Below are 57,671 nucleotides of genomic sequence, written 5' to 3' on the forward strand. Positions count from 1 at the left end.
TTGTTTTACGGAATTTTGCCCATTTATGATTGGTTAAGTTCAATGGGAGCGTACTAGAATCAATGATTTTCAGTGGCATATTTATTCCACTTTTATCATGATAGCGTTGAATTTTCCACACAAGATCCAAGAACAGATTCGCTAGAATTAACGGATTCATTTTATTGTTCTTTCGTGATAGCTGAGAGCTACTTATCGATTCAAATCCGAGTGTTTTTTGAAGATCTTCGTCTACAAGTGCATCACTCATTTCTTCTAGGCTCTCAAATTCGTGCAACTGGGCAACCAATAAAAGTTTAATATAGGCTTCTGTTGTAAGTTTCTTAGTGTAGAAGTCCTGTTTAGATTCTTTGACTTGTTCAGTAAGTTTTTGAATATTGATGGGTGAAACCCATTTATCAAATGATGAAATTAGTGTATTCTTGTCCATGTGTATAGTCCTTTATTTTGGATTTGGACAGGAAACCACCTGTACTTCCATTGTAAAGGATTTTTTTGTTGACTGAACACATGTTTTTTGAAGTTTTTTAGTATTTTGAATCATCTGACTTAATTAATGCAATGCTTGTGACTAATTATATTAATTACCTTGATCGGGATGAAGCGAAAAATAAAAATGATTTTAGTCTTTATAACAATTATATGGCTGACAAAGAGATAGCAACTTCTCTATTCTCTGAACATGACGATCAATTAGATGATGGGAAAAAAGATCGAATGAAAGAAGCCTTTAAGTTAGCGCAAGAGAGAGGGAGTATTTTATATCAAGATGTCGTTTCTTTCGATAATAAATCCATTTCTCCACGACTATTCAATGCTTGATATTCAACATAAGACCCTTTTGCAGCCCCGAGTTCTTGAAATGACTTGTCTAAGATTTCCACATCCATTTTACGTCCTAATTCCTTTAATGATCGAAACATTTCATCGTAATTTTCTACTTTTCCATCAATCCATCTTTTAGGAAATATACTGGGCAAATCTTCAGCTTTTGCGTTTGTTTGTGATATGTCAAAAACATATCCAGCAGCATAGCCAATATGATCTTTTGTTTTCATATCACCTTTTTTAATTGCTTCTTTTTCTTCTTTCGAAGCATACTTTACACCGACTTGATATATTTTTCCTTCACGTTCTTGCTCAAATGTTTGATACTTTGTAGGTACTAATATTTTTATTCCCTTTTCGCCTTTTTGAACGGAGTACCCTTTGTTTTTCCAAAAGGTAAAACTTCCGACTGCTTCAGCACTGCTAAATTGCTTTTGAATTAACACAGAGTTTCTTGGAGAGTAGGTATAAAACTTACTCATAAAATCAAGATACTCTTTCATCTAGGATGAATCATCTTTACATTATCCATTTGAACATTCCACAGTCGTTCAAGTTATTAAAAGCTTCAATGGCTTTCTGTTGATCAAAACCTTGAAATTCTTCGTAATTTAAGACGTTACGATCATGCTTATCATAGAATGTAGATTGAAATTCATTAAAAGATATCTATTCAAAGGAAGTTATTTCTACTACGGTGGAAAGTATCTATAAAGAGAACCTTTATCTTAAACATGCAAATGTAAAAGATGAGGTAGCGATTGATGTATCAGATAGTGATGTTCAAGTTATTGAACATTATGCTGTTCATCATAACTATTTATCGAAAAGTGAACTTGATTCATTAAAATCAAATGTTCATGAAAACTTCACTAACGATAAAGAACAAATGGACACGACTAACATCATGGTTCATTTAAAAGGGCATTATGAGAAGTACCAGTCACACTTGCAAGCCGAAAACAAAGGTGAATTAACGGAAGAAAAAGTAGTCAATCGAATGAAAGCCGAAAATCAATATGCTGACGTAAAATATCTTGCCTTGAAGTCGAAAATCGTAGATGAAAGAATGATAGATCGAATGGAAAGCAGCATGAAAGATCGTATGACAAATAGCAGCACAAAAAAGGAAGCAAAAGAAAAAGATTCTCCATTTCAAAAATCACCTATCCAACAAAAAAATATCGGTCTAAGCATGTAGGAGGTGAGCAAGTTGACAAGAGTTACAACCGATGAGATCAATCAAGCGAAGCAAGTACGCTTGATTGACTTCATTGACGCAAATGGTATTGATGTTAAACAAGAAGGGAAGAGGGCAGAACCTTATTATCGCCTTGGAGATCATGATAGTTTAGTCATCAAAGGAGAGAAGTTTTTTGGAATAGTCGTCAAGAAGGTCGATTTGGTGCGATTCGTTTTGCTATGAGCTATTATGATTTAACGTTTCCTGACGCTGTTAAGAGAGTGAACGAACATGAATATGCACCGACTAAAGCTCGTGCGGCAGCAGTCGAAAAAGAGCCATTTAAATATCCAAAATATTTTGAAGTTACTAATACAGAAAACATCAAAGATTATCTTGTCAATGAACGTAAAATTGATAGTCGAGTTGTCGATTGGTGCATGAAAAAAGACTTGCTCGTGCAAGAAAAGAAAGACAATGCGGTATTCAAATGGAAAAATGCACAAGGGGAAGTCATTGGTGCGGATCGGTAAGGTACAAAAACAATAGATACAAAACGTGGAACATTCAAACAGGTCATGTCTAACTCGAAAGAGGATGGTGGTTTTACGATCGATGTTGGAAAAAGGCCAGATAAGGTCGCTTGTTTGAATCACCGATTGATCTACTATCCTACTGGTCGGTAAAAAAAGAGCAAGTACAAAATACGAGATTAGTTAGTATGAGTGGGTTGAAAATGAATACAGTTTATCGTACCGTAAAAGACTTAGAAGAAATAGGACATAGCGTAAAGCAAATTATTTCTTGCGTTGATAATGATGAAGCTGGAAGAGAATTTCATGAGAAATTACGTAAGTCGTTAAAGCGAGAAGATACACTTGTCGATCACAGACCAAAGAACACTAAAGATTGGAACGATGAGCGTAAAGATTCTCTTTCAAACAGCAGACTATCGAATCAAAAACAAACACAACTAGGAATGTAGAAGAAACTAGGCTGTCAGATGTTGTAGATGTTCATCTTCATCTTAGGGTTTAGTGGATCAGGTAAATGTGGGAGTAGGAGGGAACTTTAGGCTTCCCTCCTGTGGTCATTCATAAAATGAAGTTGAGTTTGTGGTTGATTCGTAATGAGTTTCAAGTAAGTGATTCGGACAGTAAAGATGTAAGATAAGCCAGCAGACGTGTTGGCTTTTTTCTTTTCCTTTCCTTGATTAGATAGAGGGAATAGAAAAAAAGAGTGATCCTGGTTGTTTAACAACAATAGTTGCATTATAATTATTACAACAATTGTTGTTTAAGAGGTGAGACCATGAAGATGTACAGTGTAGACGAAGCATTTGAACGGTTAAAACACTATAAAATGACTACACACAAAGAGAGTGTTCGCCGCTGGTTGCGGCAAGGTGTCATTGAAGCGAAGGCTCCAACTTCTCGAAAAGAAGGCTGGATGATTCCGGAAGAAGCGCTTAATACCTTTATTCAAGAGCGGTTGCCCAATTTTATTGCAATAAATGTTGTGAAAGAGATAGAAGACCATCATGAAACAAGTGTTGCGAAAGAAGAGGAGGAGCGTATCCGTGCAGAAATGTGGATCGAATTAGCCAACAAAAACATTTGGGAAGGCTTCTTGGAGCTTAAGAAAACGCGTATTCGGGAATGCATTGAACATTGTGGCTATTCAAGCCCGTTAGAGAGGGACGTATGGAAGGCTTGTCAGGAGAACAGCAGCGCCTACAGCAAGCCCCGAGTCTTCTATTTGCTTGATGCATTTGGTTTTGATGGTCAGCGATTATTGTACGATCAGAATTTTGATGATCGCGAGGAGAAAATCATTTTTGCGATAATTGAGTATGTTCGAAAGAAAAAGACCAAGGGCTTATCATGATCTAATAAGAGTCAAGATAAGCATACCTACTAGTACGGATACAGCAATAGCCAACAAATAGAAGGTCTCCGAGGAGCGTTTGTTCAGAAGTTTCAAAAATAACCATTCCTTTACTGGAGTATCGCGGTCGTTTTTGGTGAAAAACTCTGTTTAAATCAATCGCTATCTTCACACATGATTTCTGCTTTCGAACGTATTGGATTTTAGATGCGACTGTGTTTCAGTTACCTGATTCTTTCTCAACTGATTATCAAGGTTCTGGAGGGAGTAGTAATACTGCGGGGGTTAAAATCCAATTGGAATACGATTTACTGAGTGGTCAATTTTTAAACGTACAGATAGGTCCAGGCAAGAACAATGATAAAAAATACGGTACCAACTGCCTTGAAACAATAGAGGCGGGTGATTTATGTTTACGTGATCTTGGTTACTTTGATTTAGGAGACTTACAAGCCATTCATGAAAAAGAGGCTTATTATATCTCGCGGTTGAAGCTAAATACACGTATTTATATCAAAAATCCTGAGCCAGAATTCTTCAACAATGGCACGATAAAAAAGCAAACAGAATACATCAAGCTTGATATGGCATAAATGATGTCCGGTTTAACTCCTGGTAAAACGATGGAAATCACCGAGGCATACATTGGCCAAAATCAGAAGCTTTCCAGCACGTGTTATTTTCCATCGTTTAACAGACAATCAAACGCAAACACGCCTTAAAAACTTAGCAATACGAGAAAAGAAGAAAGGCATTGTCATGAAGGAGAAAAGTAAGCACTTGATGGGGATGAATGTCTATATCACGAATACATCGCCAGAAGAAGTTCCCACTGATTATGTCTTTCCCCTCTATTTCCTGCGTTGGCAGATTGAGATTTTATTTAAAATATGGAAGTCATTCTTTAAAATTGATGAATGTAAAACAATCAAAAAATAACGCCTTGAGTGCCATTTATATGGCCAACTTATCGGCATTCTCATCTGTTCTTCTACCATGTTTCAAATGCGACAGCTACTGCTTGAAAAGAAAAAGCAGGAGTTGAGTGAATACAAGGCGATTTATATGATTAAAGATTACTTTCCATTATTATTTCAAGCAATGGCAGTTGGCACAGACGAACTTTTGAAAATTCTGCATCGCCTTTATCAGCTGCTCAAAAAGAATGGTCGTAAATGTCATCGGTATAAGAAGATGACTGTCTTTGATATTCTTGGGGTTGTGTATGAAACGACAGTGATGGATAGACAAGCCACCGTCTTTAGACCGGTATACGCTTTTAGCCTTGTACTTCGATGTCCATACTTAAGGTGTGAGGTGAAAGTATGGACGGATATAAGAAGAATGTCATGCAGTCTTTGACATCAAGTTTCATGTGATCTGGGTAATAAAATATAGATATAAGGTGTTACGTGGTCCGTTTGCCGTAAGACGCGAGAATTAATCAGGCAAGGATGTGAAGCAAGAGGAATCACAATCTTGCAAGGAAGTGTTGGAAAAGATCACATCCACTTATTGTTATCATGTCCACCAAGTCTTGCTCCAAGTAAAATCATGAAGTACCTAAAAGGGAGATCATCAAGGCTTCTACAGTATCAATTTCCCGAATTGAAAAAGAAATATTGGGGTCAGCACTTATGGGCAAGGAGCTATTTTTGTACCACAGTAGATGAAGAAACAATAAGAAATTATATTGCGAATCAATTCAATTAAGAAAAGAACGACATATTCACGATTGAAGAATGAGTTTAGTCAAAATTCAGTGTGCTTAAGCATATACGCTTTGATCTATAATATCAATAAACTATCTTGAAAATGATTTTTTCTTGTTGAAAAAAGTGAAAAAATTTCTCCAATCTGGTACAAAAAAGGTCTTGAGTTTTTCTGATATCCAAGCAAAAAAGTCTAAGTGTCTAACTTTTTCAATTCAATATTGTCTAATTGATTGAACATGGCTAGTGATTTAGCATTAGGACTTGAAAGGAGAAAGTTGAAACTAAAGATAAGATGTACATTAATTTAAAAGGTTAGTGTGCAAAATATTAATAAAAAGTTCAATTGTACCCATCTCCTTTACAAAAAATGAAAACACTTACATAAAAGTATTGACATAAAATTTGATTTAAAATATAATGAAGATAATATAAAGGATAAGTTAATCGATTAACTCGATTGTATTACAAATAAGACTTGATGAAAAGTACGAAATAAAAAACGTATTAAAGCTGTTGCTGAGAGAGGGAAAGATTTTACTGTAGCAGTTTCACACGTAATTAAGGCAATAAATATTTAATGACGAAAAATTAAAAGTAAAGTGTTCAAGGGCTTAAATACAAAACTATGTAAATGATATGAAATAAAGACAAATATTAAGTTCTAGTTAATCGATTAACTGAATGATACAACAAGTGAAATTTGGTGAAGATATGAAAAGTATTAAAAATGTACGTATTAAAGATGTTGCTGAAAAAGCTGGAGTTTCTACTGCAACAGTGTCGCATGTGATTAATGGAAATAAATATGTATCAGAAAAAATAAAAAGTAAAGTAAATAAAGTGCTAAAGGAACTGAATTACCATCCCAATTCTGCAGCAAGAAGTTTAAGAAGTACTAAGACAAATACAATAGGATTTATAATTCCTATAAATCGCGAGGATACCGCTAAATCTTTTTTTATGTCTATTGCAGAAGGGATAGAGGAAAAATTAAAAAGCAGGGGGTATAATTTAATATTAAGTAATTCAAAAGAGGATCCGGAACAAGAATTAAACCTTATAAAAATGTTTAATACTCAAGTTGATGGATTAATATTGGCACCGACAAATGAAAACTTTAAAAGCATAAATGAAACAATTGATCATAACTTTCAAATTGTTGTGATTGATAGATTGCCTGTTGGTTATAAAGGAGATTATGTTTTAGTAGATAATTTCCAAGGAACTTATGAAGGTATCAATGAATTGATTAAATCTGGTTTTAAAAAAATTGGCTTTTTAAGTTCTGGATTAGGAATACCTACTTCTAATGATGAATTTGAAGCAAATAAAGAACTATCAAATAATGAAATATATGTTAACCCCAATAATGAAAGATTTGAAGCATACAAAGTTGCTCTATCAGATAATAAAATAAGTTTTAATCCCGATTATGTATTATTTGGCGAATCCTCTTTTCAATCAGGTTACGACCTGGCTAAACAACTAATTTCAAAAGAGATCGATGCTATATTTATAGCAAACAATATAATGGCTATGGGTTCCATTAAGTTTATTCAAGAACAAAAGTTAAAAATTCCAGATGATATCGGAATTATTGGATACGACAACTATGATTGGACAGAAATTATTTCCCCACCTCTGTCAGCTATTAAACAGCCTGCATTCGAAATAGGTGTGCAAGCTGCAGAATTAATTCTAAATAAAATACAAAAACCTACCTCAGACTGTCAGCATATTAAATTAAAGACTGAAAATCTAAAAAGATCATCCTATTAATTTTTTTTAGACCTCAGTTAATCGATTAACTAGTAATTTTGTACAAATGTCATACTAAGCGAAGGAGGGGAATTTAGTAATCGCAAGCATTAGATAATTTAAATTTATGGAGGGTTTATAATGAATGTATGGAGTCCAAATAGCCCATTAGGTGGGTTACCTTTTATGAAAGATGCAATAATAATGGAGGTATTAATATGAAAAAAATACTATTAATAATTGGTAGTTCATTGCTTGTTGCGTTGGTATCTGCTTGTGGTTCAAATAATGAAGTCGGTAATGCAGGTAATAACACAAATCAAAGTAGTAGCGATCAGACATTAACCGTTCTTGTTGAAGGTGGTAGTCCAGCCCAAACAGTTGCAGACCTGACAAAAGAAGAGTTCGAAGAAAATACTGGCTATAAGGTTATCATCGAGTCTGTACCATATTCAGGTGTATATGACAGAATGAGAACAGAATTAACGTCTGGTGCGGGGGCCTTCGACGTTGCAACAATTGATACCATTTGGTTACCGGCTCTTTACCGAGGCTTAGAGCCAATTCAAGAAGAAATAACTGATGAAATGGAGAACGATTTATTCCCTGGTTTAATAGACGGGGCTTCAATGGATGGAAATGTTTATGGGCTCCCTACTTGGACAAACTCTAAAATTCTACTCTACAGGGAAGATTTATTTAATGACTCCAATAATCAAGATGAATTTTCTGAGGAATTCGGGTATGAGCTTTCACCTCCGGAAACTTGGGATCAATATAAGGATGTAGCCAGTTTCTTTGGAAAAAATGAGAAGTATCCTGAATTATATGGTACTAGTGTTTTTGGAGCCACGTCAGGTGACTCAGTGGCGAGTTGGTTAGACCATGTTGCTCAGGCTGGGGCGGAATCCTTAGTGATTGATGAATCTGGTGAAGTCATTGTAAATGACGACGACCATGTAGCAGCTTTAGAATTTCTTAATGATTTAGTGAATGAGGAAGGTGTAGTTCCAGAAGGGGTTCTGGAAACAGCTTCGGCAGAAACATCAGAATTATTTTATAATGGTAATTTAGCAATGATGTTAGCATGGGGGCATTTCTTTGTTCCCTCAAATGATCCAGATACATCAGGTGTGGCCGGGGATGTAGGTGCGGCTCCGATGATTGCAGGAGATGGTGGAATAGGTGTTGTCCCTGGACCTTGGTATCAGGTAATTCCATCTTCATCAAAGAAAAAGGATATTGCTAAAGAATATTTGTTATTTTTGTACGAAAATAATGAATTGTATGCAGATGCTCTAGGGGTTGCTGCTAGACAGTCAGTCTTCGAAGAGTATGGTCAACAAGAGGAGTTTGCACATTTAAACGAGTTAGCTACCACATTAAACGGAAAACAAACTAAAAATAGACCATCAACCGACAAATGGGAGCAGATTGAAAGTGAAGCTCTACTTCCAGCAATTCAGAATGTATTTAGTGGTTCGCAAACACCGCAAGAAGCCTTAGACAAGGCGAAGAAAATAATTGATGGAATAGTGAACTAGAGTTAACTAAATTTAAATGGGTAGGGGCACCATCCCTATCCGTTTAAATAAATATTAACGAAGTGAGTGATAGTATGACAAAAGAATCGAGAGTTTCCATTTGCTTTTTCGCTCCTGCAGGAATTTTTATGTTAGTTTTTTTGTTCTTTCCTGTGGCCTTGCTAGTTAGAGATAGTTTCTTTGAAATCGACATGATTGCTCAAGGCAGAGGAACATTTGTCGGTTTGAGCAATTATATTGAGGCAATAAGATCGGAAAGATTTATTGGAGCAACAACGAACACACTCATTTATGTCGTTGTTGCAGTATGTTTCGAATTAATACTCGGATTATTTTTTGCTTTGTTATTGAATACTGCTTTTAAAGGACACGGAATTGTAAGAACAATAATGCTAGCTCCGTTAATGATAGCCCCTTTAGTAACAGGTTTAATTTGGAGATTCATGTTAAATAACCAATTTGGGATAGTAAATAAACTACTCTACGATTATAACATAACTTCTAGTAGGCATGCAATTCAATGGTTATCAGATGAGAGGTTTGCTTTACTGTCAACAATAATTGCGGATATATGGTTAACCACTCCATTTATGATGTTAGTTTTATTAGCCGGACTTCAAGGGATTTCTAAAACATTATATGAATCAGCCGATATTGATGGGGCGAATAAAATACAAACATTTCTCTATGTAACGCTACCTTCGCTGTTTCCAGTAATGATTGTAGCAGTGCTAATTCGGACCGTTGATGCTGCTAGAACTTTTGATATTGTATGGGTGTTAACACAAGGGGGACCATCAAATTCATCAGAAGTATTAAGCACTTACATGTACAAAACACTTACTAGATATGGGCTAGTTGGAGAATCAAGTGCAATGGCAGTAATATTCATTATTCTCTTGTTAGTAATAAGCTCATACTTCTTAATAGCAATGTTCAAGGCTAACAAGAAATAGAAAGGAAGATTTAAATTGAGTAAACCTAATGCAGGAGTTTCTAATGAGAATACGCTAGGAAGACTATTTAAGAAGAATAAAACAATTATCGGTTTAATTACCACTGTCCTAGCACTACTATTTATTAGTCCATATATCTATATAGTCTTGACGTCTATTAAACCTTCATCAGATGCGATCAGTCCATCACCAACATTTTTTCCGCGAGAATTATCATTAGAAAACTATGTTGCCATGTTTAATCAGATGCCCATTGCAAAATATTTTTTCAATAGTTTTATTACAGCTTCAATTAGTACAATATTAGCTGTTTTCTTAGGAGCGCTTGCGGCATATGGACTGTCTAGGTTTTCTTCGAAAACAGGTAATATATTTCTCCTACTTACATTGTGTGTGCGAATGGTTCCAATGATCAGTATCGCGATACCAATGTACATTATCATTAATGGAATGGGGCTCATAGATACTAGAGTAGCTTTAATTATTACTTATACGGCCATCAATGTTCCTTTTGCAATATGGCTCATGATTGGATTTTTCAACAATATCCCAAAAGAATTTGATGAAGCAGCTAGAATAGATGGGTGCAATATTTTTACGGCATTTATTAAAGTGATACTTCCTGTATCTCTCCCTGGATTAGCTACAGCGGCAATATTTTGTTTCATGTTAGCCTGGAATGATTTCTTATTTGCATTACTATTGACTAGTACCAATGCAAAAACTGCGACTGTAGGAATTTCAGAATTTTTGACAGCATATAACTTGGATTTGGGACCAATGACAGCTGCCGCTGTAAGTTTCAGCTTACCGGTAATGGTATTTTCAATCTTAGTTCAGAGGTACATTGTGAGTGGTATGACGCTAGGTGCTGTAAAAGAATAATAAGTGTATTGTAGAACCTCAATTCTAATGCACTTTAGGAGATGAAAAAAATGTTTAGAATGAAAACGCAAGATTTATTAAAAATATATGAGAAGGCAATTGAAATGAATCTAGAAAGAGATTTATTGAAATTCTAGAATTCGAATTTCTAAGAAGGGGTATAACAAATCTATCTAAAACCCTTGTGACGAAGTAAATGCAATTTGACTGTTGAATTGGAGTAAAGCTTCTTCTTGATGTTTTGAAGCAAAAGAATTTTAAAAAATATCAAGTACTTTAAAATCAACTATTATAATGTCTTGGGATTTCACCCTATTAGTGCTTACCTATCTAATTTGGTCTGCGAAAGTTGAGTTAGAACTTATACGAAATCTAATAATTATTCTATATTAAAATAGGAGAGTTTTATGATGATATATCATGAGAAAGAAAAACAAAAAGCCAATGATTTTATTACCGAACTAAGTAAAGAGACGCAAAAGAGCCAGTACAGGCTGAATTATCATTAATGGCACCTACTGGTTGGATTAATGATCCTAATGGTCTGGTTTTCTACAAAGGTGAGTATCATATTTTTTATCAACATAATCCTTATAGTCCAGAATGGGGGCCAATGCATTGGGGACATGCAAAAAGTCGTGATTTAATTAATTGGGAGCACTTGCCAATTGCTTTAGCACCTTCAGAGATTTACGACTATGGAACAGTCCATGATCATGGGTGCTTTTCGGGTAGTGCTATTGTGAAAAATGATCATTTATACCTGTTCTATACTGGTCACTCAATTGAAAAAGATCCAATGCAAGTTCAATGTGTTGCGACGAGTCAAGATGGAATAAACTTCAAAAAGTATGAGGGGAATCCCATAATTAATGACTTTCCGAAAGATGGAACAAAGGATTTTCGTGATCCTAAAGTACGGAAATATGAAGAATTCTTTTATATGATTGTTGGCTCAAAAAAAGAAGGAATAGGAAAAGCTCTTTTATATCAATCTAAAGATCTTTATGAATGGAAGTATATCGGAGTAGTAGCTGAGAGTGATGGAACTCAAGGAGATATGTGGGAATGTCCAGATTTGTTTTCATTGGATAATAAGGATGTCCTTATCGTCTCACCTATGTACGGCACAAAAAATGAGAAACCATTTTATACCATTGGTAATATGAGCTACAAGACTAAACAATTTACCCAAGGACTAGTAAATACCTTAGATTATGGTTCTGATTTTTATGCACCACAAACTTTCGTAGATGATAAAAATAGACGCATTATGATTGCATGGATGGACATGTGGTTTTCACATAGACCATCTCAGAAAGAAGGATGGGCTGGTGCGATGACTTTCCCTCGTGAATTGAAGGTCATTGATATTAAATTATACCAAGTACCAGTAGATGAGATAGAAACTTTAAGAGAGAACTTGAAGGATTTTCAATCATTTCAATATGAAAATGAATATATGATAGATCCTCAACTATCTGTATCGTCTGAGATTCATATTGTCTACGATATCGCACAAAGTTCATCAAATGAGTTTGGTTTATTTGTTCGGTCAAGTGAAGATGGTCACGAAAGAACGAAAATTATAATAGATATAATGAAACAAGAAGTACTTGTGGACCGTAATTTATCTGGAACTGGTGAAAAAAGTGTTTCGCGAGCTCCTGTTTCATTTATAAATGGAAAATTAGAATTAAGAATATTATTAGATACAACTTCAATTGAATTGTTTATAAACGGGGGGAGCAAGTTATTACAAAGCGAATCTTCCCAAATCTAAACAGCAATTTATGTAAGCTATTTGCATCAGCAGGGAAAATGAAAATTGAAGACCTTAAAGTATGGTCAATCAAAAAAGTAATAGATTGAGGAGGAAGAAAATTGTTAGGAGCTATAGAGGCAGGAGGCACAAAGTTTGTATGTGCAGTTGCAGATGAAGACTTTAACATTATCGATCGTGTTTCGTTTCCTACAACGATTCCTTCGGAGACATGTTCCAATGTATTTCAGTTCTTTGACCAATATGACCTGAAGTCAATAGGGATAGGTTCCTTTGGACCAATTGAAGTTGATATAAACTCTTTAAAATACGGATTTGTGACAGACACGCCTAAAAAATATTGGAGTAATTTTAATTTCGTGGGAACGATGAAAAAAAGGTATGACATCCCTATTTTTTGGACGACGGATGTGAATGCGGCTGCATATGGGGAAAAAATTCGGGGGGCCGCTATAGATAGTAAAAGCTGTCTGTACTTAACAGTAGGAACTGGAATCGGGGGAGGAATGATCATAAATGATCAAATTCTCGAAGGATTTAGCCATCTGGAAATGGGGCATATTTTAGTTCGTAAGCATGAAAATGACCCATTTGTAGGTGCTTGTCCCTTTCATAAGGATTGCTTGGAAGGAATGGCGTCTGGTAAAGCTATTGAAGAACGATTTAACAAAAAAGGTAACGAACTTTCCGAGAGCGACTCATTTTGGGAGATTGAAGCCAATTATATGGCTCAAGCGCTTATGTCATATACATTAACACTTAGACCAGAGAAAATTATCCTCGGTGGCGGTGTGATGGCGCAGGACCATTTACTTCACTCAATCAGAAGTCAATTTGAAAAGCTTTTAAGCGGATACGTTTCAACACCAGATCTTACAAGTTATATTGTTTCACCAGGTTTAAAAGGTGATGCTGGTATTGTCGGTGCGTTATTATTGGCGGAAAAAGTAAACCAAGGGAAATAAATTGTATAAGGTAAGTTGAAAAATAAAAGGGGGGCATTGTATGAATAAAAATTATTCAACCCTTTTTGCTCTTCCAATACTCAATAGAGTCCTAAAGCATAAGTTCATTAACTACTTCTTTAATTTGAAAGTACCTTCGAAATGTGGTAATAAAAGAGAGTGTCGGTGTTCATTGTGTTTAATAGGTAAAGTGACAGTAAATCGGTCAACATATGGATTATAGATAACCAAAGAAGAAATTTAAGAAACTTAAAAGTATTTTCTAGCTTTAGTATTGAAAGTGGATAGAAGATTTTAGGTAGTGGCTTTACTTCCAGCTATATCAAGGAAAAAGTAGTTTATGAACAAACACACTAAATTGATAGGAGAATTTATTTATGGCTAGTAAAAATTATTACGACGTAACAGAGTGGCCTGTCGGTAATCCGTATGAGGATATTGGTGAGGTAATCAATAGCATTATAGCAGATATTAAAAGTAGGCAAACGGACACTGATGTGAATAAAGGCGGAAAGCCGGGTGCGGTTATCTATATTCCACCGGGAGATTATCATCTTGGCAGTCAAGTAGTTATAGACATCAGTTATCTTAAAATTATGGGTTCTGGACACGGGTTTACATCTTCGAGTATTCGTTTTAATACTTCTGAGAATGAATGGGCGGAGTTGCATGAATTGTGGCCGGGAGGAAGTCGCATACTCGTAGATATTCCCCTAGAAGTGAATGACGAGGAATATAAAGGAGCTGCATTTTATGTTGAACGAAGTGGAAATCCCCGAATAAGTTCGGTAGAGTTTTCTGACTTTTGTATTGATGGTTTGCATTTTATTGAAGATGGTTCAGGAGAAACAAATCCGGAAAACACATACACTAACGGGAAAACGGGTATTTATGTTGCAAGTGCTTGTGACTCATTTCGGATTACAGGCATGGGGTTTGTGTATTTAGAGCATGGAATTACTATTTATCATGCAGATGCTCTGACTATACATGATAATTTCATAGCTGAATGTGGTAACTGTATAGAACTACGAGGTTGGGGACAGGCTTCAAAAATAACCGATAACTTGATAGGAGCCGGTTTTAAAGGATATTCAATTTACGCTCAAAATTTTGGTGGACTTTTGATTACAGCGAATAATGTTTTTCCACGAGGTGCGAGCAGTATCTATTTTGATGGTGTGACACGTTCCAGTATCACAAATAATAGACTTCATTCATTTTATCCAGGAATGGTGGTATTCAGGGAAAATTGTTCGGAAAACATGGTTTCTTCAAATCACTTTTTACGTGACCATGAACCTTGGACTCCTTTTCTGGGAATAGACAATGGTTTAGATGATTTGTATGGTCTCCTCTATATCAGTGGCAATAATAATTCTGTAATTGCTAATCACTTTTCTGAAGTAATTAATACTCAGAACATCAAGCCGGTAGGTGCAACACCTGTAATCATACGTATTGTTTCGGGTAATGGAAATTATATTTCTAATAATCATGTTGTTGCCACGGAGGTTCATGCCAAGATAAGTGATTCTTGTTTCTCTGCGCAAGTCGACGCTTTGTTGACTACCGAAGCATCAGAGCCGCTTACCGTAACAACAGTATTGGTAGAAAAAGAATCGCTTCAAAATACGATTCTTGATTCGGGAAGTGATGCACAGGTTGTTATGGACAAGACTGTAAATGCATTCAGAGCCACTCCAACGCCAGGAGCATAAATAATATATTCAACTATGTTTTTGTGGTAGTTTTTGTTCCGCGTCGTTAGTGCATGAACGAAAAGCACCCCTATTGAAGTAACGCACTCAAAACGACCAATCAATCCTCTTACATTAAAATAAATTCAAACATAAATTTGAGTGGACAAAAATAGTGAAATCAATATTCCCACAATGCTACAAATCCTGCCACCAATTGCTAACCTAAAACCATTTTCGTTCGATGCTTTTATTTCCTTTAGGCTTTTATTAGCTAAAATGAAACCGATAATACCTAGTAGTAAGAGATTTTGACTTAATGGATGATGGAGATCCAACAACTCCCCCAATGTTTTCATACATGTGAAAACATTGGGGGAGAAATGTACCCAGAGTATTATAAAGGTGTATATGGCATAGAGTACAAGTTATCGGATATTCGCTAGACCAAAAAAGGACCGGGCGGTTTTTCTTATTTATTTACTTTTTTGAACGGTTACCTTCGTGGATTTACTTTCATTCCCAGCCTTGTCTTTTGCGGTTATATAAAGGACTGTACCAGCTTTTTGCTTATTAATTTTTATTGTGTAAGCACCTTTTTTGTCCGCCTTTTTGGTGGCAATTATTTTTCCATTTCGCTTAATAGTTACGGTTGCATTTGCTTCCGTTTTCCCTTTAATACTTGTATCGCGATCGGTTACTTTATTTACTTTTGGTGCATTTGGGGCTGTTTTGTCTATTACGGTTTTGGTGGTTGTTTTACTAATATTTCCTGCCGCATCCTTAGCGGTAATGGACAACTTGGTTCCAGCTTTCTGCTTGGAAATTTTGATGCTGAATTTCCCTTTTTTGTCTGCTTTTTTAGAAGCGATGGTTTTTCCGCCTCTTTTCACGGTGATCGTTGCATTCGCTTCTGTTTCTCCCTTAATGGTTGTATCACGATCACTAATGGTATTAACTTTTGGTGCTGCTGGAGGAATCTTGTCGAGTACTTTTATTTTTACTGCACTGCTTTCTTTGTTTCCAATATCGGTAACTGTTACATATATGATAGTGTCTTCTTTTTGTTTACTAATCTTTATCTTAAAAGTACCATTACGGTCTGTTATGCCGGAAGCAATAACTTTCTTGGCTGCATCCTTTACCTTTACCGTCATATTCGGCAAAGAAGTCCCCGTTACATACGTATCTTTGTTGCTTAAACTGTTTACTTTTGGAGCTTGCGGTTTTTCGCCTTCTCCTACGATGATTCTAATCGCAGTTGTGGCATTTCCTCCGGAAGCTTCCGCGTACAGTACTTGATTAGCGGATTGAACCGGAATACTAATTTTGAATTTGCCGTTTGAATTGGCAGTTCCGGTGCCAAGCGTTTTGCTTCCGTTAGTGATTTTCACAAGAGTGTTCTTCTTTGCAGAACCTGTTACTGCATTTTGATTGTCGAATAGCGGATCCAATTTTATATTCAAATCGACAGCACTGATGGAACTGTAAGCATTCAATCTTCCCCAGCCTGATACTGTGTCATAGCCTGGTAATAGTTCAATCGGCTCACCAACATAATCATAGTTTTCTGGGTTATCTACTTCCTCAAATGCGATGTTTTCGGCTGTTTCAGTTAAGGTTTTCCGGACATCTACTGGTTCGAACTTCGGATTTTGCGATAAGAGTAATCCAGCTATAGCTGCCACATGCGGTGCTGCCATAGATGTTCCATCCATATACGTAACATTTCCATTTGGAAGAAGACTAGGTATGTCCGTCCCTGGTGCCACTAGATCAAGCCCATCCCCATAATTCGAATAATCTGAAACGATGTCAGATCTATTAGTTGCTCCAACAGCGATAACGTATCTGGAAGAAGCAGGATAGGATAGCATAGATGATTGTTCATTTCCGCTTGCAGCTACAATTGTAACCCCTTTGGAAGCTGCATATTTTAATGTAGCTTCGATCACACGGCTGTAAGATCCGCCAAGGCTAAGATTGATGACGTTTGCCCCATTATCAACAGCATATTTAATACCTGACGCAATCGTTTCTGTATCGCCGCCTCCAGAAGAATCAAGCACTTTGATTGGAATAATCTTTGTTGCATGGTTAATACCTGTAATCGAAAAATGATTGTTTGATTCGGCTGCAATAATTCCAGATACATGGGTTCCGTGCCCATTGTCATCTAATGCATTGCTATTGCGGCTTACAAAGTTATAACCTAAATCTGTACGAACTTTATTCTCTAAATCTGCCAATCTGCTATCTACACCTGTATCGATTACGGCAATTAATGTTTCTGGTATATTTTTCTTCTTTAATACCTCTTGTAAAAGATCGAATTTAATATCGGCACCTGCTTGTCCGAAATCCTTTCCTGAATTATTCAGGGACCATTGATCTGAGTAGTAAATGTCAGAGGATAACGTATGGTATTGCTGAACAGCTTCCACATACTCTACTTCTGGTAAGCTTGAAAGCTGTTCGAGAGTCATCTTCATTTGTTTGGAAGTAATACTAGCTTGGTTATCATTTCCTACTTCCATAAAGAACATATTCTCGAATAAAGAATCTTTTGCTTTAAAGGATGTAATAGTCGATTTACTGCTGAATTTCTCTGTCTTGGCTTTAAAAGAACTTAAATTTTTTCCTTCTTTAAGCTTCACAATGACCTTATTTTGAGTTACTTTGGACGTTGCTGGCGCTATTCCTGCATTATCCAATATAGTGGATAATCGAAGCCCTTCCAACTTTTCCAGGTTTACTTGTTCATTAATTTTTTTCATTTCTGTACTTAATGAATGAGGAACAGCATCGAGTGCAAGCTGATACAACCGATTAATTGATTCTTGCTCTTGTTTTTTAAGCTTATATGAGCTATCTGAACCATTTTCGATTACTTCATTGAAAATCGGTTTTAATGTTACTAAATCTTGATAAACCGTTTCTCTTATATCTTTGTGAAACGTCATTTTTGCTACGATAAACGGAGCAGCTTTGTAATATAAAGAGGTTAATTCTTTACCCTTTTCTGTTTGAGAGAGAAACTGGTCTCTAATATTACGGAGCCTTGATAATATTTCTTTACCTGATTTTTTTTGATCAGTACTTAGCTCAACGGGGCAATCTTCGCCGATGCTTACAGAAGTAGGAGACTGCTTTACCCCTTTAAATAATAAGGTATAATCCGCACTTACGGCATTTTCATATTCGGATTCTTCCGCGAATTCCGGATCGTCTTCCTCCGCTCCATAGTACTCAATTTTTATATAGTAGGGACCTGTCCAAGCAAGAGGGAAATCAATCTCGGTCGTCTCGTTTAACATGGAGTAACCTCTATAGGATTCATATGTATCATCACTATTTGCTCTCTCTAGACTTGGATAAACAGAAATATTCATTTCTCTCTCACTGGAGAATTGGATTCGATAATGAGAATTTTCTTTCATGTCCTCATAAATGGAATCAATCTTAAACCAATGAACCTGTTCTGCCTCTTTAAAGGATGATAGATATTCTTGATTCTTTACTAACTGTTTTGCAGCATTTATGGATCCAGGATCTTCAGCATAAGCATAAACCGACTGAAAAATGCTGCAGAACAACATCAAGATTAGCATTAAAGCTGTGATTTTACTTCCCTTTTTCTTTTTCATTTTGTACCTCCATCACTCTATCAAAATAGTTTTTATCGAAGATGGATTATCTTCTATTATATTAAATCATAATTTTTACATTTATAGAAACAACTTCTTTTTTTGTGTGTAAATTTTGTTAAATATAAAATTTAGGGGAGTCGTTTTTGAAAATGAGAAAGCAAACAAAAATGGCTGCACATATACACGTAGCCGCCATCTCCACGTAAAGCCTTTTTACTTTATTAAGAGCAATTCCCATTTACACAAAATAATTTATACTCCCCTTTCAAGTTCTGAAATATTGCTCGTATTGTTCAACATTAAAGCCAATAGACATTATCGAAATCTATGAAGAGTACATTAAGAAGTTTAGTCTTCAAGGGGATGCGATTGACAATATTCTTGAATTTTTAGATATTGACTCTCGAGATATATTAAACAATGTCTTAAACAAAACTCAAAGAATCATTATTGTTGGAAATGAATTTGATAAAAGAATCCTTTCTGTGTCTGCGTGGCTACATCAGAATGGTATCGATATTAAGTGTATCTCTATTAAGCCATATCTTGATAGTAGTAAGTCGGATGTGTTAATTGACCTAAATCAACTTATCCCACCTCAAAATATTGAAAACTATTATATTAAAAAGAAAATTCAAAGTGCTAAAGCCCAAGGTGATGTGTTTCAATCAAATGATGTAATTCTGTTTTTTGATAATATTGTTGAAGCTGTGAAGCAACAAAAGGCCACCATCCTTATTATCATCCTAGGAAATCATATTGTACTGTAAAATCAGGATTGAAGAATATTTCACATCCTAGACCTCACAAAAGTTTCAACTTTTAGAAATAATGGGCAGTGAAAGTAAACTTGTCAAAGCAGACCTTAAAGTGATCAAGGGGTTACAGAGTAACTTCAAACTCCTCGATCCAGTAATCAATGTTTTAATTGATTTTGTATTATTTACACAAGATTTTCGATTACCGAAATCTCTGATTGATGAAGTTGCAGGTCATTGGTCTAGAAAGAAAGTCAGCACAGTTAAGCAAGCTGTGGAATTAGCTAGAAGTGAATTGAAATACTATCAAACCATAATAAGGGAAGAATATATGGAGAAAGAGCAAGAAGAGAGTATTTGAGACTTTACATTGCGGTTCCTGTCCCCTGTACTTTTTATAGTACGGGGGACAGGAACTTTTTTCAATGGAAAAAGAACTAAAGTTCCAGAGAAAACATCAGCTTAGTTGTTCACTTAAGGATAAAAAAGCCAAACAAACGAATACTACTTTTTAGATTTTACATATCGGGGGTGTTAGTGGACAATGGAGACGTTATGTGTGGAAAGAAAGACTATTCCTAGATCCGTCAGCTGAGACGTTCTCGATGCCCTAGACAACGCAGACCAAAATAGAAATGTATTCATCACCTCTTACTCGTATTTTTAGCGATAAGGCAGAAATAACGCAAAGAAGAAAATAATGAGACTGTTTTCTTTTTCTTTGAATAAACTTTCCTTTTTTATCAAAAATAACTATGTAATACTATTTGATAGGAGATGAATAGATGAAAAAGAGCATGTTAAAGTTGATGTTAGTTGTTGTGTTTTTGTTTTGTTTTCAAATTCCGGATATCATGACTGTTCATGCTAATGAGCCAGCCACAGGCGATAGCTGGCAACAGTTTTGGTGGAAAAAAGACAAATCAGATAAACTTAAGGAAGACTTTCCTGATCTTAGAGGGGGACCTGAAAATCGAGAGCGAGTTCGGCAGCAGCCTGTTGATATGACGATCTTGCAGCAAAGGTATCCAGATACTTTTTTCTTACATGGTCCAACTGATCAAAATAGAATCGCTATAACCTTTGATGATGGACCTGACCCACGTTTTACTGAGGATGTATTAAATGTATTGAATCAGTACAATGTACCTGCTACGTTTTTCTTGATGGGGTCGCGAGCTGTCGCTTATCCTGAAATTGCTGAACGGATTAATAATGAAGGTCATGTCATCGGAAACCATACTTACTTTCATCCTAACCTTGCTAAAGAGGCCGATATACCAACACTAGAGAGGGAAGTAACAAGAACGGAAGACGTTCTTAATGATATTATTGGTTATCGAACAAGCCTATTCCGACCGCCATATGGTTTTTTATATAATGAATTAGTCGAAAAGCTTGCTGAAATGCAATATTCAGTTATCAGCTGGTCAGTGGATTCGTTGGATTGGCAGGAAGATCCACCGGAAGTCATTGCTTCAAATGTGTTAGACATCGTTCATCCAGGAGCGATTATTCTCATGCATGATGGTGCAGATTGGGATGGTGATAGAACAAATACAATCGAATCTCTTCACCAAATTATCCCGACATTGCAAGATCAAGGGTACGAGTTTGTCACAGTACCAGAATTGTTGAATGTTCCATTTGCGAAATGAAAACGAGCGGACAGTGCAGGAGCTGTCCGTTGTTCTTCGTACAGGCACCGCCCGAATGTATAGTGAGCGGACTGTCGTTCCGTTATTAGATTATATAGAGGCTATATTGTTATAATTTTTATTAAATAGCGGATCAAGCCCGTGTAGCGGGATTAATTAAGGAATGATAACAGAGGGTTCATTTACCGACGAATATGTAAATACAATAATAAGTTAATCCAGAGGATCATATGGTACTAATACTATTAAACATGAGAACAAAGAGTAACCAATTGGAGGAATATGTATGAAAGCAATTGTATACATAAAATACGGACCACCTGAAGTCCTTCAACTCAAAGAGGTAGACAAACCTACTCCCAAGGACAATGAAATATTGGTAAGAGTATATGCGACACAAGTCGGTTACGGGGATATTATGGCTCGAAATTTCAAGGGAATCTCTCCTAGCAAGTTCAATATGCTTTTTCTCTTCTGGCTCCTCGGGCGAGTAGATTTTGGTTTCAGAAAACCTAGAAAAAAAATACTAGGGAGTGAGTTTGCCGGCGAAATTGAATCCGTTGGCAAAAATGTAAAACTATTTAGGAAAGGGGACCAAGTTTTTGGATATCGCGGCCAAAACTTTGGTGCTAATGCAGAGTATCTATGTATGCCTGAAGACGGGGTGGTGGCAATAGCTTTTTCAGGTGATCAAACAACGTGTTATATAGAATATTTCAAGCATTCTAGACAAAAACGATAGCTAGGAAAGACATTTTGATAATTAGATCATAAAATGTCTTTTCTAGCTATTTTAGGTTCAAATAAAGACTATATACGGTATAAGTATAGTCGAGAACATTTAGTATAATTCAAAAAGGAATTATGAGATTTTCTAAAGCACTTTCTAGCGAATTTCTAATTTTATCAGCTATTTTCAATTTTTATCTAGTGAAAATCAAATTTTTCTAACGAAAACGCTAAAATAACAGCGAATCGGTCGTTTAAAGGCCTTTTCCGCAACCATTATCGATTATCTTGTTGCGACAATCGATTTTCGTTTATATAACCATGAACCAATCATAAATGTGATAACGCCCCATAACACCATTACCCCAATTCCAAGCCAAAGGGTGACAGAAAAGATATTTGTAGAATAAACCATACTCTCTCTCAAGCCATCAACAAAATAGGTGAGAGGGAGAACATTTGATATCGGCTGTATCCACTCGGGCATCGTTTCAATAGGAAAGAACACACCACTCAAAAACATCATCAAGAAACTTGATATATTCGCAACTCCCATATAAGCCTCTGTCGTTTTACTGAAGGAAGAAAAAAAGTATCCTAACGCATTAAAAGAAAGAGCACCTAATAAGAAAACGATAAGGAGACTTGGGAAGTTGATGTACAGATTTGCCCCAAAGATAAAAACTCCGATAATAGACAATAAAATAATTTGAATCACGCTAAATAACAAACGCATAATCATATCACTTAAACCAAAAAGGTGCATATTGGCAGGGGTCATACGTAACCTTTTGATCAACCCTTTTCGGCGCATTTCCACTAAATCAACCATTCCAAACATTCCACCTTGAGCAATGGCTAAGGCAATCATCCCCGTGAGAAGGAAGTCCGTGTAGCTTAATTCAGTACTTCCAGATGAGATCGATTCAAATTGTAATTCATATGTAGGCGTTGCACCCACAGCATAGAGATTTGCCTCTTGTACAAAATGATTTAGCATGCCTGAAAGAGCTTGCGTTGTTACTCCTTCTTCGTTTTCTTTGTTTACGACAAGTAGGAGAGAAGTGGCATCTTCTGATTCAGGTAAGACGATGGCAGCATGGACATCCTTGTCTTTTACCATCTCATCGGCTTCTTCTCGACTGACAGGTTCATTAGTTTCCATTTCAAGTACAGGAATTCGGCTAATTTGTTGGAGCAACATGTCAGATGTTGCATTCGGATTTTCGTTTACTATGGCAACATTTGCAGAAAACTCACTATCTGAATTCCCACTAAAAATAGTCATAAAGATGACCATCAAGATAACAGGGAAGAAAATTCCCCAAAACCACGCTTGTTTTTCTCGTAATGTCAATTTTAATTGGGCAATGAACATTTGCTTAAACTGTCTCATCTAATCCCTCCATTCCTTACCAGTGAATGCAATAAAGACATCTTCTAAACTCATTTCCCGAATGGAAACCTGTTCTACTTGATAATTCTTTTCCTTTGTAAAACCAAATAAATCATACAATGTATCCTCTGGATTTGTTGTCCATAATTTTAATGACGTTTCTTCGCGTTCAGTACGAGTAACTGAATCGAGATTGTTAGAGAATAGGTTCGCTTCCTCTGCAGCTTCTGTTCCATCAAGGAAAGATAATCGCACTTCTCTTTCTTTCGTTAACTTTTCAATGAGGGCAGATGGTGTATCCAAGGTGATGACTTTTCCTTGATCTACGATGCAAACTCGATCACTTAATTGTTCTGCCTCTTCCATATAATGAGTAGTTAAGATGGTCGTTTTTCCTAATTCCTTTAGCTGTAAAATAATGTCCCAGATATTACGCCTGGCTTGAGGATCAAGACCAGTTGTCGGCTCATCAAGGAAGATAATTTCAGGATCACTAATCATCGCGAGTCCAATCGCAAGTCTCTGACGCTGACCACCAGATAGTTTTTTCACATGATTATTTCGGTGGTCAGTAAGATTGATCAGTTCTAGAATTTCCTCCGTAGGGCGGGCCTTGTCGTAAAAAGTAGCAAAAAGATCCAAATTTTCTTCAGGTGTTAATAAATCAAACATCGCACTAGACTGCGGCTGGACACCAATTTTCTTTTTGATCGTATTTGCATGGTTTTCCCAGTTCAACTCTCCAAAGTGTATTTCCCCATGATCTGGTGTCACCAATCCTTCGATCATTTCAAGTGTTGTCGTCTTCCCAGCTCCATTTGGTCCAATGATGGTGAATACTTCACCAGCTTTTACTGAGAAGTTGATGTCTTGCACTGCATGAATGGAACCGAATGATTTTTTCAAATTCTTCACGTCTAATACGGTCATTTTGTCTCCTCACTTTCATGGCAACTTTAACAAAGGTTTATACGGTATAAAGTTCATAATAGTTTCACAATTTCATTGAAACCCTTTTTTTATTTTATTACATAAAGTCTGAGGATCATAGTAATATTTGGAAACTTGAATACGAGTTCCAGCCCCCCATTACTTAGTACTAGGGGGCTGAAATTATTTTCATTTTTTTGAAATGGCTAAACCTAACAATCTATTTTCCACTTCATATTTGATACAATAGAAGAAAATTAGAATTTAAAAATATCTTCACAGAGTTTATGCTAAAAAGATCAGGATCACAGGAAGAAGGTATGTCATGGACTTTTATCCATCGAAGCGTGTGAAAGAAGCGACGTATTTAACAGCAGAGAAAGCTTGGAGTTACCGGGCAATTCTTCGTTATTTTTACATACCAGCATGAGAGAATGCGAGAGTTTTTGTTTCCTGAAGAGATTTTAGTTTACTTACGGAATGATTATACGTTCGAAAAAAAGCAGGCTATCAAGAAGCGATTGTTTCACTATATTTTCAGGATCTTGTTTAAGGTGCCTGGTTGGTTTGAATTATTCGCATAAACGCCAGTTTGTTAGTGACTCAAAACAGCCCATTGATTTTTTTCCAGATGATAAATTGCCATTTTAACGCAGAGCAAAAGCTTAGTACAAACTAAATTAAAATTAGAATGACCAATGTGTAGCTTATAATTGTATGTTATACATATATTTGACAATTTTTAAAGTGTCGTTTAAAGTAGAAATTAATAAAAAGCGGAAGGGTGAACCAACTACATGAAGTACTAATCCTATTTACGAAAAGTCATGAATTGAAGGTGTTTTTTAACAGGTGAATGTTTCTGTTTATTTTTTGATGCCTTCAATCGGAGTTTTCAGAATAGGATTGGATTTCTATAGTTGAACCTAAAAGAGGAGTAGTCTCTCTTTTTGATGTCCATCTATACCTATGCCTCCTATTCTGAAAGTAGATAGGGGGCATTTTTTGTCCCTAGAAAATGAAAAATGGGGATGATTGTATGATTCTATTAGAAGCACTTAATATAAAACAGATTGTAAAGGACCGTTTATTATTAGATGTTGATCAATTACACATTCACAGGAATGATCGAATTGGGTTAGTTGGCCATAATGGAAGTGGAAAAACGACATTATTGAACGTTTTGGCTGGAAAGGTATCGCCAGAAAATGGGACCGTTATTCGTCATGCCGAGTGTGAGCTTTTGCCGCAGATAAAACGAACAGATACAACCAAAAGTGGAGGAGAAGTTACACAGGAATACATTAATCAAGCTCTCGTTAAAGCTCCAGAAATTTTATTTGCAGACGAACCAACGACAAACCTTGATACAGAGTATATTGAGTGGCTGGAAAAGAAACTAAGAGGGTGGAAAGGAGCTTTTGTGATTGTATCTCATGATCGAGCATTTCTTGATGCCATTTGTACAACGATATGGGAGATACATGATGGGCAGTTAAAAGAGTATAAAGGCAACTATAGTGATTATGCAGAACAGAAGGAATTGAAGCATCGTCAAAAGAAAGTAGCTTATGAAAAATATGAGCTAAAGAAAAAACAGTTAGAAGAAGCCTTGAAACTAAAAGAGAAAAAAGCTGAAAAAGCAACGAAAACGCCAAAAAAAATAAGCAAATCAGAAGCGAAAATAACTGGTGCGAAACCATACTTTTCCAAGAAACAAAAGAAGCTCCAACAGGCAGGAAAAGCAATCGAAACGAGATTAGAAAAACTAGAAAAAGTAGAAAAAATAAAAGAGACTCCTCCACTCAAAATGAACTTGCCGAACGCGGACACGTTTATAAAACGAAATATTCTTCGTGTACAAGGTGTTTTGGGTGTCATAGGTGAGCGTGAACTTTGGAACAAAACAAGTTTTAATGTCAGAGGTGGTGATAAATTAGCGATAATCGGCCCGAATGGAAGTGGGAAAACGACTCTTGTGAAAAAAATCATCAATCAAGATGACGGTATTACAATTTCTCCGTCAATGAAAATAGGTTATTTTAGTCAAAACTTAAATATAGTAGATGTTGAAAAGTCGATTATTGAGAATGTCCGTCAATCCTCAAAGAAGGATGAAACATTCATTCGAACTGTGCTTGCTAGACTGCATTTCTATCGAGATGATGTGTATAAGCTTGTAGGGGTTTTAAGTGGGGGTGAGCGAGTTAAAGTAGCGCTTGCGAAGTTATTTCTAAGCGATATTAATACGTTAATTTTGGATGAACCGACGAATTTTCTCGATATTGAAGCTGCCACTGCATTGGAATCACTTTTAAAAGAATATGAAGGCACCGTGATCTTCGTCTCACATGACCGTCGACTAATCGAAAATATCGCCACCCGGATTTTGGCTATTCGTAACAAGGAGATCGTAATGTTTGAAGGAACGTATCATCAATATAAAAGTAATGAAAATCAAAAAAAGCGAGATAACGATGAAGATAAAAGGCTCGTCCTCCAAACGAAAATATCAGAGGTACTAAGTCGGTTAAGTATCGAACCAAGTGAAGAATTAGAAAAGGAGTTTCAACTGCTATTAGAAGAGAAACAGAAATTGGATACGTTGGAATAACTAAGAGTATATGGAGAAAGAACAAGAAGATAGTATTTGAGACTTTAGATTAGGGTTCCTATCCTCCGGTCCTTACGAGAGCTGATGCGGTTCTTCCTCATGCGGACCTTAGTGGACTAACGCAAAAGTATCGAGCGATGGAATAAATGCTACACCAGACGGGGATGATGTTATTTATGAGCTAATCCAAGTTCAGTATATGTTTGAATACACGCCAACAAATAGTTTCAACTTAACTTATAATTATTCGAGTAGTATCAGAGACCTTTTAAGTACAAATGAAACAAGAGCTATTTCAAACGACGTGTTTCTAGGACTTGCGGAGAATTCCTTTGTTGTACAGCAAATGGAAAAGCTAATTATTCAGCTAACACAAATTCCAATCGTTTCAATGTTTGTGTCAAAAGAAAAGATAAATGAGTTAGACAAAAAATTAGCGCAAATCAAATAGTTTTCGGGTTCCTGTCCGCCGGTACGTTAAAGTATAGGGGGATAGGAGCCTTTTTCTCAACGCATAAAACTCCTCTGGCGACATCTTTCCGTAATCAATGACCGTGTTCCTTGAGACGTTCAATTTCTTGGCGATTTGACTTTTCGATAATCCTTGACTACGAAGCTCATGAATCTCGTTGTATAACATTCTTTTTTCCACTCCTCATTCCTCACTTTCAATAGACTATCTCAAGTATATTGAAAACGGGTCAGTTTAGGGTAAACTGTTGAATCTTATTTGTGGATTTCTGTTTACTCTTAATTGGAAAACTGTTTATTCTAGTTTATCGTTTACAACATTTCTATAATATAAATTTTTGACCCTTAGTCGACTACTCAATAATGATAAATTTCTGACTATTAAATAAACCGCTTTCATTTCTCTAAAAATGTATGACAGCTTTAAAATATATTAGAATTTTCAATTTGGAGATAAGGTTCTACAATTAAAAGTGTAATCAAGTAAGTCATTACTTTCATTAAAATAATTGAAGGGGGACAGCAAAAGAGAATAATCATCATCGTTATTGGAGAGTTGATAGAAAGGCTTATTAATAGGAAATAAGAAAAGATTTCGTATAACAAAAATGAAACCGATTACCAAGTTACGTATCTTAAAAAATGATTAAGAACCAAATAATCTAGTTAAAAAAGGAGTTAGGAAAAAATGATTAATAGATTAAAGCATTTACCCTTTTTAAGCTTGTTGCTGTTGATGGTTATAAGTGTTTTAGGTTGTAGTCAAAGTAATGAAAGCGCTACAGATCCTGTTAATGGTAGTGAAACGAGCGAGGAGGTCACCATTGATTTTGCTATACATGTGGCGAATCCAAAAGACCAGGAGCCAGCTTTTTACCAAACGGTTGAGAAGTTTATGGAACAGAATCCTGATATTACGATTAATTTACAAGGGACTGACCAGCAAGAACATATTCGAAATATTAAAATGAAATCGCAATCTAATGCACTTCCAGATATCTTTTGGATGTTACCAGCTTCAGCACAAGAGTTAGAAGAGGCAGGGCAACTTCTTGATCTAACACTATTTCTAGACAACAATCCTGAGTTGGTTGAAAAATTCCATATGAATATGTTTGAAACGTATCAAATCGATGGTAAGCAATATGGAATGCCTTACCAGCCCTTAGTTACAGGATTTTGGTATAACAAAGCTCTATTTGATCAATACAAAGTAGATTTACCAGAAACATATGAAGATTTAACAGAAGCTGTAAAAGTGTTTGAGGAAAATGATGTTGTGTCAATAGCAAAAGGTGCTAGAGATCCTTATTCCGTTTGGGCGTTTCTAACGATGTTCTCTAGGTACGGATATTTTGACAAAATTGATGACATTCTTACCGGGGAAGAAAGCTTTAACAATGACGACTTTTTAAAGTTCTATGAAAATATTGATGAGTTGAGAGAACTCGGAGCATTTCCGGATAACATCACAACGCAAAGTTATTTTCAGGCGGTTGAGACATTTATGACTGGTGAGGCCGCCTTGCTTGATGCGGGAGTATGGGAAACCAAAAAAATAGAAGAAAGTGAATTGGCAAACGATGTCGGTTTCTGGTGGGGACCAACATTTGCTGATGGCGTAGGGAACCAAAATACTTCTTCGATTGTACCAGCAGCTCCTTTAGTTGTCGGCAAACATGTCGAGGATGACCAAGCGAAATATGAGGCAGTAATGAAATTCTTGCAATTCTACTATAGCGAAGATGGAGCTCAAATCATGTTGGATAATCAAGTTCCTCCAATGATTGTATTCGATGGGGAAATAGATGAAGAGAAACATCCAGTATTTGCGAAAGTTGTAGAGCAAATGAATAGAACCGATTGGGAGAGTCAGCCTAATCAACCAGACCTAGTTGTATCTGAATCTATTGCGAATGCTTTGTATGACAGTATTTATGGAGTCATGAACGGAATCTATACACCGGAAGAGGCTCTTGATGTAGTAGCGAACAGAATTTCAGGGCCGTAAAAAATTGCAAAAGGGGTTCTGCTGCAGCAATTAGGCTGTGGTAGAACCATCAAAAAAAGTATGATGTAAAACAAAAAATGATTTCGAACATGGAGGGGTGAATATGCATTGGCTTAGTAAAAAGCGTTATATATGTTTCATGCTTCTACCTACCCTGTTAGTGTATTCGGCTTATATTATTCTCCCTATTATAATAGCCTCTTATTATAGTCTTACTAGGTTCTCAGGGATTGGGGAACCAGAGTTTATTGGCCTTAAAAATTATCAGGCCCTCTTGCAAGATCCATTCTTCTGGGTTTCGTTAAAGAACACAGTCATTGTATTAGGTGTCACGTTGATCGTGTTAATACCGAGTGCGTTTTTTCTAGCATTGCTCCTTAATCGGGATGTAAAAGGTTCAAATGTGTTAAAAGCGTTAAACTTTGCACCGGCTGTGATCGCACCGATTTTAGTAGGGTTGATTTGGGTATTTATCCTTGATCCGGATATGGGATTTGTAAATGTATTTTTACAAAAAATAGGCTTAGAACAGTTAGCGTTTCAGTGGATAGGTGGAACAACTCTTACACCGTACTCGGTAGGGGTAGTAGAGAGCTGGAGGATTTTAGGATTTATCGCAACAATCTTTCTCGCTGGTTTAGCTACTATACCTCGTGAAATTTATGAAGCTAGTGACATTGATGGTGCCAATCGAGTACAAAAATTGATCTTCATTACGATACCGATGTTAAATGAAACATTTAAGATTAACGTTATTCTTATTATCACGTTCTGCTTCAAAATATTTGAAACCGTACTCCAACTGACTAACGGCGGTCCTAACCACCTTTCTGAAGTTTTAGTCACCTATATGTACAATGTGACATTCATTTCCGGTGAATATGGATATGGAATGGCCGTTGCGGTCGTTACCTTATTAATCACAATTGTATTTATGGCTCTGTTTATGGGGCTAAGCAGAAAACGAGTAGAGAAGAAGGGGGTGTAATCATGAATCAAGCAATGACTCAAAGGCAGGAAAATCAGAATCTAGCTAAATCAGAAAAGAGTAAAACAAAAAGTAAGATTTGGTCGTACATCCCTATTTACGCCATTACCTTGATTGTTATGCTGCCCTTTCTATGGATGATCCTTCTGTCATTTAAGTCAAATAGTGAAATATTAACGAGTCCGTTTAGTTTGCCAACAAATTTAAGTCTTGAAAATTACAGAAGTGCTATTGCAACCCTAGACCTCCTCTTAATGTACAAAAATACAATTATTATAGCTGTCATTACGGTTGTAGTAGTCATTATTATTACATTTATGAGTTCATTTGCATTAAGCAGAATGGTATTTAAATCAGGGAAATTAAAAGGAGGATTATATTATTTTCTATTACTTGGATTAGCTATTCCACCTTTTATTCTATTGTTTCCAATTTACCGAATTACAATCATGTTTGATTTGATGAATACACATGCTTCCCTCATTTTGCCTTATATTGCAACATCGATCTCTTTTAATACCTTGTTGTTTATGGGTTTTTTAAAGGGATTCCCGAAGGAACTTGAAGAAGCAGCGATTATCGATGGGTGTAATCTATTTACTTTATGTAAATCAGTTGTTCTTCCTATTATTATCCCTGTGATTGCAACAATTTTTATCTTTAATATTTTGTATGTATGGAATGAGTTTCCATTTGCAGTCACATTAATTAGTAGTGACTCTCTAACCACTGTTCCACTAGGAATTTCAGAATTTAAAGGAAGGTGGAATATTGACTATGGTGGTATTATTGCCGCTACCGTATTAGTTATGATTCCACAACTTATTTTCTATGGCTTTTTCCAAAAGTATATTATTGCCGGTATGACAGCCGGAGCAGTAAAAGGATAGGGTTTACGGTTGCTATGAGTGACAGTCTCATAGCAAGCAAATGAAGTCTTATAACCAAATGAAAAATTAAATACATTACACTTTGGAGGAGAAGAAACTATGAAAACACAATCAAACGGATTTATGCAAAATTTAACAAGACACGCGGATGTTAGATCGGCAAGACTTTCAAGTTCAGATCAAACAGGTAGAAACCAAGATTATTGGTTAATTCCACCAAATGAATCAGTAGTATTAGGTGAAATCGAAGGACCTGGATGTTTGACTCATTTTTGGATGACGTCGTTCTGCAGAAAAATAATGGGACCAAGTATTGTCGATCCAGCATTAGGAAGCAATGTAGCACCCGTAAATGAGATTCACAACGCATTAGGAGTTACGTGGGAAGAACAAGATCCGTTCTACTATAGAAAGGCTTTAATTAAAATTACGTGGGACGATCAAGATACACCAAGTGTGTTGGCTCCATTTGGAGATTTCTTCTGCGTAGGTCATTCATTGCCAGGGAACTTTGAATCAGCTCCATTTAATGTATCTGTTAAACCAGAGGAAGCGAATAAATTTGGTGCACCTGCTGCCCTGAACTGCTTCTTCCCGATGCCATTTAACAAAAAAGCGAAAATTGAAATTGTGAACGAAAATAAGATGCCATTTGGTTTGTACTTTTACATTGATTATGAATTATATAAAGAGGAGTTACCTGAGGATACTGTTTACTTCCATGCAAATTGGCATCGTGAAAATCCTTGCGAAGGCTGGGGGAATGATCTTCAAGTGAATAGCCCTGCTATTCAAAGTGTGGCTAACTTATCGGGTGAAGAAAACTATGTCGTTTTAGAAACGGAAGGAAAAGGTCACTATGTTGGTTGTAACTTATCAGTCAATCATTTCCAAGGCAGCTGGTGGGGTGAAGGGGATGATATGATCTTCATCGATGGTGAGAAGCAACCAAGTATTAATGGAACAGGGAGTGAAGATTACTTCGGCCATGCTTGGGGAATGCAGAAGAATGCGTTTTTGTATAATGGTTCGATTATTCATGAAAGTGAAAAGCCTGGCTACCAAGTTTCGTACCGATTCCATATAGCAGATCCGGTTCATTTCTCTGAAAGCATTAAGGTTACACTCGAGCATGGCCATGCGAATCACTTATCTGATGACTGGTCATCAACGGCATACTGGTATCAAACATTGCCATCTCCAAAACTTGATATTTTGCCAGTAGAAGACAGACTTCCCCATGTTGCCGAAATGCCTGCAGTCGTGCAAAAGGAAAAACCAACATTAAATGAAGAGCAGCAAAAAGCGTATGAATCTGCAAAAGAGTTAGAAAAGACCTATGTAGAAGAAAAGAAACATCAAATGGAATTAAAATACAACAAAACAAGAGAATCACAACAAGGGAACATTGAGCACGCGAAACGAGTTAAAGATTCGTTAAACAGTAAATAAACTAAACGAGTGTGAGGTGAGGATTATGGTGATGACAAATACCAAACATGTAGAAGAACTTAAGAAAGCAAATGACGAAATTGCGAGGAACAAAGGCAAAGTGGAAAATAGTCCTTATCGTCTTAAGTATCACTTTATGGCGCCTGTTGGATGGATTAATGATCCTAATGGTCTTGTACAGTATAAGGGCCAGTACCATTTATTCTATCAATATTATCCGTATGCTTCTAGCTGGGGACCCATGCATTGGGGCCATGCTAAGAGCAAGGACTTGGTAAATTGGGAGCACTTGCCGGTCGCGTTAGCTCCATCAGAATCCTATGATTCTGGAGATGTAGAGGGGTATGGATGTTTCTCTGGAAGTGCGGTTGTGGACGGAGAAGAACTTGTTTTGATTTACACAGGCCATGTCGATGGAAACGAACCTCAACAAGTTCAAGCGATTGCAACGAGCAAAGATGGAATTTCTTTTGAGAAGTATGAGCAAAATCCGGTCATTAACCAATTTCCTGTAGATGGTTCAAAGGATTTTAGAGATCCGAAAGTCTGGAAGTATGAAGATACATGGTATATGGTCGTTGGTTCAAAAAAGGATGGAAAAGGGAAAGCCTTATTATATGTATCTACTGATTTAAAGCAGTGGGATTACAAAGGTGTTGCGGCAGAAAGTGATGGTACACAAGGGGATATGTGGGAATGTCCTGACCTGTTTCCAATCGACGATCGTCATGCCCTGATTGTCTCTCCAATGTATGGGGCTCAAAACGAAAAGCCGTTTTATGTAATCGGAGGTATGAACTATGAAAAAGGTGTTTTCACACAAGAGACGTGCAGAACGTTAGATTATGGCTTCGATTTTTATGCACCGCAAACTTTGGTTGATGAACAAGGCCGAAGAATTATGATTGGTTGGATGGAGAAGTGGTTAACCAAAATGCCTTCCCAAGAACATGGTTGGGCTGGGGCAATGGGCGTTCCGAGAGAGCTTGTATTGGAAGGGGACGATACCCTCAAGCAAAAGCCTGTAGCTGAGCTAGCTGACTTACGATTCGACTATAAGAAATTAGAGGCATTTGAAGTTTTAGATACGACGAATGTAAATGAACTCCAAGAGACAGTTTCAGAAACGATTATAGATTTTAATATTAAGGAAACAGAAGCGACCGTATTTGGAATTCATCTTAGGTGCTCTGAAGATGGAACTGAAAAAACGGAAATCTTACTTGATCTTGAAAAGAAAGAGATTGTTATGGATCGTGAGCATTCTGGTTGCGGAGAAAAGGGAATCAGCAAAGCGCCGTTAACCGAAACGGACGATGGCACGGTCAACCTTCGTATTTTTATGGATGCGACATCTGTTGAGGTCTTTGTTAATGATGGGGAGAAAGTGATTACCAATCGAATTTTCCCAGATGCCGATAGTACTCAATTTAAACTTTTTACTAACGGGGGAAAGGTGAGTATCAATCGCATTGAATCTTGGAAACTAGATTCTGTTTGGAAGTAAGGCTTTTATCAAGGTACAAATGAGATATGGGACCTTTGAAAGGTGAGGTCCCATTTTCTTTTCTCATTATAAGAAAGATGAGAGCTCTGTTTAGCACAAACCTAACAGAGAGTGAGGGATGTATATGCAATACACTGGTATGATGATAGGTGGACTTTATCGTGTATGTGAGTGGGTTATGCGACTTGCTTATGTCAATTTGCTTTGGATCGGATTTACATTGGTCGGGTTTGTAGTGTTTGGCTTTTTCCCATCAACTGCAGCGATGTTTGCTGTAGTAAGAAAATGGGTGATGGGAGAGTGTGATACTCCTATATTTCCTACGTTTTATCAAGCCTATAAAAAAGAGTTTCTGAAAATGAATCTACTAGGAGTTAGCTTAGTAGTAGTTGGCTATATTTTATTTATTGACTATCAATTTTTTCAAGCAATGCAATCTTATTACCTTCAGCTGTTTTCATATGTGTTTTTAGCTTTGCTACTTGTTTTTGGGGTAATTCATTTATACGTGTTTCCCGTTTACGTTCACTATGATTTGAAACCATTTCAGGTCGTGAAAAATGCATTGTTAGTAGCCATTGCAAGTCCGATCTCTACAGGAGTCATGTTAGTAGGAAGTGTGATTGTCTTATGGATTACCATTTTATATTTTAGTGTTCTTTTCTTTTTTAGTGGAAGTGCTTTAACATTCATAGTCATGTGGTCAGCATATCGAAGTTTTACGAAAGTTGAAAATCATTTGGACAATGTCATTTTAGATCAAAGGAATGAAAAACTAGTTAAGGTAGGTGGAAACAATGTATGATGTAACAGCATTAGGTGAGCTTTTGATTGATTTTACTCCAAATGGAACATCAGAAAAGGGTGAAAGTTTGTTTGAACAAAACCCTGATGGTGCACCAGCAAACGTATTAGTCGCTTTAGCAAAATTAAATAAACAAACGGCCTTTATTGGCAAAGTAGGCAATGATCAGTTTGGTCATTATTTGAAAAAGGTGATGGTAGAACATAAGGTTGATACGAGCGACTTAGTTATTTCTCAAGATGTGAATACAACATTAGCATTTGTTCATTTAGATGAAGATGGTGAGCGTTCTTTTAACTTTTATTGAAAACCAGGTGCTGATATGACCTTAGATAGCAAAGAAATAGATAAAAATGTGATCAAGAACTCTCGTATCTTTCATTTCGGTTCGCTTTCTATGACACATAAACCAGCAGCATCTGCCACACTCGATTCAGCTAAATATGCTAAGGAATGGAGTCATCGTGTCTTATGTTCCCAATTTACGACTGCCTTTATGGAGCTCGTCTGAAGAAGCCAAGAACATGATTGTAATAGGGTTACCGTATGCAGATGTACTGAAAATCTCCGAAGAAGAATTTCAGTTTATTACTGCATACATAGATTTAGAGAAAGGAACAGACTATCTATATAAGGAGTATGGGATCTCACTTGTATTTGTAACACGTGGAAAACAGGGCTGTTTTTACCGAATAAAGGACTTTACCGGTAGTAAGGAAGGAATAAAGGTAGCAGCGGTCGTTACAACAGGAGCTGGAGATGATTTTTCTTGGTGGAGTTCTTTACAAGATTCTTGAAGCGTGTGTACGTCCTTCCGAACTAAAAATGGAAGAAGTCAAGGGAATGGCAGCATTTGCTAATACAGTAGCTGCAACTTCAACACAACAAAAGGCGGGATACCGAGTGTGCCAATACTGTCAGAAATAGAAAAATTATTGAAAGAAGAAAATGCGGTAATTTAACATTTAATGATATAGAATTAACGACCTGTCCTCGATTATTCTTGAAGATAAGTCGTTTTTTTTGTTGCTAGATATTGGTTTTGAAAAATAACTAACATTTTCGAAAAATATTAGAATGGTTTTTGATATAATAGAAAATATAAAATAGTAAGTAAGAACTATCTCTAAAGGCGGTTCAGTTGTATCAAGCTCTAATATGTTAAGCATGCTTTATTTTTTATGAAAATGAAAGCGTTGACATTTTATGAGGGATTCATTGATTGCTGTCATTGTTTTTAATTGATTTGACATACTGTTTTCGTTTACTCGTTGATTCAACTAAACGTAAGTTTTACTAGTTGAAAATAAAACATGTGGGAGATCAAAATTATGAAGAAACGATATCAGAGCTTTTTGGTTTTGCTATTGCTTATACTAACGATAATTGGTTGCAACAAAGCTGATGAAAATCGATCAAGTGCTATCAATCATCAAAGTGATATTGAACAAATAACGATTGATCTTGCTATTCATGCTGCTAATCCAAAACGACAAGAACCCGCACTCTATGAAATCATCCAGAAATTTATGGAGCAAAACCCTGATATTAACATTATGATTCACGGAACGGAACAAAAAGCCCATGTGAAGAAAATGAAAATGTTGGCTCAATCAAATGATTTACCTGATATCTTTTGGGTGTTACCACATACTTCGACTGAGTTAAAAGAAGCGCGATTGCTACTTGATTTGTCCCCTTTTTTGGATGAAAACCGTCAATTAGTCGAAAAATTCCATGCAAATATGCTCGAACCGTATAACGATAACGGTCAACAATTTGGACTTCCATACCAGCCTCTGGTTACAGGTTTTTGGTATAACAAAGCACTGTTTGATCAATACAATGTGCCTTTGCCAGAAACTTATCAAGACTTAAAAGAAGCGGTAAAATTATTTGAAGAACAAAATATTGTTACGATTGCGAAAGGGTCTCAAGATCCTTACTCTGTTTGGGCATTTTTAACGATGCTATCAAGGTATGGCTTTTTTGATAAAATTGATCCCATCTTGGCTGGCGAAGAAAGCTATCAAAATCAGGGCTTTCTTCAATTTTATAAAAATATTGACGAACTGAGAGAACTGGGAGCTTTCCCAAAAAATGTAGCTACTTTAAATTATTTTCAAGCAGTTCAAATGTTTTTAAATGGTGATGCAGCAATGTTGGACGCTGGAGTATGGGAAACAAATAAAATTGAAGAAAGTGAAATAGCGGAAGATGTTGGTTTTTGGTGGGGGCCTATTTTCGAAAACGGGATAGAAAAGCAAAAAGTCTCATCAGTCGTTCCTTCAGCTCCGTTAGTCGTAAGCTCAAAAGTCAAAGATGATGATGAAAAAAATGCTGGTGTTATGTTATTTCTAAAGTTCTATTATAGTGAGGAAGGAGCACAGATTATGCTGGATAATCAAGTTCCTCCAATGATTCAATTTGAAGGGGAAGTAGATGAGAAGAACCATTCGGCATTTGCTAAAGTTATGGAGCAAATGAATCAACCTGGATGGGAAAGTCAACCTAACCAGCCAGATCTTGTTGTTCCATCTCAAGTTGGAGATGCCATTAATGAAAGTATTTATGGAGTGATTAATGGTATTTATTCACCAGAAGAAGCTCTTGGAGTAGTAAACAAAAAGATTACTAAACAAAAGCGATAATAGCAGACAGTAAGATTATAAGAGGGATGATAGATGAGAATGTTGAAAATACAACAACGAAATCTGACAATAAAACAGAAAATAATTATGTTAGCGATTCTCTCTACGTTAATTCCTTTACTAATTGTAGGAACGTTTGGTTTTTTATATTTAAATAAAGTAATGGAAAATAAAATATCAGATACAACCTCTAACTTCTTAAGTGTGATTGATTGGAACATTGATACGTTTGTTGCTGACATTGAAAGTAGCGCAAATATAATTGTTTCTACAAATGACATCCAAGGATTCTTGAATCATACAGAGTTGACACTTGAATCTTATCAAATGCAAACAGCTACAAGGGATCTACTTATTAATGTGACCAATAATAAACCGTATATCAATGCAGCTTATGTTGGTAACGAGCAAAATGAATACTTACAACTTAGTCAGGGACAAAGTAACTATTTTGGAACTGTTTATGATCAGATAAATCGTACAGATTGGTATAACATGCTAGAACAACAAGACGGGAACGGGGTTTGGTTTAAAGGGATAGAAGCTGATTTTATTGAAAGCTCGAATTTGTTAATGTATGGGAAAATCATTCGAGATTTAGATACTGTTGAGAAAATAGGTGTTTTGATTATTAGTGTCGATAAATCTGTATTTGATAATATGTTTGAAAATATTAATAACGAAGAAGAGATTTTAATATTAGATCAAGAAACAATCATTTATTCGAACGAAAATGAAAACCAAGATAAATATAGAAGCATTATAGAAACGTTGCAGAATCCAAAAGAAGCACAAATTGTTGAAGTAGAGAACGAAAAATATATTTTAAATTATGCTACAAATGCCAAAACGAACTGGAAAATTGTAAGCGTGATGCCTTATGAATATGTCGTAAAAGAATTTAATTATATTAGAGCACTTACGATTTTATTATTAGTTCTATCCTTTCTGCTAGCAACAATAAGTGCCTTTTTGATTTCAAAAAAAATCACGAAACAACTTTCATTATTGAGAAATGTAACAGAGGATATGGAAAAAAGAGAAGTGATATCGAATATCGCGTTTGACTCTAACGATGAAATTGGAAAAGTCGGGAATCGCTTTGTTCAATTGTATAACCGAAATAGTGAATTGACCGTCCAGCTCTATGAGTCTCAATTAAAAGAAAAAGAAGCTGAGCTTTTGGCCCTTCAAAATCACATTAATCCACATTTTTTGTACAATACGCTTAATTCGATCTTTTGGATGGCACAAAAAAGTAATGCGAAACTGATTGCAAAAATGGCAGTAAGTTTATCAAAAATATTTAAATTAACATTAAATGATGGAAAGTATATTACGACTGTAGAAAATGAAATTGATCAAGTGAAAAGTTATATCGATATTCAAAATATTCGTTTTGATAACAAAATTAAATACAGCGTTGATGTTGACCCGGAGCTTTTGACTAAAAAGATTATTAAATTGATTCTACAGCCACTTGTCGAAAATGCAGTTTATCATGGTTTAGAACTAAAAGAAGGAAATGGAAAAATCATAATCACTGGTCGAAAAGCAAACGATGCGATGATTTTTGAAGTCATTGATAATGGAGTTGGTTTTGACACGGAAGAAGTAGCTGCAAGTAAGCAAGGATATGCTTTAGAAAACATAAATGAAAGAATTAAGTTACAGTATGGTCAAAACTATGGAATGAAAATAGAAAGTAAAAAAGACAGAGGGACAAAGGTAATCATAAAGGTCGGATTAGAATTCGAGGATTGCAAAAGGAAGGGGTGACCGAAAATGTATAAAATGGTAATTGTAGATGATGAAAAAGTGGTATTAGATGGTCTGACTTCAGCAATAAATTGGTCGGATCATCAAGTTCAAATTGTAGGAACTTCTCTAGATGGGAATACGGCGTACAAATTAATTGAAGATACAAAGCCCCACATTGTGATGGCTGATATAAGAATGCCTGGATTGAATGGCTTAGACTTAATTGATAAAGTAAAGAATCTTCTGCCGGATACCGTATTTATCATTATTAGTGGCTATACAGAATTTGATTATGCGAAAAGGGCGCTCAAACTAGAAGTAGTGGACTATTTAACAAAACCAATTGAGATTGATGAAATTATTGCTTCAGTAAAAAAAGCAATTAACAAGTTTGATAGTATTCTAGTAGAAAAACAGAATAAGGATAAGATTCAAAAATATGAATTGCAATTAGAAGAAAAATATATGCTAGATGCTATTTTTGGTCATCAATTAAGCGATCATGAGCTAACGACTGAATTTGAAAATTGTACGGTACTCGTTTGTGGATTTACCTCTAAAGGGCTAACCAAATATAAAGAGCGGGATTTTATTAGGCATCTAAAAAAAACTTTTCAGAAAAATGGAGACAATGGATTTGTGTTTTTCGTTGATGAATATTTAGTTGTTGTATTTTCAAAATCGAATCAAGAGGAGAATAAAGCCATATTGGATTTTTCTGAATTAGTGGAGAATCAGGTTGGAGAATTAACTATAATCGGAGTGGGGAATACGTATGATGATCTAACATATGTTCAGCAATCATATAAAGAAGCAGTAGAAGCCTTTCACATCGGTATTTATTTAAATCGATCGTTTACGTATTATGATGCTTTGGAAAAAGTGGATCATAATGTAGGTTCTGATATGATCAAAATGATCGATAATTACTTCAACAAACAGAATTGGGATTTAAATAATCTGAACAAACTGATTGATGATTTATTACAATATTCCCAGCAAAAGATGCTGCCAGCAGTCAAAACAAAATATATGTGTTTTAGGCTAATAATAAATGTGTTTGATTATGTACAGAAAGAATATGAAGTCAATGTTGAACGTATTTTGGAAGAAAAACATGTGATATATAACCAATTACATCTATTGAGATCAATTGATGAGATGAAAGAATGGTTACTCGATAAGGGGAGTTTGCTCTCTGAGTATTTACAAGATAATCAAATGTCGCAGAAAGAGAAATTAATTGTTGATGTAAAAAAGTATATAGAAAACCATTTTTGTGAAGTTATTACTTTGGACGATATTGCTCAACAATTTCATATTAGTCCAGCCTATCTTAGTAGCTTGTTTTCAAAAAGGGTTGGCATGACATTGTTTGAATTTATCATTGATATGCGAATGAATACAGCAAAGGAACGACTCAGAACGACCAATTATAAAATCTCTGAAATTTGTCATCAAGTTGGATATGCTAATCAACGATATTTCAACCAAGTATTTAAAAAACATGTTGGCACCACACCAGGTAAGTATCGTTCTGAGCATTTAATTAGGCAGTAGCGTTTGTATAAAACAAAATTATTATTTTATACAAACGCGCGATCTAACTCCACCGTCTTTAGACGGTATACGTTTTTAGCCTTATCCTTCTAGTCCATACTTAAGGTGTGAGGTGAAAGTATGGACGGATATAAGAAGAATAGTCATGCAGTCTTTGACATCAAGTTTCATGTGATCTGGGTAACAAAATATAGATATAAGGTGTTACGTGGTCCGATTGCCGTAAGAACGCGAGAATTAATCAGGCAAGGATGTGAAGCAAGAGGCATCACAATCTTGCAAGGAAATGTTGGAAAAGACCACATCCACTTATTGTTATCATGTCCACCAAGCCTTGCTCCAAGTAAAATCATGCAGTACCTAAAAGGGAGATTATCAAGGCTTCTACAGGATCAATTTCCCGAATTGAAAAAGAAATATTAGGGCCTGCACTTATGGGCAAGAGGCTATTTTTGTGCCACAGTAGGAACAGTAGATGAAGAAACAAAATGAGTTTAGTCAAATTTTAGTGTGCTTGAGCATATAGGCTTTAAGATGACTTCAGTCTTATGAAGCGACTTTAGTCGTAGACATTTTATGTCCAAATCCACCTGCTTTAGCAGGTGGTCGTTTAAGAAACCAACGATGCATGGTGATGCTTGGATTGAGGTTCCTGACCCTCAGTGTGTTAAAGACTACTGAAAAAGGTAAAAACCAATTTTTTTCAGTGGCCTCCGTTAAAGCACTGTGGGACTAGGAATTTGTTTCTCCATAATCATGAAATAAATCCTCGAAATCAGACCATCTTATTTTTCGTTTTAAATACTCTCGAAAGGAATAGCTACTTTTTTCTTGAGGGTTCTTGTAAAGTGATGAAATAAAGAGTTGCAAACGAGCTTGAATCATAAAATAATAACGATCATTTGCTGCTACTACAGGGATTTCAGTGACTTTTACTTTCTGTCCAACAACATTCTTGAACTCTATTCTCTTATAAAACAAAATATCAGCCTCTTTATACCCGTTTCTTTCCATTATAACTGATTACCACAGGAAAAGTCTAAATATTATGTATTTAAGCTTATTAAAATAAAAAGAATCAGATTCTGTTTTTTAGAATCTGATTCTTTCAAAGGTCTCTGTGTGGGCAGGACATACGAGACCGTGCTCCCATCACATGGGTAACATTCTATTAGGCGAGTCTCGTCTTAAAATCTTCATAGCCAAATTCACGCACGATACGATAATCTCCAGCTTTATCTTTAACAGCAATAGCTGGTAATGGCATGCCGTTAAACGTGGTGTTTTTTACCATCGTATAGATTGCCATATCACCAAACACTAATCGGTCTCCAGACTTTAATGGCTGATCAAAAGAATAGTCTCCAATTGTATCACCGGCAAGACAAGTTTGCCCACCAAGTCGATAACTATATGGCTTTTCATTTACTTCCCCTGACCCAAGAAGAGGAGGGCGATAAGGCATCTCAAGCACATCCGGCATGTGACACGTTGCAGATGTGTCAAGGATCGCAATCTCCATTCCATTTTGCAGTGTATCAAGGACAGTCGTAACGAGATATCCAGCATTAAGAGCAATCGCTTCTCCTGGCTCAAGATAGACTTCTAAATCGTATTTCGTTTGCATTCTCTTAATACATTTTTCTAGTAATGGAATGTCATAATTTTCTTTGGTGATGTGATGACCGCCGCCAAAGTTAATCCACCCCATTTGTGATAGATAAGGTCCAAATTTTTCTTCAATCGCATTCAGCGTTGTTTCTAAATCGTCAGAGTTTTGCTCGCAAAGTGTGTGGAAATGTAGCCCTGACACACCATCAAGCAAAGCGGGACGAAAATGCTCTATTGTAACACCAAAGCGGGAACCTGGTGAGCATGGGTCATAAATCGCATGCCCCTCTTGTGTGGAGCATTCAGGATTGATGCGCAAACCAACTTTTTTCCCAGCTTGAAGAACTTTGTCTTTAAACTTTTCTATCTGTGAGAAGGAATTAAAGATGATATGATCACAATATGAGATAATTTCATCAATCTCATCATCACGATAAGCAGGGGAAAAGACATGATTTTCTTTCCCCATCTCCTCATGACCAAGCCGTGCCTCATATAACCCGCTTGATGCTGTACCACTTAAATATTCCCCAATTAATGGATACAACGTAGACATTGAAAATGCTTTTTGTGCCAGGATAATTTTTGAATCTGTACGTTCCATGACGCCGTTTAGGATCATAAGGTTCTTTTCCAGAAGACTTTCATCTACTACGTAACAAGGTGTTGGTAATTCGTCAAACAGCATATTAACGTACAGTCTCCGGGTGTTTAATATGCTTAGAATCGACAAGCTCTGGGTTAAAGCTTTCTTTCCATGGCAATCCCCACTTGTTCAATGCATCCATAAACGGATCCGGGTCGAATTCCTCGATATTGTATACGCCAGCCTTATTCCACGTTCCAGTCATGAGCATCATCGCACCAATCATTGCCGGAACACCTGTTGTATAAGCGACTGCCTGTGAGCCTACTTCTTTATAGCATTCTTCATGGTCACACACATTGTATACATAATACGTTTTTTCTTTTCCATCTTTTTTTCCTGTAAAGATACAACCAATGTTCGTTTTCCCCTTTGTACGAGGACCAAGAGATGATGGATCAGGTAACATAGCTTTTAAGAACTGAAGTGGAACGATTTGTTTCCCTTCATATTCAATTGGTTCAATTGAAGTCATGCCGACATTTTCAAGACATTTTAGGTGAGTTAAGTAACTTTCTCCAAATGTCATAAAGAAACGGATTCGCTTAATCCCAGGAATATTTAAGGCAAGAGACTCAATTTCTTCATGATGTAATAAATACATATCCTTTTTACCGATTTCAGGGAAGTTGTAAATGCGTTTAATTTCCATCGGTTTCGTTTCGATCCATTCACCGTTCTCCCAATAACTTCCGTTTGCAGACACTTCACGGATATTGATCTCAGGATTGAAATTCGTAGCAAAAGGATACCCATGATCTCCTGCGTTGCAGTCAAGAATATCAATGTATTCAATTTCATCAAAGTGATGTTTTAGAGCATGTGCAGAAAATACACCTGTCACACCAGGGTCGAAGCCGCTACCTAAAAGAGCCGTAATTCCAGCCTTTTCAAAACGCTCACGGTAATCCCATTGCCATTTGTATTCAAACTTTGCCGTATCTTCCGGCTCATAATTGGCTGTATCTAAATAGTTAGTTTTCGTTGCAAGACAAGCATCCATAATCGTTAAATCTTGATATGGCAAAGCTAAATTCATCACGATATCTGGTTTGACCTCTTCAATTAATGCAATTAACTCATCTACATTATTGGCGTCAACTTGTGCAGTGGTAATGTTCGTTTTTCCACCATCTAGTTTCGCTTTTAAGTCATCACATTTTGATTTTGTACGACTCGCGATACAAATCTCTTCAAATACCTCACTGTTTTGGCAACATTTCTGGATGGCTACTGACGCCACCCCACCACATCCAATAATAAGTGCTTTTCCCATTATCCTATCTCCTAACTAAATAGATTTTGCAAATGAAAGAGAAATCTTACAACCACAACCTAACTAGCAGCACATCAACTACTTAGGATCGATTCCCTCTCAAAAACCTTTTTAAAACAACAAAAAAGCAAGTGCAAAACGCATATCGCGCACAACACTTGCTAAGATATCATCAATAATATTAAAAAAGCATAAGTAAATTCATGACGAAAGTCATATGTATGCGTGTACTACCATAAAAATCAAAAAATAGTATGATAGAAAGCTCTTTAATATTCAAAATATCTTAATAGGATCAGAGTCTATATAGCAAATAATCACTTTTTAGCACTCTTATTGACCGTTTCACAAGTTGATGTGCAAGTGCACTGGTTGTAAAGTAACCAACTTATAAAATTTGAGCTTTTAACTCAATCAATAAGGCAACTAAAGTTGCCGATTGGCATTTGACCTAGAGCCCCTCTGCCTTAACTTCCCTAAAGTAAGTGGTGAAAATTATCTGCTTGGAAAGACCCGACTTAGTAAATATTCCCTCTCCAAATAACGCTACTCTAGATTATCAACATATAATCAAAATATCAATAGGGATAAAGAAAAAATTTCGACTAGGGAATTAGTTCTTTACGAGAGTGCCATTTAACGAAAAACGGTTTGCTGAAAAATTATCGGTGCTTCCTAATGTATCGGGTTAGTTGTGGTGCCTGTCATTTGACGAATTCGACAGGTGCCAGGCACCAGCTTACTCTGACATCATTCGTTTTGATTCAAAATACAAAGTGTGAATGAATTTTTTTGTGTTAATTCGAGTCGTGGATACTGATACTGAAGAGCTTGATTCACTTTTTATTTCCAACATTTTCTTTCGGACGATTGAAAAGTCAAAAAAGTGGGATGCATGTTTCTCGAATAGGATATTTGAAAAGTCAGTCAGCCCTAAGGAAGCTAAATGATCTAATGAATGATAAATCGTTCTTCTCACGCGTTGTTTAGAAGCTTTTATCTCCTTGTTCACCTCGGCTGCATCTATTGATAACCCAAGCTTTTGATAAGCTAACTCTTCATAAATCACATTTAGTGATGGAAATCCCTGTTCAAACGTATTTCTTTTTTCATAATTAAATAAAAATGCCAATATGTCTAGCAAATCTTTACTACCCGCTTCTCCTGAAATACCTAACTCAGACAATAGAAATTGACCATAATGCTTAATGGAATAATCTTTGAATTCAGGTCGGCTCTGTTCCGATTTAGAATTCAATTGAAAAACAGAGTTTAACGACTGTTGAATGTCATGGATTGATTTTTCTAAGCGGACATGTTCCATTACTTTGCGAATAACCGCTAACACTTCGATTTTATTAATGGGCTTAATAATATAATGTTCAATACCAAGTAAGTACGCTTCACTAATTAATTCTTTATCCTCAACTTGAGATATCATAATGATTTTGCCTTTATACGTAGGTTTGATTGCTTGAATGGTTTCAAGCCCATCAAGTTTAGGCATTAATAAGTCAATTAATAAGATATCAACCTTCTGTATATTCAAGGTTTCTCCGTCTAATAAGGAACCATCTTCAGATTCACCAACGACTTGGCCGAGAGCTTCGTCTTCAATAAATTGAGCCAGCATGGAACGAACGGTTACATCATCATCTATAATATAAAAATTCATCAAGAATCTTCCTTTTTAATTAAATTTTCAATGGGCAAACGGATGGTAAATACGGTTCTTTTATGCTTCAAGTTACTTTCGAAAGTAACTTGACCGTTCAGTTTGGTCACCATATCTTTTATAAAGGCTAGTCCAATACCCGTCGAGGGATTACCTACAGCATCAAATTTAGAAGTGAACCCAGGCTTGAAAATTAATTCTTTGTGCTTTTCTAAAATACCAGGTCCGTTATCTTCTATTAGAAATTCAATGGTATGTTGCTTGGCACGTACATCGATGTTAATCGCACCTTCATAATGAATGGCCTCGACAGCGTTAGCAACAATGTTGTTGAGAATCGATAACACGGTAAAAACATGAAATTGCTGGCGAACGTCTTGAATTGTATAAGTAAGACGAATGTCTTTTTCAAGTAACCTAGCATAGTTTTCATTTGCACGTACAATAATTTTAATAAGTTCATCGATATTGACATAATCAACAAAACCTTCGTTATAGATAAGTTTTGATAATCCAGCAAAGATGCGTTGATTATCTTTTTTCATTTCATGAACTTCACCAGAGATCTCTAATAATTGTTGACGTGTTTTTTTAAGTTTTATACTATCAATAGGGGAATCTTGGTTTAATTCTCTGTAAAGATTAAATGCTTTCCTTGTAATCGTTTCAGAGTTTTGAAGGGTTTTTTTTAAGTGAATAGACTCTTCATATAAATTTGAGATGAGCATTACCATATGTTCATTTTGTTTTTTTATCTCCTGCTCTTTTAATTGGGTCTCATATAATTTCATCATGCTGAAGACACCTAAGACCATAAAGCTGTGAGAGAGTGAAATGATCAACATCTCAGTCCATGCCCCTGAACTAATTGTAACTCCAAATGCAAGGTACTGTACAAAAATCTCGAAAAGGTCGGAAATGATTTCAATGACGATGCCAAAGAAGCCAATAAGTAAAGGGCGATGATGGTAACGATTAACTCTAGCTAGATAAAATAGACATGTATATGTGAAGTAAAAGAAAAATGTTGGATAATGAGCTTCAAAAGAATCGAACCAATTAAAGTTTGATAACATCATCCAGTCTAAAAAAATACGATAGGCGACGACCGCTAAAGCGGTTAAGAGGCCTGGGATAATCGTTCTATTCTTTAAAAAAAGTAAGAATAGGAAAATGACGGGAGGGCCCAAACTAACGCGAAATGTAGCATTGATAGGATAAAAGTTTATTTCACCTGCCAATGGGACAAACAATATCATGAGAAGAATGATGTAATACTCTTTCCTTAGTAAAGGATCTATGTTCAATTGTGTCACTTCCTATTTATAACTTTCGATCACACTTCATACAACTGTTCTAGTTTGATTGCTCAGTCAATGATTTAAGGCAATGAAGTTTGCTTATTTTAACTATAGCATACCTCTTTGATTTCGATTTCCCCTTAAGTTGTCATTTTAATAATATTGATCCGGGGATACGATTGCTAATTTTAGTTCCAGAAGAAACGATTACATTTCTTTAATAGATTTATTTAACTGGCGCTTTACTCTGGTAAATGCAATAAAATTGCTTAACTCTTCTCTGTTTAATGGCTCATTATCAAGTGAGAGTACTCTCTCCTCTGCTACCAACAGCTTAATAAGGTCAAGCTCCCGGTTATTTTCCTCTTCGCGATTTAATAGATAATCCACTGTTATTTCATACAAATCAGCAATTTCTACTAACGCTTGTATAGGAGGCATTCGATATCCAGATTCATAACCTGCATAAGTGCTTTTTGCAATACCAAGTCGGTCAGCAGTTTCCTGCATAGACCAATTTTTGTTTTTTCTAAGTTCTAATAATCGTTTCAGCAACTGTACCCCTACTCCCTTATTTTTATAGTTCTACATTATAGCATGAGAATAAAACATATCAAGAAAGAAAGTTCGCGAATCGAAAACAAACATGTTGATATTTTGCATTTTTGATGTTTATAATAAACACATCGTTCGCGTTATGAAAACAAATTGTTAGATTATATTGAAAATAAAGGAGAACAGACATGAAGAGATTATTGTTACTTGCAACAGGAGGAACGATTGCCTCAATAGAAGGAGAAGAGGGACTTGTTCCAGGTTTATCAGCTAAGGATCTACTAAACTATTTTAAAGATACATCCTTATCTGTTGATGTAACATACCAAATATTGATGAACAGAGACAGTACAAACATTCAGCCAGAACATTGGGTTCAAATGGCAGAAGCAATTAGTGAAAACTATGACCAATATGATGGATTTGTTATTACTCATGGAACAGATACGTTGGGTTATACATCAGCAGCATTGTCCTATATGCTACAAGGTTTGCAAAAACCGGTTGTTGTGACAGGTTCTCAAATTCCTATCAGTTTTAAAAAGACGGACGCTATTAAGAATCTATCGGATTCACTCGTTTTTGCAAGCGAAAACATAGGAGGTGTGTTTGTTGTCTTTGATGGACGTGTCATTATGGGGACAAGAGCAGTTAAAATGCGGACGAAAAGCTATGATGCTTTTGAAAGCATTAACTTACCTTACGTTGCTTCAATTAAAGAAAAAAACATTACTTATTACTGGAAGCCTGAGACTACCAAACAGGAACTTACATTAGATACAAGTCTATGTTCTGATGTATTTGTATTGAAATTGCACCCTGGAACCAAGCCTGAAATTTTTGATGTTTTTAAAAAGTTATACAGGGGCGTTATTATTGAAAGTTACGGGAATGGTGGGGTGCCATTTGAAGAAAGAAATCTGTTGCCTAAAGTTAAAGAGTTGATCGATGATGGGGTTGCTGTCCTTATTTCAACCCAATGTTTAGAAGAAGGGGAGGATTTGCTTCTTTATGAGGTAGGGAGAAAGGTAGCACAATATGATGTGGTTTTATCAGGTGATATGAACAAAGAAGCGATTGTAGCAAAATTTATGTGGGCTCTTGGTGTAACGACAGATGTAAAACAAGTCAAACAATTAATTGAAACATCAATAGCTTATGACTTATCAACAACTTGGGAAACTGAAGTTTAAAGGAAGGTAATGAGACATGGGGAAAACTTTCGAGCTCAAAGAAGAAAAAGTGTTGGAATCTGAATGTAGGACAGAACGGGATTTAATTGGAGAAAAGCAAGTACCTAAGGATGCATACTATGGGATTCAAACAATGCGTGCTAAGGAAAACTTTCCTATTACTGGCTACCCTCCTCACCCTGAACTAATTCGTGCCTTTGGATATGTGAAAAAAGCAGCTGCAATAGCAAATAGGGACGTCGGTGTTCTTCATGTTACGATTGCTGATGCTATTATTGTAGCAGCTGATGAAGTCATCTCAGGAAAGCTGAACGAACATTTTATTGTTGATGTGATTCAAGGGGGGGCTGGAACTTCATTTAATATGAATGCAAACGAAGTCATTGCAAACCGGGCGATTGAGTTACTTGGTGGCAAAAAGGGAGAGTATTTACGAGTAAGTCCGAACACCCATGTGAATATGGCGCAATCAACAAATGACGCTTTCCCGACAGCCATTCATATTTCTACGCTTCGATTAGCAGATCTTTTAACAATGGAACTAGAAGAACTAATTGAAGTATTAAAGGAAAAAGAAATTGAATTTGATGAGGTTTTAAAGATGGGACGAACGCATCTTCAGGATGCAGTACCTATCCGTCTTGGCCAAGAATTTGGAGCATATCGCCGTGTACTAAATCGTGATCTTGGTCGAATAAGACAATCGGTAACTCACTTATATGAAATTAATATGGGGGCAACGGCGGTAGGAACAGGATTAAATGCTAAGCCTGAATACATTAAGAAGGTTTCTAAGTATTTAGCTGACATCACGGGCTATCCTCTGAAAACTGCCGAAGATTTGGTTGACGCCACTCAAAATACAGATGCTTATACAGAGGTATCAAGCACGTTAAAAATTGCCGCTATTAATTTATCGAAGATCGCTAACGATTTAAGGCTGATGAGCTCAGGGCCTCGCACAGGAATTAATGAGATCAATTTACCGTCTCGCCAACCAGGATCTTCAATTATGCCCGGAAAAGTGAATCCAGTCATGTGTGAAGTCATCAATCAAATTTCGTTTCAGGTGATTGGGAATGACCATACGATAAGCCTTGCGTCTGAAGCAGGTCAACTAGAATTAAATGTGATGGAGCCTGTGTTAGTCTTTAATTTATTGCAATCCTTGTCGATTTTACAAAATGGAATTCGTGTTTTTCGAGATTTTGCTGTTGCTGGTATAACGGCGAATCATGAGCGTTGTCGTGAATTAGTTGAAAAAAGTGTCGGAATTGTCACTGCGATCAATCCACATGTTGGTTACGAGGTAGCATCGAGGGTGGCCAAAGAAGCGATTCAATCAGGCCGGTCGGTAAGAGACATCTGCCTTGAGCGTGGAATTTTATCCGAAGAAGAACTTAACGAAATCCTTAACCCAAAAGAGATGACAAACCCTGGCATAGCCGGAGCGAAATTTATGCAAGGGTAATCAACTATAACGCACATGTAAGACGCAACCTTAGACATTTATCAAAAGGTTGCGTCTTTACTATGACATCCCGCCGCCACAGACAAGAATGTAGCCCCTAGAACGTCAAAAAGCCTTATGGGAATGAATAATTCCTCATAAGGCGAATGCGTTCTTACTTATGCGTCTTTTCTTTTTTCCTTTGTTTCTTCTGTTTCATCGTTCCAACATTCTACATTTTTAAGTCCTTTAATTCTGCTAGCATAAAATACAGGATCTTTGCCTGCTTTTTTCTGTTCCAAATAGTCATTTAATACGGCTATAGAAATTTTGCCAATTAACAGAAGGGCAATTAAGTTTGTGATGGCCATAAGTGCCATAAAGAGATCGGCTAAATTCCAAACCATGCTAAGGCTAGATACTGAGCCAAACAAGATCATTCCTAGTACAGCGATACGGAAAATAAAGAGAGCCCCTTTACTTTCTTTAATGAATCCGATGTTAGATTCACCATAATAATAATTCCCGATAATTGAACTAAAGCAAAATAATAAAATAGCAATAGCGACGAAAGTGGTTGCCCAGGGACCAACATGGCTAGCTAAGGCGCTCTGAGTAAGTTGTATGCCTGCCATTCCTTCTTGTGGACTACCAGCTAACAAAATAATAAACGCAGTTGCACTACAAATGAATAGTGTATCAACAAAAACACCTAATGTTTGAACAAGCCCTTGTTTAACAGGGTGACTAACATTTGCGGTTGCTGCTGCAACGGGTGCACTACCCATCCCAGCTTCGTTCGAGAATAATCCTCGTTTGACTCCATTCATAATCGCTGCACCGATTCCACCGGCAACCGCTTCATTCAATCCAAAAGCACTAGATACGATAAGACCAATCACGCCTGGAATTTCACTAATGTTAATGAGTACGACATATGCAGCTATAAGTAAATAAAATGTTGCCATAATCGGTACAACTACCTGAGACACACTAGCAATCCGTTTAACGCCACCAAAGATAACAAATGCAGTCAGTACTGTTAGAATGAAACCGACCAAGAGGCGATTCGTCCCAAAAGCTTCCTCAAATGCAACGGTGATTGTATTTGCCTGTACAGAATTAAACGCCAATCCAAAACAGAAGGTGATTAAAATCGCAAATAAAACACCCATCCATCTTTTCCCCATTGCTTTTTCCATATAATAGGCTGGACCACCTTTAAATCCATTTGAATCTTTTACTTTATAAACTTGAGCTAATGTACTTTCAGTAAAACTTAATGCTGCCCCAAAAAGGGCAACCACCCACATCCAAAATACAGCGCCTGGACCACCCAAACTTATCGCGATTGCAACACCAGCTAAATTACCTGTACCTATTCTTGACGCTGCACTGATACAAAAAGCTCCAAACGAGGAGATTTGAGTCTTTCCTTTTTTAGTAGATGGACTCTCTTTCATTAGCTTAAACATTTCACCGAGTTTTGTAATCTGAACAAATTTGGTACGAACCGTAAAATAAATTCCTAAACCAACTAGTAAAATAATTAACACGTAGGACCAAAGAATGGTATTTCCCCAATCTATTACATTTTCGATCACATGGAACACCCCTTTATTTTTATTCTTAGATTAAACGCAGAACCCCCATTATGTTTACCGTCTAACAAAAAAAAGCGGTAATTTCCAAAAAATAAAAACACCTCCCTTATTTTGAAACCGTTTGCATTTATAAAAATAATTATTATAAATTAGAATAAAATCATATCTACCAAAAACAACTAAATACTACAAGAAAACAAAAAACTATTTCCGGAAATTTTTTTTGCAATTAAGTGAATCAACCGATAACATGCTAACTTCGCTCCGTTATTATGTAAAGTGCCTGTCAATTGTCGAATTCGACATTGACAGGCACCTTTTTAATTTATTCATTTAGATTTAATATCCTATACGAAGCATTTAGAAAATGTTGTCTTTAGGAATTGATCATAACTTACCTATCTTCTCTACGCTTTTTAGCATATTCAGCTGTTGCAGTATAAAGCACGTCCGAGGATGAATTAAGGGCAGTTTCACAAGAGTCCTGTAAAACACTTATGATAAAACCTACACCAATGACTTGCATAGCAATCTCATTTGGAATTCCAAATAAGCTACATGCTAAAGGAATAAGTAAAAGCGACCCACCGGCAACACCTGAAGCACCACAAGCGGATACAGCGGCTAAAACGCTAAGAATAAGCGCAGTGCCAAAATCGACTTGAATGCCAAGCGTATGAACGGCTGCAAGGGTTAAGACAGAAATAGTTACAGCGGCACCAGCCATATTAATGGTAGCACCTAATGGGATTGAAACGGAATACGTATCTTTATCTAAACCTAGTTTTTCAGATAAACTCATATTTACTGGAATGTTTGCTGCAGAACTTCGAGTAAAGAATGCTGTAAGACCACTTTCCCTTAAGCATTTAAAGACAAGTGGATATGGATTTTTTCGAATATTGATAAATACGACAAGTGGATTCATGACAAGAGCGATAAAAAGCATACATCCGACTAGAACGATAAGTAATTTTGCGTAATCGAGCAAGGCGGCAAGCCCATTTGTTGCAATTGCTTCAAAGACAAGCCCCATAATTCCTAATGGTGCTAAATTGATAACCCATTTCACTATTTGAGATATGGCATCTGAAAAATTAGCCAGCATGTTTTTCGTTGTGTTAGGCGCATTTCGTAACGCAATACCAAGAAGTACAGCCCAAGTTAATATGCCAATATAATTGGAAGTTAATAGCGCATTAATTGGATTGTCAACAATGTTAAACAGCAATGTTTGAAGTACTTCGACAAGACCACCAGGAGGAGTCAATCCTTCGGCGCTTGTTACAAGTGATAAGCTGATTGGAAATAGAAAGCTTGCCACTACTGCCACTAATGCAGCTAGGAATGTACTTAAACCATAAAGAGCAATAATCGATTTCATATTCGTTTGATGACCACTTTTATGTTTAGAGATGGCATGCATAACTAGGAATAAGACTAATATTGGTGCAACAGCCTTCAGTGCACCTACGAATAAAGAACCGAAAATGGTAACCCATCTTGCGGCATCAGAAACCGTTACAGCCAAGATAACTCCTATAATAATACCCACAAGAATTCGTTTTACTAGGCTCAATTCGTTCCATTTATGAATTGAATTTTTCATTTATTTCCCTCCGACTCTTATAATTATAATAAAGAGAGAACAGCCCCTTAATTATATTAAGAAAATTTAACGAATGTAAGTTTAACACGGATATTGTCGATTGTGAATTGAATTCACAACTCTATCATAATAAATCTGCAACCACTACTGTGGAGTTACATAAAAAAAGTTCGGACCTGCTAAAAGCTTATGAACAGTATGCTATAATTCAATAGGCTAAAACCATTCAAAACCTTTTTGGTGCTGACTAAAGCAGGTGGAAACATGATGAAGAAACATAGTACGACATATCGTTGTCCGGTAACGTTAACGAATAAGGCGAAGGACAAGATGCGGGAGCTCAGGCTAGAGGAGCGCTCGTTTTTTTCGTTGGAGAAATCGTTTCACGTTTATATAGAAAAGTATCCGCCGGCGGCAGATCGCGTTCTTTCGGCCGCATTGTTCTTTGACATTGAGGCGAATACGCGGATGGTCGAGAAGTACAATGAGTTTGTGGTCGTTCTGCATTGTGTGGTGGAGAAGGATCGGTTCATTGCGACGAATGTAACGACGAGAGCCGTGCATACGCCAGTGCATACCAATTGGCGCCACCCAGTGTACCTAAAGTTTGATTTAAACGTACAGCGGGGGAGTACGGTCCCGTTTGATTTGCTGAGCTTGATCCACGAAATGCCGGTTGCCGAGGAAAGCTCGATGTATGTGAAAAAGCGTATTGCGAGCTGGGAAGGCTATTTAAAAATTCAGGAGCGCTCTGCGGACATTCCGGATATGACGTCCCGCTACTCGGGACTTAAGTTCAGTGGTGATTTCAGCCGGGTGACGATCACGGGCTGCAAGCTCGGTGAGAAGGAATGGAAGTTACTCAAAGATTTGAGCGTTAAACTTAAAGGGATTGACCAAGATATCGGGAAAGTGCTAAAAGCGAATCGTTCCGCTCTTACCGTTGAAGTGGAATTGCACAGTTATATGGAGAAACTCGCTCGACAGCAGCGGCTTGATGTGAATCCGAAAGAAGTTGTCTTCAGCAACTTTGCGACATTAAGCCAGGTGAAAAGACTGCGGAAAGGCTTTAAGGATTTAGAAAACGGTCTGGCTGCAAATCCAGAGCTTGAACGCCTCTTATTTGAAAATAAGCCGCCGGTCAAAGCACCGAAAAAGCAAGCAACGCTGCAGTTTCACAATCGATTGAACAAATTTCAGCAAGAAGCGGTGGTAGGTGCGATGTCCGCCGAAGATTTGTATGTCATTCAAGGGCCCCCTGGAACCGGAAAAACAACAGTTATTTCAGAAATTTGTTTGCAAAATGCGAAGGCAGGGCTGCGTACACTTGTCGCTTCTCAGTCGAATTTGGCGGTTGACAACGCCCTTGGACGGTTACTTGCGCATAAAGACATTCGCATTCTTCGAGTCGGACGCACCGAAAGCATTGAAGAAGAAGGCAAAAAGTTCATTGAAGAAAATGTAGGGCAGTATTGGAAAGATCATACGTTAACAGAAGTATCGACTCAATTTGAAGCACGCCAAAAACGAGGAAGCGAACTAGAAGTAGAATGGGCAACGAACGAGCGGGAAATCGAGCAACTGCAGCCGTTGCTTGCACGATTGAAAGAGGAGTTTGCAGCAAAACAAAAAGCGGAAAAACGGTTTAGCGAAATTCAGTCTATAATCGATGAGCAAAAACAGAACGTGCAAGTGGTCGATCAGGAGCTGCGAACGGCTCAGAATGAGGTGGAGGAGACCAGTCAGTCTCTTCGTTTGTTGAATGCCGCCATTGAAAAAGACGAAACCTTTCTTCGTAGTGAGCCGGACAGTGGCGCTATTCAGAAAGAGTGGGATGCTAACGAGCAAGTGATTCAGCAACTTCAGCACAGCATTGCATGTCAGGAACTTGAAGACGAGATTGATGAAAAACAACAAAGCATCGAGCAAACTTCTGCTGAATGTGAAAAATGGGCTGAAGCATCAAAGCAGATGGATGCTTTAATCGCAAAAGTAACAGACGTCAAACAAGTAGACGGCTTGAAGTGGATCATACTTGAGCAAAATCTGGAACGACCGATAAACGTTCAGCTGTTAATGGATGAGCTGAAGGACATTCGCGAAAGAATCAACCAGCTGGAAAAATTAAAAGAATATCATGACAAACTAAAAGGCGCAATTTCATATGTTGAACAACTGTTAGAACAGCAGCGCATTTCCATTGGTCAGGTTCAGCAGCGTGCGATGAAGAGGTCATCCGTATATACCGCGGTAGAAATCGATCATTTTTTAGATGAATTAAGAAGCAAACTGAAAGAAAAAACGAAAATCTTTCCACAGATGCTTGTAACAGATCTTGAAGGATTATATAGCAGGAGACACTTTGTGCGTCAAAAAGCGGAACGGTTAAAGCCGTTTGAAGCGTATAAAAAAATGGCGCAAGAATCATTTCGGTTGCTAAAGCAGGAAATGATCGAACAGCTTCAGAAAAAGCTACGTGAAAACAAGCTGTCGCATCAAAAAATGCTGCGGGCGTTAGAAGAGCAAAGCACCGAGCTTCATTCTCTTCAAACCAAGCATAAGCAAATGATGACCTTAGGGGAACAAATTCCGAACGCAAAGGAAATGCTACATCAAAAAGAAGCAAAAGCGCATGAATTGCAGAAACAAAAAGAGCAGCATGAGCAAGTTAAGCAACGAATTGAAATCAATCGCGATAAACGAGCAAAAGAAGCCAAACAGATGCAGGAAGCTGAGCAGAACCTTGCACAAATCGAAGCCCGCCTCCCGCAGTTGCATACCATAATCCAGCAAAAGGAAGAAGAACAGCAACCTTTACAGGAAATCTTGTCAACAGAACCGGAACTCGAGCATGAACAGGTGTTAAAGCAATTGGCGAGTCTTTCTTTTAAACGAGAGTCATTAAAGCAGGAAAAGCAGAAACTGCCGCTATTTCAGTCCATTCAAGGGAAATGGTTTTCTTTGCTTGAAGAGGCAACGGACCACGATTTGGATGAAATCAGCAAGCTTTATGTGAAGCATGCCAACGTCATTGGAACAACATGTGTGGCATCCGCACGCAAAGATTTTATCGAGAGCTACCCTGTTTTTGATGTCGTGATTATTGACGAAGTATCAAAAGCAACCCCGCCAGAGCTACTTTTGCCGATGCTGAAAGGGAAAAAAGTCATTTTAGTCGGCGACCATCACCAGCTGCCGCCTCTTTTAGGAAACGATACACTAGAAGAGACGCTGCAGGAAATGGCAGACAACAGTGGCAATTTTGAAGGAAAAGCGGAATTAAAAAAGCTATTAAAAGAATCGCTGTTCGAACGGTTGTATAAAAACTTGCCAAAAAACAATAAAACGATGCTCGCGATCCAGTACCGGATGCATGAAAACATTATGGAAGCCATAACGCCGTTTTATGAGCAGGAAAACGAACGGCTTCAATGCGGCTTGACCAATTCTGATTCACAGCGGGATCACTTGCTAGAGTCACCGCTCATAAAGCGGAACAATCATCTATTATGGCTGGATATGCCGAACGAGCCCGCGTTTTTCGAAGAAAGAATGAAAGGCGGAAAAAGTCTGTATAACCCTGCTGAATTAAAGGAGATTGGTGCGTTGCTGCAAGAATTGGATGAAGCGACTGCACAGGTAAAGCAAGCGGGAAGAATGAATGCTGACGCGAAAAAAAGCATTGGCGTCATCAGTTTTTACGGGGAACAAGTGAA

45 protein-coding genes and 5 pseudogenes (2 of these 50 cut by a window edge) are annotated in these 57,671 nt (G+C 36.8%); 36 read left to right on the forward strand and 14 right to left on the reverse strand.

Going from position 1 to position 57,671, the window contains the following annotated elements:
• Positions 1-430, reverse strand: a pseudogene (locus tag SAZ04_RS09320) (IS4 family transposase) (it extends 678 nt beyond the left edge of the window).
• A 212-nt stretch (positions 431-642) separates the two neighbouring features.
• On the opposite strand from SAZ04_RS09320, the gene mobL reads away from it, so the two are divergent.
• Complete coding sequence (gene mobL, locus SAZ04_RS23400; protein ID WP_488803323.1) at positions 643-822, forward strand: relaxase MobL; 180 nt, start codon at positions 643-645, stop codon at positions 820-822.
• Here mobL and SAZ04_RS09325 read toward each other — a convergent pair.
• A complete protein-coding gene (locus SAZ04_RS09325) occupies positions 765-1,310 on the reverse strand; it encodes an ArdC-like ssDNA-binding domain-containing protein (protein ID WP_332694389.1) in 546 nt (181 codons plus the stop codon). The genes mobL and SAZ04_RS09325 overlap by 58 nt on opposite strands.
• 215 nt (positions 1,311-1,525) lie before the next feature.
• Here SAZ04_RS09325 and SAZ04_RS09330 point away from each other — a divergent pair, with 215 nt between their 5' ends.
• The 14 genes and pseudogenes from SAZ04_RS09330 (at position 1,526) to SAZ04_RS09395 (ending at position 15,225) form a co-directional block, all read left to right on the forward strand.
• The gene (locus tag SAZ04_RS09330; RefSeq protein ID WP_332694391.1) at positions 1,526-2,029 is read left to right on the forward strand and encodes a hypothetical protein; all 504 of its coding nucleotides are present in this window, start codon (positions 1,526-1,528) and stop codon (positions 2,027-2,029) included.
• 12 nt (positions 2,030-2,041) lie between these two features.
• Entirely contained in the window at positions 2,042-2,254 is a 213-nt protein-coding gene (locus SAZ04_RS09335; protein ID WP_332694393.1) for a hypothetical protein, read from the forward strand.
• Positions 2,251-2,544, forward strand: a complete 294-nt coding sequence (locus SAZ04_RS09340) for a DUF3991 domain-containing protein (protein WP_332694395.1) — start codon at positions 2,251-2,253, stop codon at positions 2,542-2,544. Before SAZ04_RS09335 ends, SAZ04_RS09340 begins: the two co-directional genes overlap by 4 nt.
• A 110-nt stretch (positions 2,545-2,654) precedes the next feature.
• Entirely contained in the window at positions 2,655-2,996 is a 342-nt protein-coding gene (locus tag SAZ04_RS09345) for a toprim domain-containing protein (RefSeq protein WP_332694397.1), read from the forward strand.
• Between the two features lie 326 nt (positions 2,997-3,322).
• The gene (locus SAZ04_RS09350; protein ID WP_332694399.1) at positions 3,323-3,898 is read left to right on the forward strand and encodes a helix-turn-helix domain-containing protein; all 576 of its coding nucleotides are present in this window, start codon (positions 3,323-3,325) and stop codon (positions 3,896-3,898) included.
• 138 nt (positions 3,899-4,036) lie between these two features.
• Positions 4,037-5,152: pseudogene (locus tag SAZ04_RS09355) on the forward strand (IS4 family transposase); the annotation flags it as partial.
• Between the two features lie 109 nt (positions 5,153-5,261).
• Positions 5,262-5,611, forward strand: a pseudogene (gene tnpA, locus SAZ04_RS09360) (IS200/IS605 family transposase).
• 695 nt (positions 5,612-6,306) lie between these two features.
• Positions 6,307-7,392, forward strand: coding sequence for a LacI family DNA-binding transcriptional regulator (locus SAZ04_RS09365; protein ID WP_332694401.1), 1,086 nt, complete (start codon positions 6,307-6,309; stop codon positions 7,390-7,392).
• 197 nt (positions 7,393-7,589) lie between these two features.
• On the forward strand, positions 7,590-8,915 hold the full coding sequence (locus SAZ04_RS09370; RefSeq protein ID WP_332694403.1) for a sugar ABC transporter substrate-binding protein: 1,326 nt from the start codon (positions 7,590-7,592) through the stop codon (positions 8,913-8,915).
• Between the two features lie 74 nt (positions 8,916-8,989).
• Complete coding sequence (locus SAZ04_RS09375; RefSeq protein ID WP_332694405.1) at positions 8,990-9,871, forward strand: carbohydrate ABC transporter permease; 882 nt, start codon at positions 8,990-8,992, stop codon at positions 9,869-9,871.
• A gap of 15 nt (positions 9,872-9,886) precedes the next feature.
• Positions 9,887-10,756, forward strand: coding sequence for a carbohydrate ABC transporter permease (locus SAZ04_RS09380; RefSeq protein WP_332694407.1), 870 nt, complete (start codon positions 9,887-9,889; stop codon positions 10,754-10,756).
• Between the two features lie 508 nt (positions 10,757-11,264).
• Entirely contained in the window at positions 11,265-12,539 is a 1,275-nt protein-coding gene (locus SAZ04_RS09385; protein ID WP_332694409.1) for a glycoside hydrolase family 32 protein, read from the forward strand.
• A 101-nt stretch (positions 12,540-12,640) separates the two neighbouring features.
• Entirely contained in the window at positions 12,641-13,504 is an 864-nt protein-coding gene (locus SAZ04_RS09390) for an ROK family protein (protein ID WP_332694411.1), read from the forward strand.
• A gap of 377 nt (positions 13,505-13,881) precedes the next feature.
• Entirely contained in the window at positions 13,882-15,225 is a 1,344-nt protein-coding gene (locus SAZ04_RS09395) for a NosD domain-containing protein (RefSeq protein ID WP_332694413.1), read from the forward strand.
• A gap of 455 nt (positions 15,226-15,680) precedes the next feature.
• Here the strand turns inward: SAZ04_RS09395 and SAZ04_RS09400 are convergent, their stop codons facing one another.
• Entirely contained in the window at positions 15,681-18,851 is a 3,171-nt protein-coding gene (locus tag SAZ04_RS09400) for a S8 family peptidase (RefSeq protein WP_332694415.1), read from the reverse strand.
• A gap of 488 nt (positions 18,852-19,339) precedes the next feature.
• Here SAZ04_RS09400 and SAZ04_RS09405 point away from each other — a divergent pair, with 488 nt between their 5' ends.
• The 4 genes and pseudogenes from SAZ04_RS09405 to SAZ04_RS09420 form a co-directional block, all read left to right on the forward strand.
• Complete coding sequence (locus SAZ04_RS09405; protein WP_332694417.1) at positions 19,340-19,624, forward strand: hypothetical protein; 285 nt, start codon at positions 19,340-19,342, stop codon at positions 19,622-19,624.
• 100 nt (positions 19,625-19,724) lie between these two features.
• Complete coding sequence (locus SAZ04_RS09410; protein ID WP_488803322.1) at positions 19,725-19,973, forward strand: hypothetical protein; 249 nt, start codon at positions 19,725-19,727, stop codon at positions 19,971-19,973.
• 424 nt (positions 19,974-20,397) lie between these two features.
• A complete protein-coding gene (locus tag SAZ04_RS09415; protein WP_332694421.1) occupies positions 20,398-21,270 on the forward strand; it encodes a polysaccharide deacetylase family protein in 873 nt (290 codons plus the stop codon).
• A 286-nt stretch (positions 21,271-21,556) separates the two neighbouring features.
• Positions 21,557-21,946, forward strand: a pseudogene (locus SAZ04_RS09420) (alcohol dehydrogenase catalytic domain-containing protein); the annotation flags it as partial.
• Between the two features lie 336 nt (positions 21,947-22,282).
• Here the strand turns inward: SAZ04_RS09420 and SAZ04_RS09425 are convergent.
• Together SAZ04_RS09425 and SAZ04_RS09430 are read right to left on the reverse strand one after the other, a co-directional pair.
• Positions 22,283-23,395: an ABC transporter permease gene (locus SAZ04_RS09425; RefSeq protein ID WP_332694423.1), complete on the reverse strand. Its 1,113-nt coding sequence runs from the start codon at positions 23,393-23,395 to the stop codon at positions 22,283-22,285.
• Positions 23,396-24,325, reverse strand: coding sequence for an ABC transporter ATP-binding protein (locus SAZ04_RS09430; RefSeq protein WP_332694425.1), 930 nt, complete (start codon positions 24,323-24,325; stop codon positions 23,396-23,398).
• 1,039 nt (positions 24,326-25,364) lie between these two features.
• Between SAZ04_RS09430 and SAZ04_RS09440 the strand changes: the two genes are divergently transcribed.
• Positions 25,365-26,939 (forward strand): Vga family ABC-F type ribosomal protection protein, encoded by a 1,575-nt coding sequence (locus tag SAZ04_RS09440; protein ID WP_332694427.1) that lies wholly within the window; start codon positions 25,365-25,367, stop codon positions 26,937-26,939.
• 541 nt (positions 26,940-27,480) lie between these two features.
• Here SAZ04_RS09440 and SAZ04_RS23405 read toward each other — a convergent pair.
• Positions 27,481-27,579, reverse strand: a pseudogene (locus SAZ04_RS23405) (helix-turn-helix domain-containing protein); the annotation flags it as partial.
• Positions 27,580-28,098: 519 nt separating this feature from the next.
• On the opposite strand from SAZ04_RS23405, the gene SAZ04_RS09450 reads away from it, so the two are divergent.
• The 13 genes from SAZ04_RS09450 to tnpA (SAZ04_RS09510) all read left to right on the forward strand — a co-directional run bounded on the left by SAZ04_RS09450 (position 28,099) and on the right by tnpA (SAZ04_RS09510) (position 41,458).
• Positions 28,099-29,421 carry an ABC transporter substrate-binding protein gene (locus SAZ04_RS09450; RefSeq protein WP_332694431.1) on the forward strand — a complete coding sequence of 441 codons (1,323 nt, stop codon included), beginning with the start codon at positions 28,099-28,101 and terminating at the stop codon, positions 29,419-29,421.
• Positions 29,422-29,524: 103 nt separating this feature from the next.
• Positions 29,525-30,409 carry a carbohydrate ABC transporter permease gene (locus tag SAZ04_RS09455; protein WP_332694433.1) on the forward strand — a complete coding sequence of 295 codons (885 nt, stop codon included), beginning with the start codon at positions 29,525-29,527 and terminating at the stop codon, positions 30,407-30,409.
• Between the two features lie 2 nt (positions 30,410-30,411).
• The gene (locus SAZ04_RS09460; RefSeq protein WP_332694435.1) at positions 30,412-31,299 is read left to right on the forward strand and encodes a carbohydrate ABC transporter permease; all 888 of its coding nucleotides are present in this window, start codon (positions 30,412-30,414) and stop codon (positions 31,297-31,299) included.
• A 99-nt stretch (positions 31,300-31,398) separates the two neighbouring features.
• Positions 31,399-32,751 (forward strand): glycoside hydrolase family 172 protein, encoded by a 1,353-nt coding sequence (locus tag SAZ04_RS09465; RefSeq protein ID WP_332694437.1) that lies wholly within the window; start codon positions 31,399-31,401, stop codon positions 32,749-32,751.
• A gap of 25 nt (positions 32,752-32,776) precedes the next feature.
• Complete coding sequence (locus SAZ04_RS09470) at positions 32,777-34,258, forward strand: glycoside hydrolase family 32 protein (protein ID WP_332694439.1); 1,482 nt, start codon at positions 32,777-32,779, stop codon at positions 34,256-34,258.
• 124 nt (positions 34,259-34,382) lie between these two features.
• Positions 34,383-35,063: a YesL family protein gene (locus SAZ04_RS09475; RefSeq protein ID WP_332694441.1), complete on the forward strand. Its 681-nt coding sequence runs from the start codon at positions 34,383-34,385 to the stop codon at positions 35,061-35,063.
• Positions 35,056-35,370: a PfkB family carbohydrate kinase gene (locus tag SAZ04_RS09480; RefSeq protein ID WP_332694443.1), complete on the forward strand. Its 315-nt coding sequence runs from the start codon at positions 35,056-35,058 to the stop codon at positions 35,368-35,370. Before SAZ04_RS09475 ends, SAZ04_RS09480 begins: the two co-directional genes overlap by 8 nt.
• 15 nt (positions 35,371-35,385) lie before the next feature.
• The gene (locus SAZ04_RS09485) at positions 35,386-35,574 is read left to right on the forward strand and encodes a hypothetical protein (protein WP_332694527.1); all 189 of its coding nucleotides are present in this window, start codon (positions 35,386-35,388) and stop codon (positions 35,572-35,574) included.
• Positions 35,507-35,860, forward strand: coding sequence for a PfkB family carbohydrate kinase (locus tag SAZ04_RS09490; RefSeq protein ID WP_332694445.1), 354 nt, complete (start codon positions 35,507-35,509; stop codon positions 35,858-35,860). The genes SAZ04_RS09485 and SAZ04_RS09490 overlap by 68 nt, the downstream gene beginning before the upstream one ends.
• A gap of 534 nt (positions 35,861-36,394) precedes the next feature.
• Positions 36,395-37,714, forward strand: coding sequence for an ABC transporter substrate-binding protein (locus SAZ04_RS09495; RefSeq protein WP_332694447.1), 1,320 nt, complete (start codon positions 36,395-36,397; stop codon positions 37,712-37,714).
• Between the two features lie 33 nt (positions 37,715-37,747).
• Positions 37,748-39,493 (forward strand): sensor histidine kinase, encoded by a 1,746-nt coding sequence (locus SAZ04_RS09500; protein WP_332694449.1) that lies wholly within the window; start codon positions 37,748-37,750, stop codon positions 39,491-39,493.
• Positions 39,494-39,499: 6 nt separating this feature from the next.
• On the forward strand, positions 39,500-41,035 hold the full coding sequence (locus SAZ04_RS09505) for a helix-turn-helix domain-containing protein (RefSeq protein ID WP_332694451.1): 1,536 nt from the start codon (positions 39,500-39,502) through the stop codon (positions 41,033-41,035).
• Between the two features lie 120 nt (positions 41,036-41,155).
• On the forward strand, positions 41,156-41,458 hold the full coding sequence (gene tnpA, locus SAZ04_RS09510) for an IS200/IS605 family transposase (RefSeq protein ID WP_332694453.1): 303 nt from the start codon (positions 41,156-41,158) through the stop codon (positions 41,456-41,458).
• 309 nt (positions 41,459-41,767) lie between these two features.
• On the opposite strand, the gene SAZ04_RS09515 is transcribed toward tnpA (SAZ04_RS09510), so the two are convergent.
• The 6 genes from SAZ04_RS09515 to SAZ04_RS09540 form a co-directional block, all read right to left on the reverse strand.
• Complete coding sequence (locus SAZ04_RS09515; RefSeq protein ID WP_332694455.1) at positions 41,768-42,016, reverse strand: DUF2535 family protein; 249 nt, start codon at positions 42,014-42,016, stop codon at positions 41,768-41,770.
• A gap of 190 nt (positions 42,017-42,206) precedes the next feature.
• On the reverse strand, positions 42,207-43,334 hold the full coding sequence (gene nspC / locus SAZ04_RS09520; protein ID WP_332694457.1) for a carboxynorspermidine decarboxylase: 1,128 nt from the start codon (positions 43,332-43,334) through the stop codon (positions 42,207-42,209).
• Position 43,335: 1 nt separating this feature from the next.
• Positions 43,336-44,568: a saccharopine dehydrogenase family protein gene (locus SAZ04_RS09525; protein ID WP_332694459.1), complete on the reverse strand. Its 1,233-nt coding sequence runs from the start codon at positions 44,566-44,568 to the stop codon at positions 43,336-43,338.
• Between the two features lie 739 nt (positions 44,569-45,307).
• Positions 45,308-46,243, reverse strand: coding sequence for a response regulator (locus tag SAZ04_RS09530; protein WP_332694461.1), 936 nt, complete (start codon positions 46,241-46,243; stop codon positions 45,308-45,310).
• The gene (locus SAZ04_RS09535) at positions 46,243-47,502 is read right to left on the reverse strand and encodes a sensor histidine kinase (RefSeq protein WP_431308987.1); all 1,260 of its coding nucleotides are present in this window, start codon (positions 47,500-47,502) and stop codon (positions 46,243-46,245) included. Before SAZ04_RS09535 ends, SAZ04_RS09530 begins: the two co-directional genes overlap by 1 nt.
• Before the next feature lie 249 nt (positions 47,503-47,751).
• Positions 47,752-48,099, reverse strand: coding sequence for a helix-turn-helix domain-containing protein (locus SAZ04_RS09540; RefSeq protein WP_332694465.1), 348 nt, complete (start codon positions 48,097-48,099; stop codon positions 47,752-47,754).
• Positions 48,100-48,287: 188 nt separating this feature from the next.
• On the opposite strand from SAZ04_RS09540, the gene SAZ04_RS09545 reads away from it, so the two are divergent.
• Positions 48,288-49,292, forward strand: coding sequence for an asparaginase (locus SAZ04_RS09545; protein ID WP_332694467.1), 1,005 nt, complete (start codon positions 48,288-48,290; stop codon positions 49,290-49,292).
• 16 nt (positions 49,293-49,308) lie between these two features.
• On the forward strand, positions 49,309-50,763 hold the full coding sequence (aspA, locus tag SAZ04_RS09550; protein WP_431308983.1) for an aspartate ammonia-lyase: 1,455 nt from the start codon (positions 49,309-49,311) through the stop codon (positions 50,761-50,763).
• A gap of 158 nt (positions 50,764-50,921) precedes the next feature.
• On the opposite strand, the gene SAZ04_RS09555 is transcribed toward aspA, so the two are convergent.
• On the reverse strand, positions 50,922-52,346 hold the full coding sequence (locus SAZ04_RS09555) for an alanine/glycine:cation symporter family protein (RefSeq protein ID WP_332694469.1): 1,425 nt from the start codon (positions 52,344-52,346) through the stop codon (positions 50,922-50,924).
• A 394-nt stretch (positions 52,347-52,740) separates the two neighbouring features.
• Entirely contained in the window at positions 52,741-53,955 is a 1,215-nt protein-coding gene (sstT, locus tag SAZ04_RS09560; RefSeq protein ID WP_332694471.1) for a serine/threonine transporter SstT, read from the reverse strand.
• Between the two features lie 264 nt (positions 53,956-54,219).
• On the opposite strand from sstT, the gene SAZ04_RS09565 reads away from it, so the two are divergent.
• A protein-coding gene (locus SAZ04_RS09565; protein WP_332694473.1) for an AAA domain-containing protein crosses the window boundary here: on the forward strand, positions 54,220-57,671 show its 5' portion. The gene runs 343 nt beyond the window's last position; 3,452 of the gene's 3,795 nt are visible here — the first part of the coding sequence; the start codon lies at positions 54,220-54,222; its stop codon lies beyond the right edge, outside the window.

This window comes from Halalkalibacter lacteus (assembly GCF_036663595.1).
Taxonomy (GTDB): Bacteria; Bacillota; Bacilli; order Bacillales; family Bacillaceae_D; genus Halalkalibacter; species Halalkalibacter lacteus.

What these genes read in the sequence shown, in the direction of transcription:
- mobL (WP_488803323.1), top strand. Translation starts at nt 643, where the DNA reads ATGGCTGACAAAGAGATAGCAACTTCTCTATTCTCTGAACATGACGAT.
- SAZ04_RS09325 (WP_332694389.1), bottom strand. Translation starts at nt 1,310, where the DNA reads ATGAGTAAGTTTTATACCTACTCTCCAAGAAACTCTGTGTTAATTCAA.
- SAZ04_RS09340 (WP_332694395.1), top strand. Translation starts at nt 2,251, where the DNA reads ATGAGCTATTATGATTTAACGTTTCCTGACGCTGTTAAGAGAGTGAAC.
- SAZ04_RS09350 (WP_332694399.1), top strand. Translation starts at nt 3,323, where the DNA reads ATGAAGATGTACAGTGTAGACGAAGCATTTGAACGGTTAAAACACTAT.
- SAZ04_RS09370 (WP_332694403.1), top strand. Translation starts at nt 7,590, where the DNA reads ATGAAAAAAATACTATTAATAATTGGTAGTTCATTGCTTGTTGCGTTG.
- SAZ04_RS09375 (WP_332694405.1), top strand. Translation starts at nt 8,990, where the DNA reads ATGACAAAAGAATCGAGAGTTTCCATTTGCTTTTTCGCTCCTGCAGGA.
- SAZ04_RS09385 (WP_332694409.1), top strand. Translation starts at nt 11,265, where the DNA reads ATGGCACCTACTGGTTGGATTAATGATCCTAATGGTCTGGTTTTCTAC.
- SAZ04_RS09395 (WP_332694413.1), top strand. Translation starts at nt 13,882, where the DNA reads ATGGCTAGTAAAAATTATTACGACGTAACAGAGTGGCCTGTCGGTAAT.
- SAZ04_RS09400 (WP_332694415.1), bottom strand. Translation starts at nt 18,851, where the DNA reads ATGAAAAAGAAAAAGGGAAGTAAAATCACAGCTTTAATGCTAATCTTG.
- SAZ04_RS09415 (WP_332694421.1), top strand. Translation starts at nt 20,398, where the DNA reads ATGAAAAAGAGCATGTTAAAGTTGATGTTAGTTGTTGTGTTTTTGTTT.
- SAZ04_RS09425 (WP_332694423.1), bottom strand. Translation starts at nt 23,395, where the DNA reads ATGAGACAGTTTAAGCAAATGTTCATTGCCCAATTAAAATTGACATTA.
- SAZ04_RS09430 (WP_332694425.1), bottom strand. Translation starts at nt 24,325, where the DNA reads ATGACCGTATTAGACGTGAAGAATTTGAAAAAATCATTCGGTTCCATT.
- SAZ04_RS09440 (WP_332694427.1), top strand. Translation starts at nt 25,365, where the DNA reads ATGATTCTATTAGAAGCACTTAATATAAAACAGATTGTAAAGGACCGT.
- SAZ04_RS09450 (WP_332694431.1), top strand. Translation starts at nt 28,099, where the DNA reads ATGATTAATAGATTAAAGCATTTACCCTTTTTAAGCTTGTTGCTGTTG.
- SAZ04_RS09455 (WP_332694433.1), top strand. Translation starts at nt 29,525, where the DNA reads ATGCATTGGCTTAGTAAAAAGCGTTATATATGTTTCATGCTTCTACCT.
- SAZ04_RS09460 (WP_332694435.1), top strand. Translation starts at nt 30,412, where the DNA reads ATGAATCAAGCAATGACTCAAAGGCAGGAAAATCAGAATCTAGCTAAA.
- SAZ04_RS09465 (WP_332694437.1), top strand. Translation starts at nt 31,399, where the DNA reads ATGAAAACACAATCAAACGGATTTATGCAAAATTTAACAAGACACGCG.
- SAZ04_RS09470 (WP_332694439.1), top strand. Translation starts at nt 32,777, where the DNA reads ATGGTGATGACAAATACCAAACATGTAGAAGAACTTAAGAAAGCAAAT.
- SAZ04_RS09475 (WP_332694441.1), top strand. Translation starts at nt 34,383, where the DNA reads ATGCAATACACTGGTATGATGATAGGTGGACTTTATCGTGTATGTGAG.
- SAZ04_RS09480 (WP_332694443.1), top strand. Translation starts at nt 35,056, where the DNA reads ATGTATGATGTAACAGCATTAGGTGAGCTTTTGATTGATTTTACTCCA.
- SAZ04_RS09485 (WP_332694527.1), top strand. Translation starts at nt 35,386, where the DNA reads ATGACCTTAGATAGCAAAGAAATAGATAAAAATGTGATCAAGAACTCT.
- SAZ04_RS09490 (WP_332694445.1), top strand. Translation starts at nt 35,507, where the DNA reads ATGCTAAGGAATGGAGTCATCGTGTCTTATGTTCCCAATTTACGACTG.
- SAZ04_RS09495 (WP_332694447.1), top strand. Translation starts at nt 36,395, where the DNA reads ATGAAGAAACGATATCAGAGCTTTTTGGTTTTGCTATTGCTTATACTA.
- SAZ04_RS09500 (WP_332694449.1), top strand. Translation starts at nt 37,748, where the DNA reads ATGAGAATGTTGAAAATACAACAACGAAATCTGACAATAAAACAGAAA.
- SAZ04_RS09505 (WP_332694451.1), top strand. Translation starts at nt 39,500, where the DNA reads ATGTATAAAATGGTAATTGTAGATGATGAAAAAGTGGTATTAGATGGT.
- tnpA (WP_332694453.1), top strand. Translation starts at nt 41,156, where the DNA reads ATGGACGGATATAAGAAGAATAGTCATGCAGTCTTTGACATCAAGTTT.
- nspC (WP_332694457.1), bottom strand. Translation starts at nt 43,334, where the DNA reads ATGCTGTTTGACGAATTACCAACACCTTGTTACGTAGTAGATGAAAGT.
- SAZ04_RS09525 (WP_332694459.1), bottom strand. Translation starts at nt 44,568, where the DNA reads ATGGGAAAAGCACTTATTATTGGATGTGGTGGGGTGGCGTCAGTAGCC.
- SAZ04_RS09530 (WP_332694461.1), bottom strand. Translation starts at nt 46,243, where the DNA reads ATGAATTTTTATATTATAGATGATGATGTAACCGTTCGTTCCATGCTG.
- SAZ04_RS09535 (WP_431308987.1), bottom strand. Translation starts at nt 47,502, where the DNA reads ATGATATTGTTTGTCCCATTGGCAGGTGAAATAAACTTTTATCCTATC.
- SAZ04_RS09545 (WP_332694467.1), top strand. Translation starts at nt 48,288, where the DNA reads ATGAAGAGATTATTGTTACTTGCAACAGGAGGAACGATTGCCTCAATA.
- aspA (WP_431308983.1), top strand. Translation starts at nt 49,309, where the DNA reads ATGGGGAAAACTTTCGAGCTCAAAGAAGAAAAAGTGTTGGAATCTGAA.
- sstT (WP_332694471.1), bottom strand. Translation starts at nt 53,955, where the DNA reads ATGAAAAATTCAATTCATAAATGGAACGAATTGAGCCTAGTAAAACGA.